The organism is Sphingobium sp. L-44, assembly GCF_056859495.1.
Genome location: NZ_JBSXOQ010000121.1, coordinates 113,685 through 169,897, shown reverse-complemented (window position 1 = coordinate 169,897; position 56,213 = coordinate 113,685). Strand labels below are relative to the sequence as shown.

At 64.1% G+C, this 56,213-nt stretch carries 57 protein-coding genes (1 of these 57 only partly in view); 17 read left to right on the top strand and 40 right to left on the bottom strand.

Features of this window, described 5'->3' with window-relative positions; translation table 11 throughout:
* From pdhA to eno, 3 genes are all read right to left on the bottom strand, one after another.
* Positions 1–19 carry the 5' portion of a pyruvate dehydrogenase (acetyl-transferring) E1 component subunit alpha gene (gene pdhA / locus AC13EK_RS23205; RefSeq protein ID WP_069335873.1) on the bottom strand. Its footprint begins 1,055 nt before the window's first position, so the window shows 19 of its 1,074 coding nt (coding positions 1–19); its start codon is at positions 17–19; its stop codon lies off the left edge, out of view.
* A 230-nt stretch (positions 20–249) separates the two neighbouring features.
* Positions 250–561 carry an FtsB family cell division protein gene (locus AC13EK_RS23200; protein ID WP_004211795.1) on the bottom strand — a complete coding sequence of 104 codons (312 nt, stop codon included), beginning with the start codon at positions 559–561 and terminating at the stop codon, positions 250–252.
* A 90-nt stretch (positions 562–651) separates the two neighbouring features.
* Positions 652–1,926: a phosphopyruvate hydratase gene (gene eno / locus AC13EK_RS23195; protein WP_069335872.1), complete on the bottom strand. Its 1,275-nt coding sequence runs from the start codon at positions 1,924–1,926 to the stop codon at positions 652–654.
* A gap of 226 nt (positions 1,927–2,152) precedes the next feature.
* Here eno and AC13EK_RS23190 point away from each other — a divergent pair, with 226 nt between their 5' ends.
* From AC13EK_RS23190 to AC13EK_RS23170, 5 genes are all read left to right on the top strand, one after another.
* Complete coding sequence (locus tag AC13EK_RS23190) at positions 2,153–2,758, top strand: hypothetical protein (protein ID WP_069335871.1); 606 nt, start codon at positions 2,153–2,155, stop codon at positions 2,756–2,758.
* 65 nt (positions 2,759–2,823) lie between these two features.
* Positions 2,824–3,198 (top strand): phage holin family protein, encoded by a 375-nt coding sequence (locus AC13EK_RS23185; RefSeq protein WP_069335870.1) that lies wholly within the window; start codon positions 2,824–2,826, stop codon positions 3,196–3,198.
* Entirely contained in the window at positions 3,195–3,518 is a 324-nt protein-coding gene (locus tag AC13EK_RS23180) for a hypothetical protein (protein WP_069335869.1), read from the top strand. The genes AC13EK_RS23185 and AC13EK_RS23180 overlap by 4 nt, the downstream gene beginning before the upstream one ends.
* A complete protein-coding gene (locus AC13EK_RS23175) occupies positions 3,511–4,164 on the top strand; it encodes a hypothetical protein (RefSeq protein WP_017501337.1) in 654 nt (217 codons plus the stop codon). The genes AC13EK_RS23180 and AC13EK_RS23175 overlap by 8 nt, the downstream gene beginning before the upstream one ends.
* A 104-nt stretch (positions 4,165–4,268) precedes the next feature.
* The gene (locus AC13EK_RS23170; protein ID WP_004211788.1) at positions 4,269–4,490 is read left to right on the top strand and encodes a DUF4170 domain-containing protein; all 222 of its coding nucleotides are present in this window, start codon (positions 4,269–4,271) and stop codon (positions 4,488–4,490) included.
* Positions 4,491–4,553: 63 nt separating this feature from the next.
* Here AC13EK_RS23170 and AC13EK_RS23165 read toward each other — a convergent pair whose 3' ends face one another.
* The 5 genes from AC13EK_RS23165 to carA all read right to left on the bottom strand — a co-directional run bounded on the left by AC13EK_RS23165 (position 4,554) and on the right by carA (position 10,713).
* Complete coding sequence (locus AC13EK_RS23165) at positions 4,554–5,213, bottom strand: rhomboid family intramembrane serine protease (RefSeq protein ID WP_069335868.1); 660 nt, start codon at positions 5,211–5,213, stop codon at positions 4,554–4,556.
* Positions 5,214–5,217: 4 nt separating this feature from the next.
* A complete protein-coding gene (gene greA, locus AC13EK_RS23160; RefSeq protein WP_004211784.1) occupies positions 5,218–5,694 on the bottom strand; it encodes a transcription elongation factor GreA in 477 nt (158 codons plus the stop codon).
* Between the two features lie 81 nt (positions 5,695–5,775).
* On the bottom strand, positions 5,776–9,111 hold the full coding sequence (carB, locus tag AC13EK_RS23155; RefSeq protein ID WP_069335867.1) for a carbamoyl-phosphate synthase large subunit: 3,336 nt from the start codon (positions 9,109–9,111) through the stop codon (positions 5,776–5,778).
* A gap of 58 nt (positions 9,112–9,169) precedes the next feature.
* Positions 9,170–9,538: a ribonuclease E inhibitor RraB gene (locus tag AC13EK_RS23150; RefSeq protein ID WP_069335866.1), complete on the bottom strand. Its 369-nt coding sequence runs from the start codon at positions 9,536–9,538 to the stop codon at positions 9,170–9,172.
* Positions 9,535–10,713 carry a glutamine-hydrolyzing carbamoyl-phosphate synthase small subunit gene (carA, locus tag AC13EK_RS23145; RefSeq protein WP_069335865.1) on the bottom strand — a complete coding sequence of 393 codons (1,179 nt, stop codon included), beginning with the start codon at positions 10,711–10,713 and terminating at the stop codon, positions 9,535–9,537. The genes AC13EK_RS23150 and carA overlap by 4 nt, the downstream gene beginning before the upstream one ends.
* 153 nt (positions 10,714–10,866) lie before the next feature.
* Here carA and AC13EK_RS23140 point away from each other — a divergent pair, with 153 nt between their 5' ends.
* The 6 genes from AC13EK_RS23140 (at position 10,867) to AC13EK_RS23115 (ending at position 17,624) form a co-directional block, all read left to right on the top strand.
* Positions 10,867–11,319, top strand: a complete 453-nt coding sequence (locus AC13EK_RS23140; protein ID WP_069335864.1) for a GatB/YqeY domain-containing protein — start codon at positions 10,867–10,869, stop codon at positions 11,317–11,319.
* A gap of 77 nt (positions 11,320–11,396) precedes the next feature.
* Positions 11,397–11,798, top strand: a complete 402-nt coding sequence (locus tag AC13EK_RS23135) for an endonuclease domain-containing protein (RefSeq protein WP_081331600.1) — start codon at positions 11,397–11,399, stop codon at positions 11,796–11,798.
* A 4-nt stretch (positions 11,799–11,802) separates the two neighbouring features.
* A complete protein-coding gene (gene dnaG / locus AC13EK_RS23130; RefSeq protein ID WP_483022400.1) occupies positions 11,803–13,692 on the top strand; it encodes a DNA primase in 1,890 nt (629 codons plus the stop codon).
* Between the two features lie 43 nt (positions 13,693–13,735).
* Complete coding sequence (gene rpoD / locus AC13EK_RS23125; protein WP_004211766.1) at positions 13,736–15,775, top strand: RNA polymerase sigma factor RpoD; 2,040 nt, start codon at positions 13,736–13,738, stop codon at positions 15,773–15,775.
* A gap of 220 nt (positions 15,776–15,995) precedes the next feature.
* A complete protein-coding gene (locus AC13EK_RS23120) occupies positions 15,996–16,679 on the top strand; it encodes a DUF6975 family protein (protein WP_069335861.1) in 684 nt (227 codons plus the stop codon).
* Between the two features lie 99 nt (positions 16,680–16,778).
* Positions 16,779–17,624, top strand: coding sequence for an AAA family ATPase (locus tag AC13EK_RS23115; RefSeq protein ID WP_010337204.1), 846 nt, complete (start codon positions 16,779–16,781; stop codon positions 17,622–17,624).
* Positions 17,625–17,695: 71 nt separating this feature from the next.
* On the opposite strand, the gene AC13EK_RS23110 is transcribed toward AC13EK_RS23115, so the two are convergent.
* Positions 17,696–17,830, bottom strand: a complete 135-nt coding sequence (locus tag AC13EK_RS23110) for a hypothetical protein (RefSeq protein ID WP_483022399.1) — start codon at positions 17,828–17,830, stop codon at positions 17,696–17,698.
* A 44-nt stretch (positions 17,831–17,874) separates the two neighbouring features.
* Between AC13EK_RS23110 and AC13EK_RS23105 the strand changes: the two genes are divergently transcribed.
* Complete coding sequence (locus AC13EK_RS23105) at positions 17,875–18,921, top strand: hypothetical protein (protein WP_069335860.1); 1,047 nt, start codon at positions 17,875–17,877, stop codon at positions 18,919–18,921.
* 60 nt (positions 18,922–18,981) lie between these two features.
* On the opposite strand, the gene AC13EK_RS23100 is transcribed toward AC13EK_RS23105, so the two are convergent.
* Positions 18,982–19,851 (bottom strand): DUF3617 domain-containing protein, encoded by an 870-nt coding sequence (locus tag AC13EK_RS23100; RefSeq protein WP_069335859.1) that lies wholly within the window; start codon positions 19,849–19,851, stop codon positions 18,982–18,984.
* 121 nt (positions 19,852–19,972) lie between these two features.
* Between AC13EK_RS23100 and AC13EK_RS23095 the strand changes: the two genes are divergently transcribed.
* Positions 19,973–20,827: a DUF817 domain-containing protein gene (locus AC13EK_RS23095; protein WP_069335858.1), complete on the top strand. Its 855-nt coding sequence runs from the start codon at positions 19,973–19,975 to the stop codon at positions 20,825–20,827.
* Here AC13EK_RS23095 and AC13EK_RS23090 read toward each other — a convergent pair.
* A complete protein-coding gene (locus AC13EK_RS23090) occupies positions 20,815–22,179 on the bottom strand; it encodes a methyl-accepting chemotaxis protein (protein WP_170828625.1) in 1,365 nt (454 codons plus the stop codon). The two genes, AC13EK_RS23095 and AC13EK_RS23090, sit on opposite strands and share 13 nt — an antisense overlap.
* Before the next feature lie 146 nt (positions 22,180–22,325).
* Here AC13EK_RS23090 and AC13EK_RS23085 point away from each other — a divergent pair, with 146 nt between their 5' ends.
* A complete protein-coding gene (locus AC13EK_RS23085) occupies positions 22,326–23,501 on the top strand; it encodes a vWA domain-containing protein (RefSeq protein ID WP_069335856.1) in 1,176 nt (391 codons plus the stop codon).
* Positions 23,502–24,158: 657 nt separating this feature from the next.
* Here the strand turns inward: AC13EK_RS23085 and AC13EK_RS23080 are convergent.
* From AC13EK_RS23080 to thiE, 25 genes are all read right to left on the bottom strand, one after another.
* Positions 24,159–24,428 (bottom strand): DUF1467 family protein, encoded by a 270-nt coding sequence (locus AC13EK_RS23080; protein ID WP_007714730.1) that lies wholly within the window; start codon positions 24,426–24,428, stop codon positions 24,159–24,161.
* A gap of 299 nt (positions 24,429–24,727) precedes the next feature.
* Entirely contained in the window at positions 24,728–26,365 is a 1,638-nt protein-coding gene (locus AC13EK_RS23075; RefSeq protein ID WP_037507521.1) for a ribonuclease J, read from the bottom strand.
* Positions 26,362–27,144 (bottom strand): type III pantothenate kinase, encoded by a 783-nt coding sequence (locus tag AC13EK_RS23070; RefSeq protein WP_069335853.1) that lies wholly within the window; start codon positions 27,142–27,144, stop codon positions 26,362–26,364. Before AC13EK_RS23070 ends, AC13EK_RS23075 begins: the two co-directional genes overlap by 4 nt.
* A gap of 10 nt (positions 27,145–27,154) precedes the next feature.
* Entirely contained in the window at positions 27,155–27,868 is a 714-nt protein-coding gene (locus AC13EK_RS23065; protein WP_268801826.1) for a biotin--[acetyl-CoA-carboxylase] ligase, read from the bottom strand.
* Positions 27,865–29,301, bottom strand: coding sequence for an NADH-quinone oxidoreductase subunit NuoN (nuoN, locus tag AC13EK_RS23060; protein ID WP_069335851.1), 1,437 nt, complete (start codon positions 29,299–29,301; stop codon positions 27,865–27,867). Before nuoN ends, AC13EK_RS23065 begins: the two co-directional genes overlap by 4 nt.
* On the bottom strand, positions 29,301–30,854 hold the full coding sequence (locus AC13EK_RS23055) for an NADH-quinone oxidoreductase subunit M (RefSeq protein ID WP_007714750.1): 1,554 nt from the start codon (positions 30,852–30,854) through the stop codon (positions 29,301–29,303). The genes nuoN and AC13EK_RS23055 overlap by 1 nt, the downstream gene beginning before the upstream one ends.
* Positions 30,854–32,914 carry an NADH-quinone oxidoreductase subunit L gene (nuoL, locus tag AC13EK_RS23050; protein ID WP_069335850.1) on the bottom strand — a complete coding sequence of 687 codons (2,061 nt, stop codon included), beginning with the start codon at positions 32,912–32,914 and terminating at the stop codon, positions 30,854–30,856. The genes AC13EK_RS23055 and nuoL overlap by 1 nt, the downstream gene beginning before the upstream one ends.
* 10 nt (positions 32,915–32,924) lie before the next feature.
* Complete coding sequence (gene nuoK / locus AC13EK_RS23045; RefSeq protein WP_004211745.1) at positions 32,925–33,230, bottom strand: NADH-quinone oxidoreductase subunit NuoK; 306 nt, start codon at positions 33,228–33,230, stop codon at positions 32,925–32,927.
* Entirely contained in the window at positions 33,227–33,838 is a 612-nt protein-coding gene (locus AC13EK_RS23040) for an NADH-quinone oxidoreductase subunit J (protein ID WP_004211740.1), read from the bottom strand. The genes nuoK and AC13EK_RS23040 overlap by 4 nt, the downstream gene beginning before the upstream one ends.
* 29 nt (positions 33,839–33,867) lie before the next feature.
* Positions 33,868–34,353, bottom strand: a complete 486-nt coding sequence (nuoI, locus tag AC13EK_RS23035) for an NADH-quinone oxidoreductase subunit NuoI (RefSeq protein WP_004211738.1) — start codon at positions 34,351–34,353, stop codon at positions 33,868–33,870.
* On the bottom strand, positions 34,350–35,399 hold the full coding sequence (gene nuoH / locus AC13EK_RS23030; protein WP_017501781.1) for an NADH-quinone oxidoreductase subunit NuoH: 1,050 nt from the start codon (positions 35,397–35,399) through the stop codon (positions 34,350–34,352). Before nuoH ends, nuoI begins: the two co-directional genes overlap by 4 nt.
* The gene (gene nuoG, locus AC13EK_RS23025; RefSeq protein ID WP_069335849.1) at positions 35,396–37,402 is read right to left on the bottom strand and encodes an NADH-quinone oxidoreductase subunit NuoG; all 2,007 of its coding nucleotides are present in this window, start codon (positions 37,400–37,402) and stop codon (positions 35,396–35,398) included. Before nuoG ends, nuoH begins: the two co-directional genes overlap by 4 nt.
* Before the next feature lie 2 nt (positions 37,403–37,404).
* Positions 37,405–38,739 carry an NADH-quinone oxidoreductase subunit NuoF gene (gene nuoF, locus AC13EK_RS23020; RefSeq protein ID WP_004211735.1) on the bottom strand — a complete coding sequence of 445 codons (1,335 nt, stop codon included), beginning with the start codon at positions 38,737–38,739 and terminating at the stop codon, positions 37,405–37,407.
* Complete coding sequence (locus AC13EK_RS23015; protein WP_004211734.1) at positions 38,736–39,419, bottom strand: complex I 24 kDa subunit family protein; 684 nt, start codon at positions 39,417–39,419, stop codon at positions 38,736–38,738. The genes nuoF and AC13EK_RS23015 overlap by 4 nt, the downstream gene beginning before the upstream one ends.
* A complete protein-coding gene (locus AC13EK_RS23010) occupies positions 39,419–40,654 on the bottom strand; it encodes an NADH-quinone oxidoreductase subunit D (RefSeq protein ID WP_069335848.1) in 1,236 nt (411 codons plus the stop codon). The genes AC13EK_RS23015 and AC13EK_RS23010 overlap by 1 nt, the downstream gene beginning before the upstream one ends.
* Positions 40,654–41,451 (bottom strand): NADH-quinone oxidoreductase subunit C, encoded by a 798-nt coding sequence (locus AC13EK_RS23005; protein ID WP_069335847.1) that lies wholly within the window; start codon positions 41,449–41,451, stop codon positions 40,654–40,656. Before AC13EK_RS23005 ends, AC13EK_RS23010 begins: the two co-directional genes overlap by 1 nt.
* Before the next feature lies 1 nt (position 41,452).
* A complete protein-coding gene (locus tag AC13EK_RS23000) occupies positions 41,453–42,007 on the bottom strand; it encodes a NuoB/complex I 20 kDa subunit family protein (RefSeq protein ID WP_004211730.1) in 555 nt (184 codons plus the stop codon).
* Entirely contained in the window at positions 41,998–42,372 is a 375-nt protein-coding gene (locus AC13EK_RS22995) for an NADH-quinone oxidoreductase subunit A (RefSeq protein WP_004211729.1), read from the bottom strand. The genes AC13EK_RS23000 and AC13EK_RS22995 overlap by 10 nt, the downstream gene beginning before the upstream one ends.
* Positions 42,373–42,667: 295 nt before the next feature.
* Positions 42,668–43,480: an inositol monophosphatase family protein gene (locus tag AC13EK_RS22990; RefSeq protein WP_004211727.1), complete on the bottom strand. Its 813-nt coding sequence runs from the start codon at positions 43,478–43,480 to the stop codon at positions 42,668–42,670.
* 36 nt (positions 43,481–43,516) lie between these two features.
* On the bottom strand, positions 43,517–43,873 hold the full coding sequence (locus tag AC13EK_RS22985) for a hypothetical protein (protein ID WP_069335846.1): 357 nt from the start codon (positions 43,871–43,873) through the stop codon (positions 43,517–43,519).
* Positions 43,873–44,436 (bottom strand): elongation factor P, encoded by a 564-nt coding sequence (gene efp, locus AC13EK_RS22980; RefSeq protein WP_004211725.1) that lies wholly within the window; start codon positions 44,434–44,436, stop codon positions 43,873–43,875. Before efp ends, AC13EK_RS22985 begins: the two co-directional genes overlap by 1 nt.
* Positions 44,437–44,650: 214 nt before the next feature.
* Positions 44,651–45,217, bottom strand: coding sequence for a M23 family metallopeptidase (locus AC13EK_RS22975; protein ID WP_069335845.1), 567 nt, complete (start codon positions 45,215–45,217; stop codon positions 44,651–44,653).
* Positions 45,214–46,332, bottom strand: coding sequence for a L,D-transpeptidase family protein (locus tag AC13EK_RS22970; RefSeq protein WP_069335844.1), 1,119 nt, complete (start codon positions 46,330–46,332; stop codon positions 45,214–45,216). Before AC13EK_RS22970 ends, AC13EK_RS22975 begins: the two co-directional genes overlap by 4 nt.
* Positions 46,333–46,380: 48 nt before the next feature.
* Positions 46,381–46,749, bottom strand: coding sequence for a DUF1622 domain-containing protein (locus AC13EK_RS22965; protein ID WP_004211722.1), 369 nt, complete (start codon positions 46,747–46,749; stop codon positions 46,381–46,383).
* A 120-nt stretch (positions 46,750–46,869) separates the two neighbouring features.
* Complete coding sequence (thiE, locus tag AC13EK_RS22960; RefSeq protein WP_069335843.1) at positions 46,870–47,562, bottom strand: thiamine phosphate synthase; 693 nt, start codon at positions 47,560–47,562, stop codon at positions 46,870–46,872.
* Positions 47,563–47,636: 74 nt separating this feature from the next.
* Between thiE and AC13EK_RS22955 the strand changes: the two genes are divergently transcribed.
* Entirely contained in the window at positions 47,637–48,764 is a 1,128-nt protein-coding gene (locus AC13EK_RS22955; protein ID WP_069335842.1) for a DmpA family aminopeptidase, read from the top strand.
* A gap of 132 nt (positions 48,765–48,896) precedes the next feature.
* On the opposite strand, the gene AC13EK_RS22950 is transcribed toward AC13EK_RS22955, so the two are convergent.
* Positions 48,897–49,802, bottom strand: coding sequence for a fructose bisphosphate aldolase (locus AC13EK_RS22950; RefSeq protein WP_069335841.1), 906 nt, complete (start codon positions 49,800–49,802; stop codon positions 48,897–48,899).
* 259 nt (positions 49,803–50,061) lie between these two features.
* Between AC13EK_RS22950 and AC13EK_RS22945 the strand changes: the two genes are divergently transcribed.
* Entirely contained in the window at positions 50,062–50,562 is a 501-nt protein-coding gene (locus AC13EK_RS22945) for a TlpA family protein disulfide reductase (protein ID WP_483022398.1), read from the top strand.
* Between the two features lie 79 nt (positions 50,563–50,641).
* Positions 50,642–51,853: an MFS transporter gene (locus AC13EK_RS22940; RefSeq protein WP_069335840.1), complete on the top strand. Its 1,212-nt coding sequence runs from the start codon at positions 50,642–50,644 to the stop codon at positions 51,851–51,853.
* A 20-nt stretch (positions 51,854–51,873) separates the two neighbouring features.
* Here the strand turns inward: AC13EK_RS22940 and AC13EK_RS22935 are convergent, their stop codons facing one another.
* The 3 genes from AC13EK_RS22935 to tkt all read right to left on the bottom strand — a co-directional run bounded on the left by AC13EK_RS22935 (position 51,874) and on the right by tkt (position 56,162).
* The gene (locus AC13EK_RS22935; RefSeq protein ID WP_069335839.1) at positions 51,874–53,076 is read right to left on the bottom strand and encodes a phosphoglycerate kinase; all 1,203 of its coding nucleotides are present in this window, start codon (positions 53,074–53,076) and stop codon (positions 51,874–51,876) included.
* A 71-nt stretch (positions 53,077–53,147) separates the two neighbouring features.
* A complete protein-coding gene (gene gap, locus AC13EK_RS22930; RefSeq protein ID WP_010337233.1) occupies positions 53,148–54,158 on the bottom strand; it encodes a type I glyceraldehyde-3-phosphate dehydrogenase in 1,011 nt (336 codons plus the stop codon).
* Between the two features lie 36 nt (positions 54,159–54,194).
* Positions 54,195–56,162: a transketolase gene (gene tkt / locus AC13EK_RS22925; protein WP_069335838.1), complete on the bottom strand. Its 1,968-nt coding sequence runs from the start codon at positions 56,160–56,162 to the stop codon at positions 54,195–54,197.
* Positions 56,163–56,213 lie beyond the last annotated feature (51 nt).

Sequence of the window (56,213 nt, the reverse complement as noted above, 5' to 3'; positions counted from 1 at the left end):
GCGTGGTTGGTTTCGCCAAGGCTATTATCCTTTTGCGTGGGTAGGATGGAAGGAAGCCCGATATGCGTCAGAGTTGCATAGATTGCAACGGCGGACCCCACGGAATCCCGGCATAATGAATGTCCCGAGTGCAAAAACGACAATCCATGACAACGCTGTCGAAAACGGGTCGCGAACGGCTGGCAACAAAATGTTGCCGCGACAGGATTTTACCAAATAAATGGAAAGCGCACCCCGCCGGCGTGCGGATCAGTTCAGCGGAACGATCACTTCATCATGGTGAATCACGCCGAGCTGGCGACGGATCAGTTCGTCAGACAGATCGGGATCGACGCGGCGCGGATTGAGCAGATCGACCCGGTTGCGCAGCTCCTGGCGATGCAGCTGGACGATCTTGAGTTCAGCCTTCGCATCGCGCAGCTGGCGCGAATAATCGCCCCAGGCGAGCACGCCATTGGAGCCGAGCACCACATAGCCGGCAAAAAACAGCAGCAACAGCACCGCGATTGCCGGCCCGAGGGCCGACATCAATAGCATGCGGAGCTTCGCGATATGCGCCATGAACTGCTTGAATCACAGGATTCGGCCGGTCGCAAGCAAAAATATGCCCGATGCGACCAGCCGAATCCCTAACCTGAAATTAGCCGTGGATCAGCGGAAGATCGAACGACCGGCATAGACCGCCATGTCGCCCAGTTCTTCCTCGATGCGGATCAGCTGATTATACTTGGCGAGACGATCCGAACGAGCGAGCGAGCCGGTCTTGATCTGACCGCAATTGGTGGCGACGGCGAGGTCGGCGATGGTCGAATCCTCGGTCTCGCCCGAACGGTGCGACATGACCGCCGTGTAGCGGGCACGGTGCGCCATATCGACGGCGGCGAGCGTTTCCGACAGCGTGCCGATCTGGTTGACCTTCACCAGCAGCGAATTGGCCAGCCCCTTGCCGATGCCCATCGACAGGCGGGCCGGGTTGGTGACGAACAGATCGTCGCCGACCAGTTGGACCTTGTCACCGATCTTGTCGGTCAGCGCCTTCCAGCCCTCGAAATCATCCTCGCTCATGCCGTCTTCGATCGACTTGATCGGATAGTCGGCGGCCAGAGCAGCCAGATAATCGGCCATCTCGACCGGCGAGAGCGACAGGCCTTCGCCCGAAATCTCATATTTGCCGTTCTTGAAGAATTCGGTCGCGGCACAGTCCAGCGCCAGCACAACATCGTCACCGGGCTTGTAGCCGGCCTTTTCGACCGACAGCATGATGAAGTCGAGCGCATCGCGGGTCGAGGCGATATTGGGGGCAAAGCCGCCCTCGTCACCGACCGAGGTGGCCAGACCCTTGTCGTGCAGGCCCTTCTTGAGCGTGTGGAAGATTTCCGAACCGATGCGCACGGCGTCGGCGATGCTCTCCGCACCGACCGGCATGATCATGAATTCCTGGAAGTCGATCGGGTTGTCGGCATGCTCGCCGCCGTTGATGATGTTCATCATCGGCACCGGCAGAACATGCGAGGACACGCCGCCGACATAGCGATAGAGCGGCAGGCCGCGCGCGTCGGCGGCCGCCTTGGCAGTGGCCAGCGACACGCCCAGGATCGCGTTGGCGCCCAGACGCGACTTGTTCTCGGTGCCGTCGAGCGCGATCATTGCGGCATCGACTTCGCCCTGGTCCTCAGCATCGAGACCGATGAGCTGCTCGGCAATCTCTTCATTGACGGCGGCGACGGCGTGAAGCACGCCCTTGCCCAGATATTTGCTCTTGTCACCGTCGCGCTTTTCGACCGCCTCATAGGCACCGGTCGACGCACCCGAGGGCACGGCGGCGCGGCCGAAGCTGCCATCTTCCAGCATCACATCGACTTCGACGGTCGGATTGCCGCGGCTGTCGAGAATCTGGCGGGCGTGGATATCGAGAATGGCGGTCATGATCGCTCCCTGATCTGGGCCCGGACACGCGCCGGGCGGCCTTTTCGCGGCCCCGCTTAGCCAGCAGCCCCAAACTTGGCAATCCGGGGGACTTGCCATCGGACAAAAAATGCCGATGCTCAAAATAGTAACGGCGCCGGAACTGTAGGCCGCCGCCAAGCATTAGGATCATGACAGCCCGCCTCGCGCGGGACCATGAGGTTGAGCTTTAGGGAGACTTTGGACAATGGCCGACACCCCGGAAACCCCGCCCGTCAAGCGCGCGAAGAAGGCGGTTCCCGCCAAGGCCAAGCCGGCGTCGACCAAGGCCTCCACCCCGGCCGTCAAGGCCGCGCCGGTGAAGAAGGCCGCCGCTCGCAAGGCCCCCGCAAAGGCGGGAAATGGCGCTGCCCATGGTTGGTCCGCACAGATCGCGCCGATCAAGGCACAGGCCGAAAAGGCCGCCAAGGCCGCGACCGACAAGATCAATTCGGTCGACTGGAAGGCGCATATCGACCCGATCAAGGAGCAGGCCGGCAAGACTGCAAAGTCTGCGGCGAGCAGTGCCAAGGACAAGACCGGTTCGGCGATGCAGAGCCTGTCGAAGCTGATTGCGGACACCGCCGGCACGGTCGATGCGAAGCTTGGCCCGCAATATGGCGACTATGTCCGCCAGGCGGCGGAATCGGTGGCCAGTGCCGCAGACACGCTGGACAGCAAGGATGTCGACCAGTTGATGACCGAGGCGCGTGATTTCGTGCGCAAGAGCCCGGCCGTTGCCATCGGCGCGGCCGCCGTGGTCGGCTTCGTGCTGATGCGCCTTGCCAAGGGATCGCCCGACAGCGACGCCTGACGAACGCAAGACAGGATTATCGTGACGGCTAACCGCAGGCCCCGGTTGACGGGGCGGAGGGGCAATTGACGCAGGAACCAGCGGATACGGTGGCAACGCCGCAGACCGAGGGGGGTGAGGAGTCTGTCCGCGCGACATTCGCCCGCCTCTACACCGATGGCCGCGCCTATGCGCAAGCGGAGGTCGAGCGCCAGAAGCTGCGCGCGGGCATTGCCGGCGCCGGCATCCGCAATGCCGCGATCCTGGGGATCGTGGCCCTGATGCTGTTGTTCGCAGCGATCGTGACCCTGCTGATCGGGTTGGTCATTGCGCTGTCCGCGACGATCGGGCCGCTCTGGGCCACGCTGGCAGTGTTTGGGGGCGCCGTACTGATCGCCATCCTGCTGCTGCTGCTGGCCAAGGGACAGATCAGCCATATGTTGAAGACGATCAAGTCATGAGCCGGGAACAGGCCTATCGCGAAGCGACCGATCGCGCGGTGCATTTGCGCAGCAAGGCGGTCCTGAGCCTTGCCGATGCCCAGGCGCGGATCGCACCCGATCGGCTGAAGGCCGATGTCGAGGCGAAGATCACGGCGGCTGCGCTCGACGGCGTCGCCTATGTCGGTGCCAAGGTGCGCCAGCGGCCGGTTGCCACCGGCGCGGCGGCAACCGGCATCGTCCTACTTCTCTTCCGCCGCCCCCTCACGGCACTTTTCGGACGCCTGTTCGTTCGACTGAGGAACCGTAACACGGAAATTTCGGAGATTGATGATGGCTGACATCCGCGCCCAACTGACCCGCGTCCGCGAAGCGGCCAATGACGCCGCCGGCAGCGCAACCGACATGATCAAGGACAGCACCGGCAAGGCGCGCGAAAGCGCCGGCGAACTGATCCAGACCGGCAAGGACAAGGCGAGCGAAGCCTATGGCGACGCACGCGACCGGGGCCAGCGGGTCGCTGCCCGCGCCAACGAGATCATTCAGGAGCATCCGGTTGCGGCCGTGGCCGGCGCGGTGGCGGCCGGAGCGGTCATCGCCTGGATGTTTCCCAAGAGCCGGAAGGTGATGAAGGCGCTGCCGGGCCTGGCCGCCACCGCCGGCGCGCGCGTGCTGGAGGCGGCCGCCACCGCCCGCACGGCCGCGAGCGAGAATAGCGAGTCGCTGCGCCACAATGCGGGCGAAGCGCTGGCCAGTGCGCGGGACAATGCTGGCGAAGTGCTCAGCAAGGCCCGCGAAACGGCAAGCCATGCGCTGTCGAGCGCCAAGGAAAGCGCAAGCGACACCGCGACGGCGGCCCGTGACGCTGCGGCATCGGCCGATCTTGGCGGCAAGGCATCGAAGCTGGCGGACGAACTGGTCGCGCTCGTCTCCACCCGCGTCGAGGCGCTGGGCGACGCGATCAAGGCGCGATTGCCGAAAAGCTAATCGCGATTGCCGCAAACGCAATCGACACACAGGCCGCTTTCCTTGGCGGATCGCAGGGACGATGCTAAGGCACCGCGATCAGTCAAAGGAGAACATATAACGCCATGAGCAAGATGCATCTGGTGATGGGCGGCCGCGTAACCAACCCGCAGACGCTGGAATTCCAGGACCTGAGCAAGGTCGACCTGGTTGGCGTCTTCCCCGACTATGCCTCGGCCGAAAAGGCCTGGCGCGGCGCGGCGCAGCGCACCGTCGATGACGCCGAAATGCGCTATGTGATCGTCCATCTGCACCGCCTGCTGGAGCCTGAGCTGCCGGCAGCCTGATGACCCGTTTCGGGCGAGACCGGATCATGCCCCGGTTTCGCCCGAACACATATTATCGAACGATCAATTGATAGCCTGGGGCCGTTTACGGAAGCGCCAGCGCAGCAAGGGCCGGGTCAAGGCCAGCCCTGCCAGGAAGCCGCCGATATGCGCGGCAATCGCGATCTGACCCAGATCGCCCAATCCCCCCGCCGTCGCCACGCCGATCATCAACTGGATCGCGATCCAGGCGGCTGCTAGCCACAGCACCCGCACGAAATTGGCCGACAACGGCCCGATCCGCCGCACCTGTTGCTGGCTGTAAAGCAGCGCATAGGTGGCGATGATCGCGGAAATCGCGCCGCTCGCCCCGACCATCGGATTGATCGATTCCGGCGTGATCGCCCATTGCGCGAAGCAGGCGGCATAGGCACCGACGACATAGAGGATCAGCGTGCCGGTGCGGCCCAGCACATGCTCGACCTGCCGCCCGCAGAAAAGCAGCATCAGCAGGTTGAAGGCGATATGCAGCCAGCCGGCATGGACGAAGGTGCAACTGAGCGGCGTCAGCCACCAGGGCACCGCCGCCATGCCGTCCAGCAGGCCGGGATTGCCAATGCGGGCGGGCATGAACCCGCCCAGCAAGGCCGCATTGTCGATCTGCCCGGTTGCCAGCAGCAACAGGAACAGGACGAACGTGACCAGCGCTATCGCGTTGGTCGTGCGTCCGGCAGGCAGTTTCACGGGATCAGATGAACGCGATCTTGTCGACCAGGTAGAATTTGTCGCCAGACGGGACCGACACTTCCACCTCGTCACCGACCTCGCGGCCGATCAGCGCACGGCCCAGCGGGCTGTTATAGCTGATCATGCCCGCCTTGGCGTCCGCCTCGGCCTGGCCCACGATCTGATATTTGACCGGCTTGTCATCCTCGTCCAGCAGGGTCACGGTCGCGCCGAACACGATCTTGTTACCCGACAGGGTGGTCGGATCGATGATCTGGGCGCGCGACAGCTTGTCTTCCAGATCGGAAATCGTTGCCTCGACCTGCCCCTGCCGTTCCTTGGCGGCGTGATATTCGGCATTTTCCGACAGGTCGCCGTGGGCACGAGCTTCCTCGATGGCGTCCACGATCAGAGGGCGCTCGGCCTTCAGCTCGCGGAGCTGCGCATTGAGCTTGTCATAGCCCACCTGCAGCATCGGCATCTTCTCGACGGTCGCCATTATTGCAAATCCTTCGTCAAAACTTCCCTTTGGCGGCGCCGAACATGGCGCCACCCGCAGCATGCTTCCTAGTGAAGGGGATCAGGCGTGCGACCCAGGATAATAGGACTGGAGCGAGCGCACTTCAAGGGCGCGGTCCCGCAAAGCCTCGATTGCGTCCGCCGCAGCGACGCTGGCGGTCGCGGTGGTGAAACTTGCAATCTTTGCGCGTAGAGCACTGGTGCGGATCGCCTTGCTGTCCTTCAGGGACTGCCAGCCTTCGGTGGTGTTGAAGATCAGCTGCACGTCGCCATCGGTGATCCGGTCGACGATGTGCGGGCGCCCTTCGGCCACCTTGTTGACATGCTCGACGGCGATCCCCTGCCCTTCCAGATAGGTGGCGGTGCCGCCGGTCGCGATGATGGTGAAGCCCATGCCCGCCAGCTTCTGCACCGCCGGCAGGATCACCGGCTTGTCGCTGTCCTTGACCGACACGAAGACGGTGCCGCTGGTCGGCAGCACGGTGCCGGCGCCCAGTTGCGCCTTGGCAAAGGCGGTGGCGAAATTGCTGTCGATGCCCATGACTTCGCCGGTGCTCTTCATTTCCGGCGAGAGCACGGGGTCGACGCCGGGGAAGCGGTTGAACGGGAAGACGGCTTCCTTGACCGCGACATGGTCAATCGCATTGCGATCGATCTTGGGCAGACCCTTGATCTTCTCACCGGCCATGACGCGCGAGGCGATCTTGGCGATCGGGGTGCCGATCGCCTTGGCGACGAAGGGCACGGTCCGGCTGGCGCGCGGATTGACCTCGATCAGATAGACGATGCCATCCTTGACCGCGAACTGGATATTCATCAGGCCACGGACCGACAGGGCACGGGCCAGCACTTCGGTCTGACGCTCGATCTCGGCAATCACCTCGTCCGACAGGCTGTAGGGCGGCAGCGAGCAGGCCGAGTCACCGGAGTGAACGCCCGCTTCCTCGATATGCTGCAGCACGCCGGCGACGACCACATCGTCGCCGTCACACAGCGCGTCCACGTCCACCTCGACCGCATCACGCAGATACTGGTCGATCAGCACCGGGGAGTCGCCCGACACCTGCACGGCGGTGGTGATATATTCTTCGAGCTGGGCCTGGCCGTCGACGATTTCCATGGCGCGACCGCCAAGGACATAAGACGGACGCATCAGCACCGGATAGCCGATGCGGTTGGCGACCGCGATCGCCTCCTCGCGGCTGCGGGCAATGCCGTTGGCCGGCTGGCGCAGCTTCAGCTTGTCGATGAGCGCAGCGAAACGCTCGCGATCCTCGGCTAGGTCGATCGCGTCCGGGCTGGTGCCCAGGATCGGGATGCCGGCATCTTCCAGCGCCTGCGCCAGCTTGAGCGGCGTCTGGCCGCCAAACTGCACCAGCACGCCGGCCAGCGTCCCCTTCGACATTTCGACATGCAGAATTTCCAGCACGTCCTCTGCCGTCAGCGGCTCGAAATAGAGGCGGTCGGACGTGTCATAATCGGTCGACACGGTTTCCGGGTTGCAGTTGACCATGATCGTCTCATAGCCGGCTTCGCTCAGCGCAAAGCAGGCATGGACGCAGCAATAGTCGAACTCGATGCCCTGGCCGATACGGTTGGGACCGCCACCCAGGATGACGACCTTCTTGCGGTCGCTGGGCTGCGCCTCATTCTCCGGCTCGCCGAAGATCGGGGCTTCATAGGTCGAATACATGTAGGGCGTCTTCGCCTCGAACTCGGCGGCGCAGGTGTCGATGCGCTTGAACACCGGACGCACGCCCAGCTTGTGGCGCAGGCTGCGCACCTCGTCCTCGGTCACGCCGCCGGTCATGGCGACGACGGCATCGTGGATCAGGCCGCTGCCGCGCGCGACGCCGCGCTCATTGCCACGCAGATTGGCGGACTTGAGCGCCAGCCAGGCGAGACGCTTGTCGGAAAAGCCCATGGCCTTGAGGCGGCGCATGCCGTCCGCATCGCGCGGCAGGCCATGTTCCAGCACCTCATTCTCGGCCTCGACGATTTCCTTGAGGCGCTCCAGGAACCAGGGATCGAACTTGGCGATATTGTGGATTTCCGCGACGGTCAGCCCTTCACGAAGGGCTTGCGCGGCGACCAGCAGGCGATCGGGCGTCGGCTGTGCCAGGGCGGCGATGATGTCGTCCTTGGGCGCGCCGACCAGATGATCGACCTGGTTGAAGCCGGACAGGCCGGTTTCCAGACCGCGCAGCGCCTTCTGCATCGATTCATGGATGTTGCGGCCGATCGCCATGACTTCGCCGACCGACTTCATCGCGGTACCCAGCAGCGGTTCGGCGCCCTTGAACTTTTCAAAGGCGAAGCGCGGGATCTTGGTCACGACATAGTCGATGGTCGGCTCGAACGAGGCCGGGGTCGCGCCGGTAATGTCATTCTCGATCTCGTCGAGCGTGTAGCCGACGGCGAGCTTCGCCGCGACCTTGGCGATCGGGAAGCCGGTCGCCTTCGACGCCAGCGCCGAGGAACGCGACACGCGCGGGTTCATCTCGATGACGACCAGACGGCCGTCCTTGGGATTGACCGCGAACTGGACATTCGACCCGCCGGTTTCGACGCCGATCTCGCGCAGCACCGCCAGGCTGGCGTTGCGCATGATCTGATATTCCTTGTCGGTCAACGTCAGCGCCGGCGCGACGGTGATGGAGTCGCCGGTATGGACGCCCATCGGATCGACATTCTCGATCGAGCAGATGATGATGGAATTGTCGTTGCGATCGCGCACGACTTCCATCTCATATTCCTTCCAGCCGAGGAGCGATTCCTCGATCAGGACTTCGGTGGTCGGCGAGGCATCCAGGCCGCCGCGGACGATGTTCATGAACTCGTCGCGATTATAGGCGATGCCGCCGCCGGTGCCGCCCATGGTGAAGCTGGGACGGATGATCGAGGGAAGGCCGGTGAACTCCAGCGCTTCCATCGCCTCTTCCATGGTGTGGGCGATGCGCGAGCGGGCCGATTCCAGGCCGATCTTGTCCATGGCGTCGCGGAACTTGATCCGGTCCTCCGCCTTGTCGATCGCTTCGGCGTCAGCGCCGATCATCTGGACGCCGAACTTCTCCAGCGTGCCGTCGTTGAACAACGCCAGCGCCGTGTTGAGCGCGGTCTGGCCACCCATCGTCGGCAGCACCGCATCGGGCCGCTCCTTCTCGATGATCTTCGCCACGATTTCGGGCGTGATCGGCTCGACATAGGTCGCGTCGGCAAATTCCGGGTCGGTCATGATCGTGGCCGGGTTGGAATTCACCAGGATGATGCGATAGCCCTCTTCCTTCAGCGCCTTGACCGCCTGCGTGCCCGAATAATCGAACTCGCACGCCTGGCCGATGATGATCGGACCAGCGCCGATGATGAGGATGGAGGAGATGTCTGTGCGCTTGGGCATTATTTGGCCTCTGATTTACAGTTGAAGGCGCTCACGCGCACAATTTGAATAATGGCGGTCAATGCACGCCCCCCGCCTGCGCCTCGCAGCCCCAGCCGTCATATTCGACGCCACAGAGGATTTCGATCTGGAGGCATTTCCGGGTCAGCGCGCGGATCGAGGCTTCGTCGACCGGCTGCACGCATTCCAGGAACAGGTACAGGTCGCCTTCCTCATCTTCTTCCCGGTCCAGTTCGACGAAGCCGAACTGGCTGGCGATGGTTAGGACGCGCTCGAAATCCTTTTCGCTGCCCCGAAAGCTGACATCCACGGGCCGCGCGAGACGCGCGACGTCGCCATTGCGCTTGAGATTGGCGAGGACTTGCCTGTCCGCCTCCCACTCTGCGGCAAGGCGCGCTTCGTCAACCGGGGGCAGGTTCTGGCTCACGCGGCGACAGCGCCCTTGAGGCCATCAACGAACTTCTTGAACAGGTAGAAGCTGTCCTGCGGGCCGGGCGAGGCTTCGGGGTGATACTGGACCGAGAAGGCATTCTTGTCGGTCAGTTCGATGCCGCAATTGCTGCCGTCGAACAGCGAGACATGAGTCGAGCGCGCATTGGCCGGCAGCGTGTCGACATCGACGGCGAAGCCATGGTTCATGCTGGTGATCTCGACCAGGCCGTCCGACAGGCGCTTGACCGGATGGTTGGCGCCGCGATGGCCCTGATGCATCTTGATCGTCTTCGCGCCGACGGCGAGGCCCAGAAGCTGGTGGCCCAGGCAAATGCCGAAGACGGGGATGTCGGCGACTAATATCTGCTGGATCACCGGCACGGCATAGTCGCCGGTCGCGGCCGGATCGCCCGGACCGTTCGACAGGAACACGCCGTCGGGATTGAGCGCCTTGACCTGATCGAAGGTCGCGGTGGCGGGCAGCACGGTGACGCGCGCACCGGCCTTCACCAGATTGCGGAAGATGTTGTTCTTCGCGCCATAATCGATGGCGACGACATGGGGGCGTTCCTCACCCGCTTCATTGAGGCCATAGCCATGGCCGATGGTCCAGATGCCGTCCTTCCACAGGCGGCTTTCCTTGCCCGTGACTTCGATGGCGAGGTCCATGCCTTCAAGGCCCGGCCAGGCGGCCGCCTTGGCAGCGAGCGCGGCAATGTCGAAATTGCCATCCGGATCATGGGCGATGACCACGTTAGGCGCGCCCTTCTCGCGGATCATGCGGGTCAGTGCGCGGGTGTCGACACCGGCGAGGCCGATGCGGCCCTTTTCCTTCATCCACTGGTCGAACGGTTCGACATTGCGGAAATTGCTGGGCGCGGTGACGTCCTGACGCACGATGCAGCCCAGCGCATAGGGGCTGTCGGCTTCGACGTCGTCGAGATTGGTGCCGACATTGCCGATATGCGGGAAGGTGAAGGTGATGATCTGCCCGGCATAGGAGGGATCGGTCATGATCTCCTGATAGCCGGTGATCGAGGTATTGAAGCAGAGTTCGCCGACCGCGTCGCCGACCGCGCCGAAGCCGCGACCGAAGACGGCGGAGCCATCGGCAAAAACCAATACCCCTGTCGCTCCTTTGGGCACAATGAGGGTCTTGGCGTCAGCCATGGTCTGCGGTCCTTTATGCTTTTGCGGGAACCCGTCTGGTGCGGGTTAAACGGCCGGTCACCTATTCCCGCAACGCGTGAAGGTCAACGTCTGTTAAAAATCTCTTTTCGCATTATATCTACTCCTTTCCCGAGAAACAGGATTAATTCGCCCATGATTCGCGACACCATCAAGAGCGCCCAAGTGGAGTCCATGAAGGCCGGCGACAAGGATCGCCTGGCTGCCGTGCGCCTGATCCTGGCCAAGCTCAAGGATCGCGACATCGAACTGCGCACTGCCAGCAGCGTGCCCGACGACGACACCGTCGTGGTCGAGGTGCTGCAGAAGATGGTGAAGCAGCGTCGCGAATCGATCGACATGTTCAAGAGCGGCGGCCGCGACGAGCTGGCGGCCAAGGAACAGGCCGAGCTGGACGTCATCGAAACCTTCCTGCCCGCACAGCTGAGCGAGGACGAGACCCGCGCCGCGATCGAGGGCATCAAGGCCGAGATCGGCGCGGAAAGCGTCAAGGACATGGGCAAGGTGATGGCCGTGCTCAAGGAACGCCATGGCGCGGTGATCGACATGAGCAAGGCGAGCGGGCTGGTGAAGGCGGCGCTGAGCTGAGTTAGCACCAGGCTGACACGCGCATGCGATACTGACATAATAGCCCCTCCCTTCCAAGGGAGGGGTTGGGGTGGGTGATGGCGCTGCGCATCAATGCGAGACTCGGTCAATTTGCGCGCAAGATGCGGCGCGAGCCCACGGAATATGAACGCCGCCTTTGGGGCGCCCTACGCGGTTCCCAGCTGGACGGCTTCAAATTCCGCCGACAAGCCGTGATCGAACCCTATATCTGCGACTTTCTCTGCCCCCTCCTCGGCCTCTTCATAGAAGTCGATGATGATAGCCATGATGCTATCAAGGATCGAGATAGAGACTTTGACCTTGCACATCAGGGCTATCTGGTTTTGCGCTTCTCCAACATCGACATTCGGGATAATCTGGAAGGCGTGCTGAGCGTCATTCTGGATCGCGCCCGCGCCATGCCGGAAAGGCAGAAGATCACCCACCCCAACCCCTCCCTTGGAAGGGAGGGGCTTTAATTAGATGACCCTCACGCCCCAATGGCTGGACGAGCTGCGCGCGCGGACGTCGCTTTCGACGTTGATCGGCAAGACCGTGAAGGTGCAGAAGGCGGGCCGCGAGTATAAGGCCTGCTGCCCCTTCCATAACGAGAAGACGCCCAGCTTCACGATCAACGACGAGAAGGGCTTTTATCACTGCTTCGGCTGCGGCGCGCATGGCGATGCGATCCGCTGGATGACCGATCAGCGCGGCCTGCCTTTCATGGAGGCGGTGAAGGAACTGGCCGCGACCGCCGGCATGGAGGTGCCCGCAGCCGATCCGCGTGCGGCCAAGCGCGCCGAGCAGGCCAAGGGGCTGCATGACGCGATGGGCGCCGCGCAGAGCTTCTTCGAGGACCAGCTTGGCGGCATCGACGGCGGCGACGCCCGCGCCTATCTCGCCAAGCGCGGCATCAGCGATGCGACCCGGCGCACGTTTGGCTTTGGCTATTCGCCGGATTCGCGTGGCAAGCTCAAGACATCGCTGCGCGATTTTGGCGAGCCGATGCTGGTCGAGGCCGGCTTGCTCATCGACCCTGACGGCGAACGCGACACGTACGATAGGTTCCGCGGCCGCCTCATGCTGCCGATCCGCGACATTCGCGGACGGGTGATCGCCTTTGGCGGCCGCATCATCGGCCAGGGCGAACCCAAATATCTGAACTCGCCCGACACCCCGCTCTTCGACAAGGGGCGCACCCTCTACAATATCGACCGCGCCTCCCCCGCCAGCCGGCAAAGCGGCCGGGTAATCGTGGTCGAGGGCTATATGGACGTGATCGCGCTCGCCCAGGCGGGTTTTGGCGACGCCGTCGCGCCGCTCGGCACGGCGCTGACCGAACATCAGATCGAGCGATTGTGGAAGATGGTCGAGGTGCCGATATTGTGCTTCGACGGCGATGCGGCCGGGCAGAAGGCGGCGATCCGCGCGGCGACCCGTGCCCTCCCCCTTCTGCGCCCCGGCCATAGCCTGGCCTTCGCCACCCTGCCCGCCGGGCAAGACCCCGACGACCTGCTCCGCGCCGAAGGGCCGCGCGCGATGGACGCCGTGCTGGCGGGCGCCCAGCCGCTGGTCGATCGCCTGTGGGAGCATGAGCAGAAGGTCGGTCCGCTCGACACGCCCGAGCAGAAGGCGGCGCTCAAGCAGCGGCTGGCCGCCCATAGCGACTCGATCCAGCATCCCGATGTCCGTGCCCTCTATGCCCAGGCATTCCGGGAGCGCTATGACGCTCTCTTTTTTGCCCGGCCCGATCGCTTCGGCGGCGGCCAGCGTGCCCCGCGCGGCGCAGGCGGCGGTGGCGCCCGCGCCGGCTGGCAGCGCGACAAGAAGGGCAATTGGAAGCCCCCCGTCCCGCCCGCCGGCAACGAGGCGCGGGAGATCGGCGCGAGCGGCATGGAACATCGGCTGCTGCGGGCGATATTGGCCAGCCTGCTGCGCGATCCGGAGCAGATTGTCCTGCACCGCGAGACGCTGTCAGGCCTGCGAATCGGCGATCCCGCGCTGGCGCGATTGCTGGATGCGATGATCGCCGCATCCTTCCGCAAAGAAACAGTTGAAACGCAGGCCCTCCTTACCATATTGGGGCAAGGTGACTTGTATAATATGGCTAAGGGGATGCTCCGGGCCGATACGTTCACATTCACCCCACATAGGATGACAACCGACCCCAGTCGCGTGCAGCGCGACCTGGACGAGGCCATCCGGGTGATGGCGCAAGGACCGGAGCTGGAAACGGCGCTGGCGGAGGCTACTAGACGGTTCGAGGGCGACTTCAGCGAAGAGAATTTCGCTGAACAGCAGCGCATCCGCGCGCTGAAAGCCGATCACGACAGCCGCCTGGCGGAACTGGCGCAGTCCGAAGACATTGTTTGATTGAGGCTCGTTCCTGTCGGGACGACGGAGTTAAGGCGAATAGATGGCGACCAAGGCGAACAGCAAGAATGGCGGGATGGGCGATGGCGAGGATGGCGATGCCCCCCTGCTCGACCTCAACGAAGCGTCCGTCAAGAAGCTGATCGCCCGCGCGAAGAAGCGCGGCTACATCACCTATGACGAACTGAACGATGCCCTGCCGCAGGACCAGATGTCCTCCGAGCAGATCGAGGACATCATGTCGGCGCTTAACGAAATGGGCGTCAACATCGTCGAGAATGAAGAGGCGAGCGAAGACGGCGACGAGCAGCGCGAGCGCGAGGAAGCCGACGACGCCGACGATGATTCGAGCGACGATGACGGCCCCAAGCTCGTCACCGAGAAGAAGAAGGAAACGGTCGATCGCACCGACGATCCCGTGCGCATGTATCTGCGCGAGATGGGCGCCGTCGAACTGCTCAGCCGCGAGGGCGAAATCGCCATCGCCAAGCGCATCGAGGCCGGCCGCGATACGATGATCCTAGGTCTGTGCGAAAGCCCGACCACCTTCAACGCGATCATCGAATGGTCTACCGCGCTCAACAATGGCGAGATGCAGCTGCGCGAGATCCTCGATCTCGATGCCATGCTGTCCAAGGATCCTGCTCCTGAAAATATGGAGGAAGGCGCCGAGGATGATGATGGCGAGATCAGCGAGAAGACCGCCGGTCCTAGCTTCAAGGAAGAGGAAGAGCCGGAGGAGGAATCCGCCGACGGCGACGAGGACGAGGATGGTGCGCCCCGCGCCCGTCGCGAGGAGGACGAGGAAGAGGACAACACCCTGTCCCTCGCCCAGATGGAAGAGACTTTGAAGCCGATGGCGCTGGAGAAGTTCGCGACCATTACCGAAATCTTCCGCGCCTTCTCCAAGGCCCAGGAATCGCGCATGGTTGCCATGGCGAACGGCGAGAGCCTGAGCCAGAAGGCCGAGGACAGCTATCATGAGCTGCGCGAGCAGCTGACCGCCGAGGTCGAGAGCGTCCAGTTCCACCAGCAGAAGATCGAATATCTGGTCGATCAGCTCTACGCCTATAACCGGCGCCTGACCGCGCTGGGTGGCCAGATGCTGCGCCTGGCCGAGCGCCACAAGGTCAGCCGCAAGGACTTCCTTGAGCGCTATATGGGCCATGAACTGGATGATGCCTGGCTGGAAAAGGTGCAGGGCCTCGACAAGAAATGGGCCGCCTTTGCCGCTGCCGAAGGCCGCGCGGTCGAGCGCATCCGCAACGAAGTGAGCGAAATCGCCCAGGCGACAGGCATGTCGCTCAGCGAATTCCGCCGCATCGTGAACATGGTGCAGAAGGGCGAGCGTGAAGCGCGCATCGCGAAGAAGGAAATGGTCGAGGCGAACCTGCGCCTCGTCATCTCCATCGCGAAGAAGTACACGAACCGCGGCCTTCAGTTCCTGGACCTTATCCAGGAAGGCAATATCGGCCTGATGAAGGCGGTGGACAAGTTCGAGTATCGCCGCGGCTACAAGTTCAGCACCTATGCCACCTGGTGGATCCGTCAGGCGATCACCCGTTCGATCGCGGACCAGGCGCGGACCATCCGCATCCCGGTCCACATGATCGAGACGATCAACAAGCTGGTCCGCACCAGCCGCCAGTTCCTGCACGAGCAGGGCCGCGAACCGACCCCGGAAGAGATGGCCGAACGCCTCTCCATGCCGCTGGAGAAGGTGCGCAAGGTGATGAAGATCGCCAAGGAGCCGATCTCGCTCGAAACGCCGATCGGCGACGAGGAAGACAGCCATCTGGGCGACTTCATCGAAGACAAGAATGCGATCATCCCGGTGGATGCCGCGATCCAGGCGAACCTCAAGGAAACGGTTACCCGCGTCCTTGCCAGCCTGACCCCGCGCGAGGAACGCGTGCTGCGCATGCGCTTCGGCATCGGCATGAACACCGACCATACGCTGGAGGAAGTGGGCCAGCAGTTCAGTGTGACCCGCGAGCGCATCCGCCAGATCGAGGCGAAGGCGCTGCGCAAGCTGAAGCACCCGAGCCGCAGCCGCAAGATGCGCAGCTTCCTCGACCAGTAAATCCGGTCAGATTATCGCTTCAACCAAGGGCCCGGCCGGACATTCCAGCCGGGCCTTTTGTTTTTCAAGACGATAGCATCATTTGTTAACCATAACGGCCTAGACCATTGGTGCCACATTTGCGACCAGCCGAAGCGACAAGTTTAACCCGGCGTTTACGCACCTTGCCCTAGATTGTGCCCAGCGGCGCCCCTTACGCCGTTGCCACAGGGAAATTTCTATGAGCGAAGTGACGGCGCTGCGCCGGGGCGACGATATTGCGCAAATCCTGGACATGCTGGTTCGGGCCGATGGCAGCTATAGCCACAGCTATCTGGCCCAGGCGAGCCAGGACGCCCGCTCGCGCGATGGCCTTGGCCTGCCCGACCTTGCCGATGCCGCTTATTATCTCTGCCTGCTCCATGGTCGCCATCCTGGCGTGATCGATCACGCGGCCACCCGCTCGGTCGACAATGCCGCGCGCCGCTGGCTGATCGAGGCCGCCGACGCCTTTGCGCGGGAGCGCGCCTATCTGACCCAGGTCACCGTGGCCGCCGGCCCCGCCCCTAGCACGGCGGGCCAGAGCAGCTGCGAAACCATCGTCAGTCAGCAGCGCCATGCGCTCGACATGCTGGCCCAGTCCGACCGGCGCGGTTGCGCCATGGGCGCGGCGATCGCGCTGGTGCTGGACTGGCGCGCCGTGCGCAAGCTGCTGGACATTGCCGCGCTTCGTGCGGGCATTGAACCGATTCCCTGCTCCTTGCCCGATCATCGCGCCACACTGGAAGTCGCTCGCGCCATTGGTGGCGACCCGGCCGTTGATCGCGCAATCCAGTTCGGCATGCGCCAACTGCTGGCTCAGCATCGCGGCCTGTGGGATGTGCTGGAGGCGCGCGCCGCCATCCGCCGGCAACAGCAGGACTGATCCATCGCCCCACCGCTTGCCGCAACGCACAAACGCGTTGCGCCCCAATCCCGCTTTGCCTAGTCCGGTCCTCCAGCAAGGATGGAGCGGAAGAGAGCGATGCGCTTTGAAGGCACCCAGGATTATGTCGCCACCGACGATCTGAAGGTCGCGGTCAATGCCGCAGTGCTGCTGCGCCGGCCGCTGCTGGTGAAGGGCGAACCGGGCACCGGCAAGACCGTGCTGGCCCAGGAAATCGCCAAGGCCATTAACGCCCCCCTCATCGAATGGAACGTCAAGTCGACGACCAAGGCGCATCAGGGCCTGTATGAATATGATGCGGTCGCCCGCCTGCGCGATGGCCAGTTGGGCGACGAGCGGGTCCATGACATCGCCAACTATATCCGCAAGGGCAAGCTGTGGGAGGCCTTCACCTCCCCCACCCTGCCCGTCCTGCTGATCGACGAGATCGACAAGGCCGATATCGAATTTCCCAACGACCTGTTGCAGGAACTCGATCGCATGGCCTTCCATGTCTATGAGACCGGCGAGACGGTCGCGGCCAAGGAACGGCCGGTCGTCATCATCACCTCGAACAACGAGAAGGAACTGCCCGACGCGTTCCTGCGCCGCTGTTTCTTCCACTATATCAAATTCCCGGATCGCGAGACGATGCAGGCGATCGTCGATGTCCATTTCCCCGGCATCCAGAAGATGCTGGTCAGCCGGGCGATGGACATTTTCTACGACATTCGCGAAGTGCCGGGCCTCAAGAAGAAGCCCAGCACATCCGAACTGCTAGACTGGCTGAAGCTGCTGCTGAACGAGGATATGCCGCTCGACGTGTTGCAGAATGCCGACCCGACCAAGGCGATCCCGCCGCTGCACGGCGCGCTGCTCAAGAATGAGCAGGACATCATGATGTTCGAGCGCCTGGCCTTCATGGCGCGACGCCAGGGGCGCTGAGGCCGCCCGCCAGCCTTGCCGAATCGCGCTCCTCACATTGGGCGAACCCGGCTTGGTCGTCGCCGAAGGCGTCATCCGGACCGATGCTGCACCGCAATGGGCCTGTCACGGCCCGCAATTGTGGCAATTTCCGGGGCAAATAGCACCGGCAGCGTGAAGGCGGCTTGCGCCCCTGCGGAATCCGTGATTTCCTGATCCTCTGTCATTCAAGGCCGCGCCAAGACGGTCTGGATCGAGAGAGAGGATGCCAATGCCCCGACGTGCGTTGTTCCTATGTTCGATGGCCCTCTGCCTAGCCCTGCCCTCGCTGGCGCAGGCAGCGGACGATATCGAGGCATGGACGCCCAGTGATACTGCCATACGTGCCACCGCCGCTGGCATCAGCCTGCCGCAGACGGTCGCCAGCCTGTCGCTGACCAAGAGCGGCGAAGTATCGAACGGCGGCAAGGGCATCGACAATTACGCCCAATATATTTCGCAGGATGGCGCCATCCAGGCGACCCTCTATGTCTATCTGCCCGCCTATGCCGACGCTTCACTCGCCGCCTACATGACCGACAAGGCGGTGATGGAGCGGTTCGGCGGCAAGACCCATCGCACCGCTTATGACAGCGTCGCCGCCGGCGGCCGCGCGGGCACGGCCATCCGCGCCGTCTATGACGATGCCGCCGATGGCGCGCTGACGACGGCGGCTGCCTTCGCCCATGCCGGGCGCTGGATGGTGAAGCTGCGCGTCACCGGGCCGACAGAACGCCGCGCCGAAGTGCTGGCCGGGTTGGACGGCATGCTGGCCGGCCTGAAATTCGACGATGCGGCAAGCCTTCACGCGACCAGCCCGGCCAGCTTCGGTGCCTGCCCGACCGGCGATGGCGGCGACGCCCGCCTGACCAAGGCCGTGCCAAGCGGCACCGCCGGCCAGCCCGTGCCGCAGGAAGTCCGCATCCCGCGCGAGGGCAAGGATAATCTGTGCATTCGCGGCACCGTCCAGACCGCACAGGGCAGCTATGACATGCTGCAGCAGACGGGGCGCAGCGATGGCGCGATCATCGTGCCGGTCGACGATAGCGGCACTGTCCTCGCTTTCGATCCCGCCACCCGCGACCTTGGCTATCAACTGTCGATCCATATGGTCGGCCAGACCGACCTTTACGGCGTCTATGACAAGGTGCCCAGTGGCCGCCAGATCGCCGCGATCCTGGACGGCAAGGATCCCCAGACCGCCCAGGCCGAAGCCACGGCGCTCTATGCCGCCAATGGCGAGGTGACGATCAGCCAAGGCGCGCGCAAGCCCAACTGAGGCGGTTTTAGAAAATCCTGGGCGCTCCGGACATTATCCGGAGCGCCCTTTCGCTTCCGATCAGCGACCGGGGCACACGCCGACGCGCTCCCCCGACAATTCCGTCTTCAGGCTCCCGAAGAAGCGCGGCTTCTCGGGCCCCTTCCCGCGCGGCCCGCGTGCGCCAACCGTCTTGTGTTCGGCAGATGCCTCCAGCGCATCGCCCGTGACCGTTCCGTTCATCCTGCCATAGGAAAAGCCACCATGCGCACGGCCGCAATATAGTCGCCCCTCGAATTTGCGCCCTGACACAGTGAGCCGCCATTGGCGGCATCCATGCGGGCCACCGGCCCCAGCCGGCCGGGGCGGTCCCTCCACGGCATAGCGGATCGCCAGGTCATCGCGGCGGTCAGGTATGCAGGCCTCCCACTGGCGGGTGCCGGGAGGATGATGTCCGGACATGCTGCTCACATAGGTGCCGATCTCGGTAAATCGCCACAGGCCCGGATTAATGACATGGCGCGCGCCCGTGACGATGATCGCATCGGATTTTTCCGCGTCATCCGCTTTTGCATCCTGCCCGACGGCGGCGGTTTCAAGCGCAGCCTCGCTTACCAGTGCAGGCAAGGTTCCACGGTGACTGGCGAGATCATCGATCCGGGCATTGACGCATTGCTTGGCCTCTTCGCGCCTTGTCTTCCCGTCGAGCAGGCATTGCTGCAATAACATGCAGATCGCCCGGTCGGCGGCCGGCGTGCCGGTCGTCCCGTCGAGATTGCAGGCCTTGAGCCAGGGGCCACGAAGCGCATATTCGATGTTGATGATCTTCATCCGGGCGGCGACCACGATGATCTCGTCCTCGGCCTGCTGGGGCGTATCGGTCCCCAGCGCCGCGCCCGACGCGCCGAGCAGCGCCAAAGCCAGACCCCGCGTCCATCGCCGTCCCGCCATCGGCAGCCTCTCCTCATTTTTTGTCGTTCCGTCAGCTTAACGATCATGCGCGCGCTGCAAAGCCCTTTTGTCGGGGCCGGAATGATTGGCGTCCGGGCCATGGCGCGCTAGACATGGGGACATGAACGACCCCACGGGCGCGACCCGCTTTGCGCGGATACGCGCCCATCTGGAATCGGTCCGCGTCGCGGCGGGGCCACGCGCCTGGACCTATGAGTTCCTGCTGTTCGGCTTCAAACAGGGCTGGGCCTGCCTGTTCGGCGGACTGATGCTGGCCCTGCTGCTCGCGACCCACCTTTTCTATCCCGCCGGCGCGCCGCTGCATCGCTATGATTTCCTGACCTTGTCGGCGGTCACGATCCAGATCGCAATGCTGGCCCTGCGGCTGGAAAGTCCGCGTGAGGCGCTGGTGATCTGCGCCTTCCACCTGATCGGCACGATCATGGAATTGTTCAAGACCCATGCGGGAAGCTGGATCTATCCGGAGGCAAGCCTGCTCCATATCGGCGCCGTTCCGCTCTTTTCCGGCTTCATGTATGCGGCCGTCGGCAGCTATATCGCACGGGTCTGGCGCATCTTCGACTTCGGCTTCAGCCGCTATCCGCCGGTCTGGGCGACAGTGCTGCTGGCGAGCGCCATCTATGTCAATTTCTTCGCCCATCACTGGCTGCCCGATGTGCGGATCGCCCTGTTCGCCGCCGCCATCCTGCTGTTCGGGCGCAGCTGGATCTGGTTCACGCCCTGGCGCGAGCCACGGCGCATGCCGCTTCTGCTCGGCTTCTTCCTGGTCGCGCTGTTCATCTGGCTGGCGGAAAATATCGGCACCTTCGCCAATGCCTGGACCTACCCCAGCCAGCGCCATGGTTGGGAGATGGTCAGCCTGATGAAGCTGGGCGCCTGGTATCTGCTGATGATCATCTCCTTCGTGCTGGTCTCGCTGATCCACGGCATAAGGCGCGCCGATCAGATCAGATAGCCGACCTCATACAGGCCCCAGCGACGCCCGGCGAAGCGCAGCGGCACGAACACGCTGCGCAGCGCCCGATAACGCCCCTCCCCCAGATTCTGGCGATAGGTGAAGAGGTAGAAATCATCGTCGCCGTCGAGCGCGCGGCGGGTCTGGGCGTCCATGAATATCTGCCGGTTGCGGGCATGCTCCATGTTCCAGCGCGGGTCGCCGATGCGCTGCGGCTGGCTGCGCGCGCTGATATGGGTGGGCAGATAGCCGTCCATGTCGATCAGGCAGCAGCCGATGATCGTCGCGTCCTGCGCGGTATGGCGGTCGAGCAGCGGCCGCACCCGCAGATCGGCATAGGCGGTGAAACCGGTCTGATATTGGGTCGGTTCGGATCCTGCGATCGGTCGATGGCTGCGATCGAACAAGGCCTGTTGCGACAGTTCGCCGCGGGCCAGTGCCTCCTCGATCAGGGCGGTGACCTCTGCGGCGCCATCCTCGGCCAGCGCGATATAATGGCTGTTGCGGGTGCGCAGCCGGCTCTGCGCCGCCGTGTTGAGCATGTCATTGGCCAGGCTCTCCAGCGTCTCGATCTTGTCGCGGGCCATGTCGACACGCCCCGCGCTTTCGGTCGAGGAGCGGCCGAACAGCGCCAGCCCCTGGTCCAGCGCCGCGACATGGGCGTCGGCCTCATCGGTGCAGGCGACGATCGCGTTGGAGCGCTCGCCAAACTGGGTCACCAGCGAGGCGATTTCCGCCATGGACAGGCGCAACTGGTCGATATGGGTGCCGACGTCGCGGCCGCGCTGGATATTCGCCTCCACCCCACCGATCAGATGGCGGGCATCGCGGTCGAGCTGGCCAAGCTTGCTGCCGACCGAGGCCGAGGACTCGGCCGCCTGCTCGGCAAGCCGGCGGATTTCCTCCGCCACCACGGCAAAGCCCATCGTCGCCTCGCCGCCGCGCGCCGCCTCGATCGCGGCATTGACGCCAAGCAGGCGGGTCTGGCGGGCGATCGTTCCAAGCTGGTCGGAAATACCGCCCACCGCTTCGATCACCTGCAGGAACTGGCGCAGATGGCCTTCCAGGCCGGTGACATGCTCGACCAGCCCCGCCACCTCGCCCAGCGACAGGGTGATGACATCATGCCCCTCGGCAATGATGCGCCCGGCTCGACCGGCAGTGAGGCTGAGTTCCTGGGCCGCCGCCACGCTCTCATTCTGGCTGGCGGTCAGCGTCTGCATGTTCGCCTGCAGGTCCGACAGGCGCGCCGAATCGCCCTGGATCCGGCGGTTCACTTCGCCCAGAAATCCAGCGGTTTCGCTGCATTGCAATGCTATGTCGCCCGACCGTTCGCCCAGGTCAGCCAACAATTCCCCGTTTTCCAAGCCGCCCCCGCAACTTAACTGTCACAATAGATACTGACCTGTTTACCGTGCGGCGCAACACTTAAAATTTCGCCAATGCGATCTGCCCGACGCTTGCATCGCCCGACACGCTGGCCGACAAGATCGGCACCATGATGCTCAATTTCCTCGACGCGCTGCGCGCCGCCGGCATCCCCGCCAGCATCAAGGAGCATCTGTTGCTCCTGGAGGCGCTCGACCGCGACGTGATCGAGCGGCGACCGGAGGATTTCTATTATCTCGCCCGTGCCACCTATGTGAAGGACGAAGGGCTGATCGACCGGTTCGACCAGGTCTTTGCCCGCGTGTTCAAGGGGCTGCTGGGCCAGGACGGGGTCGAGGCGGAGATACCCGAGGAATGGCTGCGCCTGGTCGCGGAGAAGTTCCTCAGCCCCGAGGAGATGGAGAAGATCAGGTCGCTGGGCGACTGGGACAAGATCATGAAGACGCTCAAGGAGCGGCTGGAGGAGCAGAAGGAACGCCACCAGGGCGGCAGCAAGTGGATCGGCACCGGCGGCACATCCCCCTTCGGCCATGGCGGCTATAATCCCGAGGGCGTGCGGATCGGCGGGGAAAGCCGGCACAAGCGCGCGATCAAGGTGTGGGAAAAGCGCGAGTTCGCCAATCTGGACAGCAATCGCGAGATCGGCACCCGCAACATCAAGGTGGCGCTGCGCCGGCTGCGGCGCTTCGCGCGGGAGGGGGCGGCCGACGAGCTGGACCTGGACGCCACGATCCGCGGCACCGCGCGGCAGGGCTGGCTCGATATCCGGATGCGGCCCGAGCGGCACAATGCGGTCAAGCTGCTGCTGTTCCTGGACGTGGGCGGATCGATGGACCCGCATATCAAGCTGTGCGAGGAGCTGTTTTCCGCCGCGACCAGCGAATTCAAGAATATGGAATTCTTCTACTTCCATAACTGCCTCTATGAAGGCGTGTGGAAGGATAATCGCCGCCGCTTTGCCGAGCGCACCCCGACCTGGGACGTGCTGCACAAATATGGCCATGATTATAAGGTGATCTTCGTCGGCGACGCAGCGATGAGCCCCTATGAGATCAGCCATCCCGGCGGATCGGTGGAGCATATGAACGAGGAAGCCGGTGCCGTCTGGCTGCAGCGCGTCGCCCATACCTATCCCGCGACCGTGTGGCTGAACCCCGCGCCGGCGGAACATTGGGGCTATAGCCAGTCGACCCGCATCATCCGCGACCTGATGAACGAGCGCATGTATCCGCTGACGCTGGAGGGGCTGGACGAGGCGATGCGGGAATTGACGCGCAAGCGGTAAGATCGGCCTCCGCGGCGCGCGGGCATATCCGACAGGTCAAAGAGCCGTCCGCATTGTGGCGGAGGCGCGCGGTGTAGGACAGCGCGAATTTGCCGCCTTGAGGGCCGGCCGGTCAGGCAGATGACGCGACAGTTTGTTTCGGCCCGAAGTTCACAGTGTCGTCGGGCCATTTCAGGCCATTTGCACCTGTCACGCGCCCGCGACGCGACACCTACGCGCCTGTGACGCCACATTTGGGTCACGATCAGGGTCACCGTCCCGCACTATCGACGCGACAGTCAGGCGACAGGGACGCGACAGCGGCGCGACAATTCTGGACATGCTTGCGTGAGGGGGATGGCTGTTCATGGCCGGAGTAAATCATGAACGGGCCGAATAGGACAGAGGGTGTGCGGCCTTGGTCGGCTCGCGCTCGCAAAGCAAGAAAAGCGGGATGCCGGGTCAAGCCCGGCATGACGGGATGGGGATGGAAGATAGCGACCACTTGCGGACGTTTCCTACTCCCCTCCCTTTCAGGGAGGGGCTGGGGGTGGGTGCGCCGCGTAGCGGCGGTCTACGATCGATAGGGCAGAAGCTCGCTACGCTCGCCACCCACCCCAACCCCTCCCTGGAAGGGAGGGGCTATGTCTTGTTCCAACCCAACTCCGTCATCCCCGCTCAGCGTGGCGGATGGAGGCCGGGGATGTTGTCGATCGTGACCCAGCCCTGCACATAATTGGCATAATAGAGGCCGAACAGGACGGCCGAGAGCAGGGTGGCGCGGAGCATGACGCGGCCGGGGCGGAAGTTGCTGGGGGCGCTGTCCGCCTGGCCTTTCAGCAGTAGCTCGCCCGTCTCATCGGGCGTGCGCAGGCCGAAGGGCAGGACGAGGAAAGCGCTGATCACCCAGAACAGCACATAGATGGCGAAGATGGCGTACCAGTTCATCCGGCCCGCCCGTTATTGCAGCGCATGCCCCTATCCTCTCCCGTCATCGCGGCATTTCTTCGCTCGCCATGACGATTCAATCTTGATCGGCCCGAGCCTAGAGCGAGATGGCATGAGATCAACCCATGACGTCATTGCGAGCGTAGCGAAGCAATCCACCGGCGGGAGATGGATTGCTTCGCTACGCTCGCAATGACGAGCCCGCCTGATATCATCTCGCTCCAGATGTTTCCGGCTACGTGCGAAAGCGTAGTCCGCATCTGCCCGAAGGTCGGACGCGAACGGCGCTCTGGCCTAAATCATGCGCGGATCAGCAGCACGTCGACGATCGGCTTCTTGCCGGTCCAGCGGGTGGCGGTGCGGCGCACGGCGAGGCGCAGGCGTTCGCGCAGGGCTTCCTGCTCCATCGATCCCTTGGCGACGGCCGCCGCCGCTTCCTCGGCCGCTTCGGCGAGGAAGGCATCCTTGTCTTCCTCCACCGGCACGCCCTGGGTGCGCAGCACGGGTTCGCCGATCAGGCGGTTCTTGGCGTCGAGCGCCACGGCGACGCTGATCTGGCCGTGCAGGCCGAGCTTGCGCCGTTCGTTCATGGTCGCGCCGTCGGCGGGCAGGATGACATCGCCGTCGAGCACCAGACGGCCGGTATCCTCATGCCCAATGATCGTCGGCTTGCCCGGTGCCAGGCGCAGCAGATCGCCGTTCGACTGGACCACGGCATCGGGGATGCCGGTGGCGAGGCCAAGCCGCGCCTGTTCCGCCATGTGGCGACGCTCGCCATGAACCGGCAGCAGGATGGCGGGGCGGATCCAGCGATACATGGATTCCAGTTCCGGACGGCCCGGATGGCCCGAGACATGGACCTCGGCCTGGCGGTCGGTCACCATGATGATGCCCTTGGTCGCCAGCGCATTCTGGATACGGCCGATCGCGATCTCATTGCCCGGAATCTGCTTGGACGAGAAGACGACGGTGTCGCCCTCGGCCAGCTTGATCGGGTGGCTGTCAAAGGCGATGCGCGACAGGGCGGCGCGTGCCTCGCCCTGGCCGCCGGTGGCGATGAACATCACTTCGGAGCGGGGCAGGTCCATCGCATCGTCCCAGTCGACCAGCGGCGGGAAATCCTTGAGATAGCCAGCGGCCTTGGCGGTGCTGATGATGCGGTCGAGCGAGCGGCCGGCGACGCACAGCTTGCGCCCGGTGGCGGCCGCGACCTCGCCCAGCGTCTGCACGCGCGCAGCGTTCGACGCGAAGGTGGTAACCAGCACCCGGCCCTTCGCCGCTGCGACGGTCTGCATCAGGCCATCTCGAACGGTGCTTTCAGAACCCGATGGTTCTGGATTGAAGACATTGGTGCTGTCGCACACGAGGGCCAGCACGCCCTCGTCACCAATCGCGGTCAGTTCCTCCGGAGTGGAGGGCTGGCCGAGCAGCGGGGCGGCGTCCAGCTTCCAGTCGCCGGTGTGGAAGATGCGGCCGTGCGGCGTGTCGATCAGGACGGCATTGCCCTCCGGGATCGAATGGGCCAGCGGCACATAGCGGAAGCCGAACGGACCGAGATTGAAGCTGCCCTCATTCTCGATGACGTGGAGCTTCACCTCCTTGGTGAGGCCTTCCTCTTCCAGCTTCAGCCGGATCAGGCCGGCGGTGAAGGGCGTGGCATAGAGCGGCACGCCTAGGTCCGCCGCCAGATAGGGGATGGCGCCGATATGGTCTTCATGGCCATGGGTCAGCACGATGCCGAGCAGGTCGTCCTTGCGCTCCTCGATGAAGGCAAGGTCGGGCAGCACCAGCTCGACGCCGGGATAAAGCGGGTCGGCAAAGGTCAGGCCGAGATCGACCATGACCCATTTGCCCTGGCAACCATAAAGATTGACGTTCATGCCGATCTCGCCCGAGCCGCCAAGGGCCAGGAAGAGCAGCTCGTCCTTGGGTGTCATTCTGTCTGAAAACTCCGTTCGTACAGCAATGCGAGGCCCTGGATCGTCAGGTCGGGCGCGATCGCATCGAAAATATCGCTATTGTCATTGAAGAGGACGGCGAGTCCTCCGGTCGAAATCACTTTGGTCGGGCGGCCAATCTCGGCCCGCATCCGGGCGACCAGCCCCTCCATCATCGCCACATAGCCCCAGAAGACGCCGATCAGCATGGCGTCGGCGGTAGTCCGACCGATAACTGATCGGTTCTCTGGCGGGGCGATCGCGATGCGGGGCAATTTGGCCGCGGCTGCCACCAGCGCATCGAGCGACAGGTTGATGCCCGGCGCGATGATGCCGCCCTTATAGGCGCCGCGATAGTCCACCACATCGAAGGTGGTCGCCGTGCCGAAGTCGATGACGATCAGGTCGCCATCATAAAGATGGTGAGCCGCGATCGCGTTTACAACCCGGTCGGCGCCGACCGAGGCGGGTTCGGCCACGTCCAGTTCGATGCCCCAGTCGACCAGCCCCTGGCCGGCGACCAGCGCGGTCGTCTTGAAATATTTGTCGGCCAGCACCTGAAGATTATGGAGCGCGCGCGGCACGACCGTGGCGACGATCACCGCGTCGACATCGGCCATGGCATAGCCTTCCAGCATCAAAAGCTGGTTCAGCCACACGGCATATTCGTCGGCGGTGCGGCGCGGGTCGGTGGCGATGCGCCAGCGCGTCTTGATCTCGCGGCCGTCGAGCAGCGCGAAAACGACATTGGTGTTGCCCGCGTCGATCGCGAGAAGCATGGCCGAACCCTCAGATGAGAAAGATATCGCCGGCATGAATGGCACGGGTGTCGCCATTCGCCAAGCGCAGGATCAACATGCCCTGGCTGTCGAGCGTGCCGAAGCCACCCTCCACCACGTCGCCGTCGGGCTGGACGACGCGCATCGGCGTGCCGGTCGGATGGGCGTTGAGCAGCCAGTGGGCGCGCACCGGATCAAGCCCCTGGGCGCGCCAGATCGCCAGCCAATGGCCGAAAAGCTGGGCGAGGCGCTCCAGCAGCGCAGCGGCGTCCGCCCCCTCCCCGGTCGCGCCTTGCGCTGTTAGGCTGGTGACCGGACGGTCGAGCCCTTGCGGGAAATGGGTGACGTTGATGCCGATGCCGACGACCACGGCATCGCCGGTGCGTTCCAGCAATATGCCGGCGATCTTCGCGCCGTCGACCAATATGTCATTGGGCCATTTGATCCGCGCCTGTCCGGCACAGAGCGGCGCGACCAGCGCATGGACGGCGTTCGCCGCGACTAGCGCCAGCGTGTGCGCCATCGGGTCGCCCGGCTGCAGCCGGATCAGGGTGGAGCAATAGAGATTGCCGACCGGGCTTTCCCACGCCCGGCCCAAACGACCGCGGCCTCCGGACTGTCGCTTTGCGCGCAGCCAGAGGCCCTCGGTTTCACCCTGCTCCGCCAATGCCAGCATGTCGGCATTGGTGGAGCCGGTTTCTTCTACGGTGCGAAACTGCGTCAGAACAGCGATGCCGCCGCAGCCGCGCTGGCCTTGTCCAGCAGCGGGTTGAGCAGATAACCGAAGACGATCACGATGGCGCAAGCGGCCATGATGATATTCTCGACCGCCCCGCCCTTTGCCTCATAGGGCGCGGCCGGCTCGTCGAAATAGATCGTCTTAATGATCTTGAGATAATAGAAGGCGCCGATCACCGACATAGCGATGCCGAAGGCGGCGAGCGCGGTCAGGTTGGCGGCGACCGCGGCATCGAACACCAGGAACTTCGCCCAGAAGCCGAACAGCGGCGGGATACCGGCCATCGAGAACATGAAGATCGCGAAGGCGGCCGACAGGCCCTTGCGCGACTGCGACAGGCCGGCGAGGCTGGCGATCGTGTCGACCGGCTTGCCGTCGGCATCCCGCATCTGAAGGATGCAGGCGAAGGCGCCGATGGTCATGACGACATAGATCGCCATGTAGCTCATCGTCGCGGCAACGCCGGCGGGCGTGCCGGCGGCGAGGCCAACCAGCGCGAAGCCGACATTGTTGATCGACGAATAGGCCATCAGACGCTTGATGCTGGTCTGGCCGATCGCCGCGACCGCACCGAACAGGATCGACGCGAGCGCAACGAAGATGATGATCTGCTGCCAGTCGAGGCCAGCCGGGCCGAGCGCTTCGATCGCGACGCGGACCATCAGGCCCATCGCGGCGACCTTGGGCGCGCTGCCGAAGAAGGCGGTGACCGGGGTCGGCGCACCTTCATAGACGTCGGGCGTCCACATGTGGAACGGCACGGCGCTGATCTTGAAGGCGAGGCCGGCAAGCACGAAGACCAAGCCGAACAGTTCGCCCTTCGACACGCCGTCGCCCATGGCGATGGCAATGCCGTCGAACGCGGTCGAACCGGTGAAGCCGTAGAGCAGCGAGATGCCATAGAGCAGGATGCCGCTGGCCAGCGAACCGAGCACGAAATATTTCAGGCCCGCTTCCGACGACTTTTCGTCCTGGCGCATGAAGCTGGCCAGCACGTAGGACGCGAGGCTGTTCATTTCCAGGCCGACATAGAGCGTCAGCATGTCGCCGGCCGAGACCATCATGCCCATGCCGATGGCGGCAAAGATGATCAGGACGGCATATTCGGCACGCAGCGCGCCGCCGGTGGCGAAGAAGCGCGGGGCCAGCAGGATGGCCGCACCGGCCGCGCCATAGATCAGCGCCTTGGCATAGACCGAGAAGGCGTCGGCACGGACCAGGCCGTCGAACGCGACCGGGCCATGCGCCATCGAGGTGCAGAGGCTGAGGCCGGCGGCGAGCAGTGCAAGCACTGCCAGCCAGTTGACGGCATAGGTCGAGCGGTCACCACCGAAGGCGGCGATCAGCATCAGCACCAGGCCAGAGCCGGTGAGGATGAGTTCCGGCAGTACGGCCAGAAGGGAAGCGGTTTCGATCATTAGTGCGCCTCCCCGTGCGCAGCGGCTTCTTCATGATGGCCCTCGCCTACCGGCTTGGGCGCACCCATCTTGATCTGGGAATCTCCTGCGGGAGCCGCAGGGGCGAGACGCGCTTCGAGCGCGCGGATGTCGGGACGCATCGGGGCCAGGAAGCTTTCCGGATAGACGCCCATCCAGAGCACCGCCGCGGCGATCGGGGCGAGCAGCCAGATTTCACGCGCCGACAGGTCGGGCATGGCGGCGGCATCGGCGTTCACCTGATCGCCGTAGCAGATGCGGCGATAGAGGTAGAGCATATAGGCCGCACCCAGGATGATGCCGGTGGTGCAGATCAGCGCCGCCCAGGTCGAAACCTGATAGATGCCCATCAGCGACAGGAATTCGCCGACAAAGTTGCTGGTGCCCGGCAGACCGACCGAAGCCATGGTGAAGAGCAGGAACAGCACGGCGTAGCGCGGCATGTTGATCGCAAGGCCGCCATAGCGGTTGATCTCACGGGTGTGCAGCCGGTCATAGATGACGCCGACGCACAGGAACAGCGCGCCCGAGACGAGGCCGTGGCCCAGCATGACCATCATCGCGCCTTCCAGGCCCGCCTGGTTGAAGGCGAACAGGCCGATGGTGACGATCGCCATGTGCGCGACCGACGAATAGGCGATCAGCTTCTTCATGTCCGACTGAACCAGCGCGATGAGGCTGGTATAGACGACGGCGACCATCGACAGGCCCCAGACCCAGGGCGCGAGCTGCGCCGAGGCTTCCGGGAACATCGGCAGCGAGAAGCGGATGAAGCCATAGCCACCCATCTTCAGCAGCACGCCTGCCAGGATGACCGAACCGGCGGTCGGCGCCTGAACGTGCGCGTCGGGCAACCAGGTATGGACCGGCCACATCGGCATCTTCACCGCGAAGCTGGCGAAGAAGGCGAGGAACAGCCAGATCTGGATCTTCGGATCGAAGTTGTAGGCCATCAGGTCGGGGATGCGGGTCGTGCCGGCCTCATGCACCATCCACATCATCGCGATCAGCATCAGGACCGAGCCGAGCAGCGTGTAGAGGAAGAATTTGTACGAGGCGTAGATACGGTTCGCACCACCCCAGATACCGATGATCAGATACATCGGGATCAGGCCGGCTTCGAACATGATGTAGAAGAGGTAGAGATCCTGCGCGGTGAAGACGCCGATCATCAGCACCTCCATGAACAGGAACGCCGCCATATATTCGCCGACGCGCTTGTTGATCGCGTTCCAGCTGGCGCCGATGCAGATCGGCATCAGGAACACGGTCAGCGCGATCAGCAGCAAGGCGATGCCGTCGATCCCGAGCGCCCACGCGAAGCGGCCGAAGATCGGCGCATATTCGGTGAACTGCCACTGGGCGCCTGCGCCCGACTGATCGAAGTTGACCCACAGGACGATGCCCAGGACCAGATCGACCAGCGTGGCGATCAGCGCAATCCAGCGCGCATTATTGGCGCCAGCGAAGAGGCAGGCGATGGCACCAGCCATCGGCACTGCCATCATCAGGGAGAGGATGGGGAAGCCGTCCATTATCGTGTCATCGCCCAGGTTGCAGCCGCGGCGAGGCCAATCAGCATCACCAGCGCATAGGTGTAGAGGTAGCCGGACTGAAGCCGACGGGTGATCTTGTTGCCCTGCACGACCAGAGCAGCCAGCCCGTTGGGGCCGAAGCGGTCGATGAAGCCGACGTCACCGAACTGCCAGAAGAAGCGGCCGATGGCGAAGGCGGGCTTGACGAACAGGAAGTTGTACAGCTCGTCAAAATACCACTTGTTGAGCAGGAACTGGTGCAGGGCGCCGAAGGTGGCGACGAAGCGCTGCGGCCAGTCGGTGTTCTTGATGTAGGCCAGCCAGGCAATGACCAGGCCGGTCAGCATCACGGTGAACGGACCGAACTTGACCCAGGTCGGCACTTCATGCGCGGCGTGCATCAGGTGGCTGTCGAACGCCAGGGCGCCCTTCCAGAACTCGATGCCCCCTTCCGGACCAATGAACTGGTCGTGGAAGACGAAGCCGGCGAACACGGCGCCCAGGCTGAGCACCAGCAGCGGGATCAGCATGACCAGGCCGCTTTCATGCGGGTGGTAGCCACCGGTGCCGTCGCCAGCGTCATGGGCATGATGGTCATGGCCATGGCCGGCATGGGCGTGATCGTCATGGCCGTGGCCGTGATCGTCATGCCCATGGGAGTCATGGAGGGCATGCTGGATATGTTCCGACTGGGTCCAGCGCGGCTTGCCGAAGAAGGTCAGGAAGACCAGGCGCCAGCTGTAGAAGCTGGTCAGCAGCGCGGCGAACACGCCGACATAATAGGCACCGATGCCCGCACCGCCCGAAGCGAAGGCCGCTTCGAGAATGCCGTCCTTCGAATAGAAGCCGGCGAAACCGACGCCGACGAGCGGCAGGCCGACGCCCGTGATGGCGAGCGTGCCGAGCGTCATGGTCCAGAAGGTTACCGGGATCTTCTTACGCAGGCCGCCATAGTAACGCATGTCCTGCTCATGGTGCATCGCATGGATGACCGAGCCGGCGCCCAGGAACAGCAGCGCCTTGAAGAAGGCGTGGGTGAAGAGGTGGAACATCGCCGCGCCATAGGCGCCGCAACCGGCCGCAAAGAACATGTAGCCCAGCTGAGAACAGGTCGAATAGGCGATGACGCGCTTGATGTCGGTCTGCACGGTGCCGACGGTGGCGGCGAACAAACAGGTGGCGGCACCGACATAGGTGACCACGGTCAGCGCGGTCGGCGACATTTCGAACATCGGCGACAGGCGGCAGACCATGAAGACGCCGGCGGTGACCATGGTGGCCGCGTGGATCAGCGCCGACACCGGGGTCGGGCCTTCCATCGCGTCGGGAAGCCAGGTGTGGAGGCCGAGCTGCGCCGACTTGCCCATCGCGCCGATGAACAGCAGCAGGCAGAGCACGGTCATGGTGTCGAAGCGGTGCCCCAGGAAGCCGATGGTCGAACCCGCCATCGAGGGAGCCATTTCCAGGATTTCCGGGATCGAGATGGTATTGAACACCAGATAGGTGCCGAAAATGCCCATCATGAAGCCAAGGTCGCCGACGCGATTGACGACGAACGCCTTGATCGCGGCCGCGTTGGCCGAAGGCTTGCGGAACCAGAAACCGATCAGCAGGTAGGAGGCCAGACCCACGCCTTCCCAACCGAAGAACATCTGCAGCAGATTGTTCGCGGTCACGAGCATCAGCATCGCGAAGGTGAAGAGCGAGAGATAGGCGAAGAAGCGCGGCTGATCCGGCTCTTCGTCCATATAGCCCCAGCTATAGAGGTGGACGAGGCTGGACACGCTGGTGATGACCACCAGCATGACCGCCGTCATGGTGTCGACCCGCAGCGCCCACTGGGCATCGAAGCTGCCGCTTTCGATCCAGGTGAAGACGGGCGCGACATAGGGTTCGGCGTGGCCGGTCAGGAAGCTGATGAAGATCGGCCAGGACATGGCGCAGGCTGCGAACAGCGCGCCGGTCGTGACGATCTTCGCCGGGATCTTGCCCAGGGCCTTGTTGCCAAGGCCGGCGATGGCTGCGGCGAGCAGCGGGAGAAGGACGATAAGCTGGATCATGGGATTTGGCTCAGCCCTTCATCCGGTTGACATCGTCGACGGCGATGGTGCCGCGACCACGGAAGTAAATGACGAGGATGGCGAGGCCGATGGCCGCTTCACCCGCCGCGACGGTCAGCACGAACATCGAGAAGACCTGGCCCACCAGATCGCCCAGGAAGGCGCTGAAGGCGACGAGGTTGATGTTCACGCTGAGGAGGATCAGCTCGATCGCCATCAGGATGATGATGACATTCTTGCGGTTGATGAAGATGCCGAGCACCCCCATCACGAAGAGGATGGCGCTGACCACCATATAATGTTGAAGGCCGATCACAGCTCCACCCCCTGCCCCACGGGCTGATTGATGTTGCGCACGGCGTCCTGCGGACGACGGCGGTTCTGCTTGGCAACATTCTGACCACGGACGCCGCCACGGGCACGATGGGTCAGCACGATGGCGCCGATCATCGCGACCAGCAGGACGATACCCGCCGCCTCGAACAGGAAGATGTAGCGGGTGTAGAGAATGCCGCCGATCGCCTGGATGTTGGAAAGTTCCGGATTGGCCGGGGCCGCACGCTGCGCGAGTTCGATCGGGCCGGCGCTCCACAGGCCGATGCCCAGAACGATTTCCGCCAGCAGCACCAGCGCGATCAGCAGGCCGAACGGCAGATAGCTGACGAAGCCGGCGCGCAGTTCGGCGAAGTCGATGTCGAGCATCATGACGACGAACAGGAACAGCACCGCGACTGCGCCGACATAGACGATGACAAGCAGCATCGCGATGAATTCGGCGCCGAGCAGGATCATCAGACCGGCAGCGTTGAAGAAGGCCAGGATCAGCCAGAGGACCGAGTGGACCGGGTTGCGCGACAATATCGTGAGCGCGCCGCTGCTCACCACCAGAATGGCGAACAGGTAAAAGGCGAGGACGTGGATCACAGGTTCATATTCCCTTTGACGCCGGCGGCTTAACGATAGGGGGCATCGGCAGCAAGATTGGCAGCGATGGCACGCTCCCACTTGTCACCGTTTTCCAGGAGCTTGGCCTTGTCGTAGATCAGCTCCTCGCGGGTTTCGGTCGCGAACTCGAAGTTCGGGCCCTCGACAATCGCATCGACCGGGCAGGCTTCCTGGCAGAAGCCGCAATAGATGCACTTGGTCATGTCGATGTCGTAGCGCGTGGTGCGGCGGCTGCCATCGTCGCGCGGCTGCGCCTCGATGGTGATCGCCTGCGCCGGACAAATGGCCTCGCACAGCTTGCACGCGATGCAGCGCTCTTCCCCGTTGGGGTAGCGGCGCAGCGCATGTTCACCACGGAAACGCGGCGAAATCGGGTTCTTCTCATAGGGGTAGTTGATCGTCGCCTTGGGCTTGAAGAAATACTTCAAGGTCAGCCAGTGCGCCTTCACGAACTCCCAGAGGGTGAAGCTTTTGACGTAGTAACCGAGGCTCATTGTGCGCCTCCATAGCGCGTCAGCATGAGGAAGCCCGAAACCAGGAAGACGAAGAAGAGCGAGGTCGGCAGGAAGATCTTCCAGCCCAGCCGCATCAGCTGGTCATAACGGTAGCGGGGCACCGTCGCCTTCACCCAGGAGAAGACGAAGAAGAAGAAGGCGATCTTGAGCAGGAACCAGATGATGCCCGGCACCAGATAGAGCGGCGCCCAGTCGAACGGCGGCAGATAGCCACCCCAGAACAGGATCGCGTTGAGGCCGCACATCAGGATGACGTTGGCATATTCGCCGAGCCAGAACAGAGCGAAGGCCATCGACGAATATTCGGTCTGGTAACCCGCGACCAGTTCGGATTCCGCTTCAGTCAGGTCGAACGGCGCGCGCGCCGTTTCCGCCATGGCCGAAATCAGGAACATGATCGCCATCGGGAACAGCAGCGGGTTGAAGCCGTTGCCGTTGAGGAAGCCGTAATAGCCCTTCTGGCTTTCCACGATCGCCGACATGTTGAAGCTGCCGGCCCACAGCACGACGGTGATCAGGATGAAGCCGATCGAGACTTCATAGGAGATCATCTGCGCGCTGGCGCGGATCGCGGAATAGAAGGGATATTTGGAGTTGGACGCCCACCCCGCCAGAACCACGCCATAGACGCCGAGCGACGAGATGGCGAGGATGTAGAGCAGGCCGACATTGACGTTCGACACCATCACGCCGACGCCGAAGGGGATGACGGCCCAGGCCATCAGCGCCACGGTGAAGGTGATGATCGGCGCGATCAGGAACAGGGCCTTGTTCGACGCCGAGGGAACGATGGTTTCCTGCAGGAAGACCTTGAGGCCGTCCGCGAAGGACTGAAGCAGGCCCAGCGGGCCGACGACGTTGGGACCACGGCGCAGCGCCATGGCCGCCCAGATCTTGCGGTCGGCATAGATGATCATGGCGACGGCCAGCATCAGCGGCAGTGCGATGACCAGGATACCGATAATGGTCGAAAGCAGCCATGCGCCCTCGAAAGGCAGGCCAAGGCCTTGGAAGAAAGCGGTCACTCTGCGGCCTCCGCGAAGCTTTCACCATGGATCAGCTCGGCCGAGCATTGCTGCATCGTCGGGCTGGCGCGGCAGATCGCGTTGGTGAGGTAGAAATCCTTGATCGGCGAACCCAGTTCACCGGTCGCACCGGTCGGCAGCGACGGGACCGACCAGCCATAGTTGGCGATACCTTCGACGCCGAGCGCCGGAACCGCCTTGACCATTTCGGCGCGCAGCGCGTCGAAGCTGTCGAACGGCAGCTTGGCACCCAGCGCTTCCGACAGGGCGCGCAGGATCGACCAGTCCTCGCGGGCATCGCCCGGCGCGAACACGGCCTTTTCACCGAACTGCACCCGGCCTTCCAGGTTGACGTAGGTGCCGGCCTTTTCGGCGTAGCTTGCGCCCGGCAGGATCACGTCCGCCGCATGGGCGCCCTTGTCGCCATGATGGCCGACATAGACCTTGAAGCTGGTTTCGAAGGCCGAATAGTCGACTTCGTCGGCGCCGAGCGAGAAGAGCAGCTTCGGCGCGGCCGCAGCCACCGCCTTGATGCCGCCCTTGGTTGCATAGCCCAGCATCAGGCCGCCCATGCGGGCCGCTGCGAAGTGCAGGACGTTGTAACCGTTCCAGCCGTCCTTGATCAGGCCCAGCGTATCGACCAGCGCCAGCGTGTCGCCATGCGCGCCGTCCTTGGCCAGCACGCCGCCACCGACGATCATCGCCGGACGGGCAGCGCCCTTGAAGGCTTCGAGCACGGCGTCCGGCAGCTTGGCCAGCAGCGACGCGTCATTGCCCAGCCATTCGACCTTGTAAGTCAGGTCGAATTCGGGACCGACGGCGAAGACCTTCGCGCCCTTCTTGATCGCCTTGCGGATGCGGGTGTTCACCAGCGGCGCTTCCCAGCGCAGGTTGGTGCCGACCAGCAGGATGACGTCCGCGGTTTCGAGATCGGCGAGCGGCGTGTTGAACACCACCGAAGACAGGCTCGACACGTCGTAGGACAGGCCGGTCTGACGGCCTTCCAGCAGCGAACCGCCGAGCTTTTCGACCAGCGCGCGCCCTGCGAACATGGTTTCGCAGTCGAGCAGGTCGCCGGCGATCGCCGCGACGCTGCCGCCATGCTGGACGGCGGCGACGGCGGCGAAGGCTTCCGCCCAGGTCGCCGGAACCAGCTTGCCATCCTTGCGGACGAACGGCTTGTCGAGACGCTTGCGGACCAGACCGTCGACATTGTGACGGGTCTTGTCGCTCGCCCACTCCTCGTTCACATCGTCATTGATGCGCGGCACGGCGCGCAGCACCTGACGACCACGGCTGTCGAGGCGAATGTTGGTGCCGAGCGCGTCCATAACGTCGATCGCATGGGTTTTCTTGAGTTCCCACGGACGCGCTTCGAAAGCGTAGGGCTTGGCGGTCAGCGCGCCGACCGGGCACAGGTCGACCACATTGCCCGACAGTTCGCTCTTGGCGGCATGTTCGAGATAGGTGGTGATCTGCATATTCTCGCCGCGATAGATGGCGCCGATTTCCGGCACGCCCGCGACTTCCTCTGCAAAGCGCACGCAACGGGTACACTGGATGCAGCGGGTCATGACCGTCTTGACGATCGGCCCCATATTCTTCTCGGTGACGGCGCGCTTGTTCTCGTCATAGCGCGACGAACCACGGCCATAGGCCACCGACTGATCCTGCAGGTCGCACTCGCCACCCTGGTCGCAGATCGGGCAATCCAGCGGGTGGTTGATGAGCAGGAACTCCATCACCCCTTCGCGGGCCTTCTTGACCATTTCGCTGTCGGTGCGGATTTCCTGGCCTTCGGTGGCCGGAAGCGCGCACGAAGCCTGCGGCTTGGGCGGTCCGGGCTTCACCTCGACCAGGCACATGCGGCAATTGCCGGCGATGGAAAGGCGCTCATGATAGCAGAAACGGGGGATTTCCTTCCCCGCCTGCTCGCAAGCCTGGAGGACTGTGGCGCCCGCCGGGACTTCGAGTTCTACGCCGTCTACTTTGACCTTCGGCATGGTTACTCCGCTGCCTCCATGACGGGGGCACTACCCTTGTTCTCGTTGATCCGGCGCTCGATTTCCGGACGGAAGTGCCGGATCAGCCCCTGGATCGGCCATGCCGCTGCGTCGCCAAGCGCGCAGATGGTGTGGCCTTCAACCTGCTTGGTCACCTGGAACAGCATGTCGATTTCGCTCTGGTCCGCGTCGCCGGTGCGCAGACGCTCCATGACGCGCCACATCCAGCCCGTGCCTTCGCGGCACGGCGTACACTGGCCGCAGCTCTCATGCTTGTAGAAATAGGAGAGACGCGAAATGGCGCGGACGATGTCGGTCGACTTGTCCATGACGATGACAGCGGCGGTGCCCAGGCCCGAGCCCAGCGCGCGCAGACCGTCGAAGTCCATCGGTGCGTCCATGATTTCCTTTGCAGGAACCAGCGGCACCGACGACCCACCCGGAATGACCGCGAGCAGATTGTCCCAGCCGCCACGGATGCCGCCGCAATGGCGATCGATCAGTTCGCGGAACGGGATCGACATCGATTCCTCGACGACGCAAGGCTTGTTCACATGACCGCTGATCTGGAACAGCTTGGTGCCGCGATTGTTCTCGCGACCGAAGCCGTTGAACCAGGCAGCGCCGCGACGCAGGATCGTCGGCGCAACCGCGATCGATTCCACGTTGTTCACCGTGGTCGGGCAGCCATAGAGGCCCGCGCCGGCCGGGAAAGGCGGCTTCAGGCGGGGCTGGCCCTTCTTGCCCTCGATGCTTTCGATCTGGGCGGTTTCCTCGCCGCAGATGTAGGCGCCGGCGCCACGATGGACGAACACGTCGAAATCATAGCCCGACCCGCAGGCATTCTTGCCGATGAAGCCCTTTTCATAGGCCTGCTCGACGGCGGCGAAGAGCACCTTCGCCTCGTAGATGAACTCACCGCGGATATAGATGTAGGCGGCACGCGCCCGCATCGCGAAACCGGCGATCAGCGCGCCTTCGATCAGCTTGTGCGGATCGTGGCGGATGATTTCGCGGTCCTTGCACGAACCCGGTTCGGATTCGTCGGCGTTGATGACCAGGAAGCTGGGACGGCCGTCCTTGCTTTCCTTGGGCATGAAGCTCCACTTCATGCCGGTCGGGAAGCCGGCGCCGCCGCGGCCGCGCAGGTTCGACGCCTTGATGGTGTCGATGATCGCGTCCTGGCCGATTTCCATCAGCTTCTTGGTATTGTCCCAATCGCCACGCTTCATCGCGGCGTCGACGCCCCAATCCTGGAAGCCGTGGACGTTGGTGAAGATGCGGTCCTTATCGGACAGCGGCCCGACGAAGGGCGCCGGTGCGGGTGCATCGGTCATGCCGTCGCTCCTTCGTTCCATTGACCGCGATAGTCGTGATTTTCGCCGACCATCTCCTTGAGGGTGGTCGGGCCACCTTCCGGCGCGCTGGTCTGGCGATCGATCTGCGGGCCGATCTTGGGCTGGCCGCCGGCGGCCAGCGTTTCCAGGATGGCGATGGTGCTGTCGTAGGTCAGATCTTCGAAATTATCGTCGTTGATCTGGACCATCGGCGCGTTGGCGCAGGCACCAAGGCATTCGACCTCATTGAGGGTGAACAGGCCGTCGGGGGTCGTGCCGCCCTTGACCAGACCCTTGTTCTTGCACGCGGCAAAGACATCGTCCGACCCGCGCAGCATGCACGGCGTCGTGCCGCAGACCTGCACATGGTAGCGGCCGACCGGCGCCAAATTGTACATGGTGTAGAAGGTCGCGACCTCATAGACGCGCATGTACGGCATATCGAGCTGACGCCCGATATATTCCATGACCGGGACCGGCAGCCAGCCATTGGTCTGCGTTTCCGCACCGACCTGACGCTGGGCCAGGTCGAGCAGCGGCATCACCGCCGACTGCTGGCGACCGGCGGGATAGCGCGCGATGACCTTCTTGGCCTGCTCGGCATTTTCGGGCGTCCACTCGAACGCGCCCCAGCGCGCGCGGGTTTCGGCCTCATCGGGGATATGAACTGCGTCAGCCATTATCGGTCACATTCTCCGAACACGATGTCCATCGCGCCCAGTACAGCGGTTGTATCGGCCAGCATGTGGCCCTTCATCATGAAGTCCATCGCCTGCAGATGGCTGAAGGCGGTCGGGCGGATCTTGCAGCGATAGGGCTTGTTGGAGCCGTCGCTGACCAGATAGACGCCGAATTCGCCCTTCGGGCTTTCGGTCGCCACATAGACTTCGCCCGCGGGGACGTGGAAGCCCTCGGTATAGAGCTTGAAGTGGTGGATCAGCGCTTCCATCGACTTCTTCATCTCGCCGCGCTTGGGCGGGGAGACCTTGCGGTCGAAGCTGGCGATCGGGCCTTCGGGCATTTCGCTGAGGCACTGCTTCATGATGCGCGCGGACTGGCGCACTTCCTCGACGCGGACCATGAACCGGTCATAGCAGTCGAACGCGGTGCCGACCGGAACGTCGAAGTCCATGCGGTCATAGACGTCATAGGGCTGCGCCTTGCGGATGTCCCAGGCGATGCCCGAGCCACGCAGCATGGGACCGGAGAAACCCCACTTCAGCGCGTCTTCCTTGCTGACGATCGAGATGTCGACATTGCGCTGCTTGAAGATGCGATTGTCGACGACCAGGCTCATCGCATCCTCGAACAGGCGCGGCAGACGGGTGTCGAGCCAGTCGGCGATGTCGGTCAGCAGCTTGAGCGGCACGTCCTGATGCACGCCGCCCGGCCGGAAATAGGCCGAATGCATGCGGGCACCCGACGCGCGCTCGAAGAAGTTGAGGCAGTCCTCGCGGATTTCGAACAGCCACAGGTTCGGCGTCATCGCGCCGACGTCCATGACGTGCGAACCCAGGTTCAGCATGTGATTGCAGATGCGGGTCAGTTCCGCGAAGAACACGCGCAGATATTGCGCGCGCAGCGGCACTTCCAGGTTCAGCAGCTTTTCGACCGCCAGGACATAGCTATGCTCCATGCCGAGCGGCGAACAATAGTCCAGCCGGTCGAAATAGGGCAGCGCCTGCATATAGGTCTTGTGCTCGATCAGCTTTTCGGTGCCGCGATGCAGCAGGCCGACATGCGGGTCGCAGCGCTCGACGATTTCACCGTCCAGCTCCATGACCAGACGCAGAACGCCGTGCGCCGCAGGGTGCTGCGGACCGAAGTTGATCGTGTAGTTCTGGATTTCCGTGTCACCATAGGCCGGGTCGGCCGCATCGGTGACATGATCCATCTTTTCGAGATAGTCGGACATCAGGCCTTACCTTCGGGCTTGGCAGCCCCCTTGCCTTCATCGGTTTCGGCGGCGGGCTTGGCCGGCGCATCGGCCGACTTTTCCTCGGCCTTCTTGTTGGCGGCATCGCCAGCACCGGTGTCGGCCTTGCTTTCCGTCGCCTTGGGCGTGGGTGCAGCTGCGGGCGCAGGAGCCGGCGCGGCAGGTGCCGCCGCCTTCTCGTCGCCGGGCAGCACATATTGCGCGCCTTCCCAGGGCGACATGAAGTCGAAGCTGCGGAAGTCCTGGGCCAGCTTCACCGGCTCATAGACGACGCGCTTGTCTTCTTCGGAATAGCGCAGCTCGACATAGCCGGTCAGCGGGAAGTCCTTGCGCTGCGGATGCCCCTTGAAGCCATAGTCGGTCAGGATGCGACGCAGGTCGGTATTGCCATCGAAGATGACGCCATACATGTCGAACACTTCGCGCTCCAGCCAGCCGGCGACCGGCCAGAGGTGCGTGACGGTCGGCACCGGCGTATCCTCGTCGGTCGAAACCTTGACGCGGACACGGTGGTTCCGCGTGACGCTGAGCAGGTGATAGGCGACCTCGAACCGGTCCGGACGTTCCGGATAGTCGACGCCGGCGATTTCCATCAGCTGCTGGTAATGCGCCATGTCGCGCAGCGCGACCATGGCATTGGCCAGGTCGTCGCGCGCGACAACGAAGGTCAGCTCGTCGGCATGATCGATGGTTTCGATCAGCATCGAACCCAGCAGGGCGCCGATTTCCTCGGCAATCGCTTCGGGGTTCACGATCTTGGGTGCAGAATGGCCCATATTAACGCTCAATCGTCCCGATCCGGCGGATCTTCCGCTGCAGCTGCATGATGCCGTAGAGCAGAGCTTCGGCAGTGGGCGGGCAGCCCGGCACATAGATGTCGACCGGCACGATGCGGTCACAGCCACGGACGACCGAATAGCTATAGTGGTAGTAACCACCGCCATTGGCGCAGCTGCCCATCGAAATCACATATTTCGGGTTGGACATCTGGTCATAGACCTTGCGGAGCGCCGGGGCCATCTTGTTGCACAGCGTGCCCGCGACGATCATCACGTCCGACTGGCGCGGAGACGCGCGCGGCGCGGCGCCGAAGCGCTCCATGTCGTAGCGCGGCATGTTGACGTGGATCATCTCCACGGCGCAGCAGGCCAGACCGAAGGTCATCCACCACAGCGAACCCGTACGGGCCCACTGGAACAGTTCCTCGGTCGAGGTGACAAGGAAGCCCTTGTCGCTGACTTCACTGCTGAGCGCGTTGAAGAAGTCCTGGTCGGGCTGCGTCCCCATCGGCGGCATGGTGCCGGGAATGGGGCTGGTCAGTTCTACTCCCAATCGAGTGCTCCCTTCTTCCACGCATAGACGAGGCCGAGCACCAGCTCCGCTATGAAGATCATCATCGTCGCCCAGCCGGCCCAGCCGATCTGGTCAAGGCTCACCGCCCAGGGAAAGAGGAATGCCGCTTCCAGGTCGAAAATGATGAACAGGATGGCGACAAGGTAGAAACGCACGTCGAACTGGCTGCGCGGCTCTTCAAATGCGGGGAAGCCGCATTCATATTCGGACAGCTTGGCAGGATCGGGCTTGTGCGCACCGGTCAGGCGGCCAACCAGCATCGGCAAGAAGACGAAGGTGCTGGAGAGCAGCAGAGCGATCCCGAGAAAGATCAGGATCGGCAGATATTGGCTGAGATCGACCAATGGAATCCCCTGGGCGAAAATTGTTCTGGGGGGCCTTTAGGCCTGCTGCATATGCGAAGCAAGGGGCGAACCCATGAGAATGATTCGCAACAATTGCAAAGGCTTGATCGCGTTACCAAAAGCGCAAGAGACGATTGCCGCAGACACAAAAAAACAGGCGCCGGACCACCTCTGGAAGTCCGAAGACTCGCCGCGGTGGGCCGACGCCCTTTGCTCTTAAACCAGAAGCTTAGCCGAGCCTGATTCACGCTATCGGCGGAAGCGCGAAGCACCTCCCCCAATCGCGACCAGACTCTTAGCGCAGCGCGCCGGCCACCAGCTTGTGCAGCTTGCTGTGGGTCGCGTCGTTGCCCGCGATCACTTCCTTGCGGTCGATCATCTGGTCGCCGCCGCGGAAGTCGCTGACGAAGCCGCCGGCCTCGCGCACCATCAGGATGCCGGCTGCCACGTCCCAGGGCTGGAGGCCACTTTCCCAGAAGCCGTCATAGCGGCCCGAGGCGACATGAGCGAGGTCGAGCGAGGCGGCACCGAAGCGACGCAGGCCAGCGACCGAAGGCGCCACCGCACCGAAGATGCGCGTCCATTCGGCCATGTTGCCATGACCCATGAACGGAATACCGGTGGCGATCAGGCAGTCAGCAAGGTCACGGCGGGCCGAGACGCGCAGACGCTGGTCATGACGCCAGGCGCCGCGATTCTTTTCCGCCCAATAGCTTTCGTCGGTGACCGGCTGGTAGATCAGGCCCGAGGTCACTTCGCGCTTGCCGCCGAACAAAGGCTCCTCGACCGCGATCGAGATGGCGAAGTGCGGGATGCCATGCAGGAAGTTGGTGGTGCCGTCGAGCGGATCGATGATCCAGCGCGGCTTGTTGGGATCGCCTTCGATTACCCCGCCCTCTTCCAGCAGGAAGCCCCAGTCGGGACGCGCCTTCTGCAATTCCTCGACCAGCGTCTGCTCGGCCTGCTTGTCGGCCTTGGACACGAAGTCCGCCGGCCCCTTGCGCGACACCTGCAGATGCTCGACCTCGCCGAAGTCGCGGCGCAGCTTGGAGCCGGCCTTGCGGGCGGCGCGTTCCATGACGGTGAGAAGGCCGGAATGGGATACCATGTAAAATCTCCGCCGCCCCGGTGGGCGGCCTTTGCTTTATTTCTTGGGGGCGGGCTTGGTGGCGGCCGGACGATAGCCACAGGTGCCGGCGATCACCGCCAGCATCTGCGAGGGATCCTTGCGGTTCACCTTGCCCGGATTGCCCGCGATCACCTTGTCGGTCGCCGCACTGATCTGCGACAGCGAATTGCTGTAGAGGCATTCGAACAGCGCGGTCTTGACCGGCTGTTCGACGTCCTTCGACTCCAGCGCGCTGCTGATGACCTGCAGCACATAGGCCGCACTGTCGATCTGCGCCTTGGACGGCTTGTTGACCGTCTGGGCAGGGAGCGCAGCCGGCACAGCGCCGATCGCGAGGATGGCGGCAACTGCCGTGCTGCGCCCGAACCGCATCAGTCGGCCCGCTTCACATATTCGCGCTCATAGACATCGACCACGATGCGCGTGCCGGTGACGATGTGCGGCGGAACCATGACGCGGACGCCATTGTCGAGGATCGCCGGCTTGTAGCTGGCCGATGCGGTCTGGCCCTTCACCACGGCGTCGGCTTCGACGATGGTCGCTTCGACCGTCTCGGGCAGTTGGACGCTGATCGGACGTTCTTCATACATTTCCAGCATGACCATCATGCCGTCCTGCAGGAAGGCAGCGGCGTCGCCGACCAGGTCCATCGGCAGGTTGATCTGGTCATAGGTTTCGGTGTCCATGAACACCAGCATGTCACCCTCGGGGTAGAGATACTGGAAATCCTTGGTGTCGAGGCGGATGCGCTCGACGCTCTCGGCCGAGCGGAAGCGGACATTGTTCTTGCGGCCATCGATCAGGTTCTTCAGCTCCACCTGCATATAGGCGCCGCCCTTGCCGGGCTGGGTGTGCTGAATCTTGACGGCGCGCCACAGGCCACCCTCATATTCGATATTGTTGCCGGGACGAATGTCCACGCCGCTGATCTTCATGGGAAGAGCCTGCCTATATGTCTGAATGTGGAAAAGAGCCGGCCTCTGCGAGGCTGGCCGCGCCTTTACCGCGAGACGGCGCCAAGGGCAAGAGGGCGGCGTTTCCGCTTAACTTCGCACATTTCCCGCACATTTTGAAATTCGCTTTCCTACTTTGGCAATTTTCGATCGCGGCTGGCCCCGATGATAGCCGATCGCGGGCCGGTAGGACAGGTCATTGGCCGACCAGCAGCGGATAGGGATTGACCGGCTGGCCACCATACCAGGGATCAACCGGCGCCATGCGGTTGACAGCGAAATGGAGGTGCGGCGCGGCGGGATCGGCATTGCCGGTGCTGCCCACGGTCGCGATGCGCTGCCCGCGCCTGACCGCCTGCCCTTCGTGCAGGTCCGACGCATAGCTGTCGAGATGGGCATAATAATAGAGGGTGCGCCCGTCGGGCGAGCGCTCATAGAGGGTGCGGCCACCCGCCTCGCTCCAGAAGATCTTCTCGATCCGGCCGTCGGCGGCGGCCAGCACCGCCCTGCCCCGCGCCGCCATGATGTCGATCGCATCATGCGGACGGGCGCCGCCTGCCCGTGCCTGGGTGAAGGTGTCGGTGAGCGCGGAGGCCGGCACGCCCTCCACCGGGATCAGCAGCGCGCCGTTGCTGACGTTTGGCGGCGCGGACACCGCGGATCCCACCGGCGCATCGGCCGGGACGATCCGCACGCAATAGCGGACGAAGGCGATGCAGAGCAGCAGCGCGACCGCGATACCGCCCCACAGCCGGACATTCATGCTTGGAACTTCGCCTTGACGCCGCTCTTCACCATCTGCGCCAGCCGCGCGGCGTCCCAGTTGGTGAGGCGGATGCAGCCATGGCTTTCGGTGCGGCCGATCAGTTGCGGCTCGGGCGTGCCATGGATGCCATAATGATCCTTGGACAGATCGATCCACACGACGCCGACCGGGCCGTTGGGGCCGGGCTTCAGCACCGCCTTCTGATCCTTCGACGCGGCATCCCAGAACAGGTCGGGATTATAATGGAAGTCGGGATTGCGGCTGACGCCCTTGATCGTCCATTCGCCCAGCGGCAGCGGATCATGCTGCGACCCGGTGGTGACCGGGAATTGCGCGATCAGGCGGTTGTCCGCGCCATAGACCTTGAGCAGCCCTTCCGACTTGTCGACCACCAGATGGTCGGCCTGTGGCTGGTCCTTGGCGACGCCGAGGCTGGCGAGCGTTTCGCCCCAGCCGCGTTCGTCGCCCTCGATCCGTGCCACCGGCTGATTGTCGATCGCCGGCACGCGGATGGTCGCGCCGGCGGCGACCTTCGTATCGGGCGGGTTCATGCCGGTCAGCACTTCGGGCGTGGTGTGGAAGCGCTCCGCCAGTTTTTCGAGCAGGTTGCGATAGGTGAGCGCGGGCAGGCTCGCCTGATTGTTCAGCCCCTTGGGGATGTCGAAGAAGGGCCCGCGGGCAAAGCCGTCGGGGATGCGCACCAGCCAGGTGGTCGGCTTCGCCTCCCCCTCCAGCAGCGCGGCCGAAGTCTTCTGGTCATAATCGCCGGTGACGGGCAGCTTGTTCGCCTCCTGGAAGCCGCGCAAGGCCGCCTTGAAGCTCATGCCGTCCTTGCCGTCGATCACGCCGGGCGAGAAGCCCCAGCGATCGAGCGCCACCTGCGCCTGCAATATCTGGTTGGGCTGCCAAGGCTTGCCGCCGGGTTCCTCCACGACCTGGAAAGCATAGGCAGCCGAGGGGTCGGGCGCGGCCTGTGTCTGGCTGATCGGTGTCTGGTTGGTTGGCGCGGCTGGCTGGCTTTCATTGGCGTCGGTGGTCGACACATTGCAGGCCGCGCACAGCAGCGGCAGGCCGAGAAGACGATATTTCAAGGCGATACTCTCCCACATCATGGAAGAGACAACGCAGCAGGCGGCGGAAAGCTGCCTGTGCCGCTGCGATCAGATGGCTTCGGCCTCCGCCTTGGCCTTCTCGCGCTCGCGTATCCCCTCAAGATCGCGGTCGAGGAAATAGTTGAGGAAAGTGCGGATGGCCGCGATTGCCCCGAGCTTGCCGATTTCCGCCCAGGTCGGGGCGATGCTGGTTTCCACGATATCGGCCGCAAGCTGGAAACTGAGCCCGGCGACCGCCCAGCGGCCAAAGCTCATCCAGACCGGCATGAGCTTCGATTCGTCCGCCTTGAACAATAGCAGCCCCGTCAGGCCGATCGCGCCCTGAACCGAACCGATGGCGATCGCCAGGATCGCCAGCAGATTGACCAGCAGCGCGACATATTCCGCCAACTGATGGACGAATTCTTCCAACGCCATGCCCAGCACCCCTTGCCCGATTGCAGGGATGCTGGCCCGGTGGCGGCCCTTTGCCTATCGGGATAAACCCGCGCCCGGCGCGCCCGAAGCGTTTTTCAGGTGCGCTGGCGCCCTACCCGATCAGGCCCCGCCCAGCACCGACGCGAAGGCGGCGACGCCGGCCTTTGGCCCGTCGGGATGATTCCACACCGTTCCGCTAACGGCCAGGAAATCGGCGCCGGCTGCGATCAGGGGGGCGGCATTGTCCGGCGTGATACCGCCGATCGCGACGCAGGGCAGTTCGAACAGGGTGGTCCACCAGCCCAGGATCGACGGTTCGGCGCGGTGCGTCGTTTCCTTGGTCGTGGTCGGGTAGAAGGCGCCGAAGGCGACATAGTCGGCTCCCGCCTCGCCCGCTTCCATCCCCAGATGGCGGCTGTCATGGCAGGTCACGCCGATCTGGACCTTGGGACCAAGCTGCTTGCGCGCCTCGCGCGGGTCGCCATCCTCCTGCCCCAGATGGACCCCATCGGCGTTCAGCCGCTTGGCAAGGCCGATGCTGTCATTGATGATGAAGGCGACCTCGCGCTCGGCACAGAGCGCCTGGAGCGGCCCGGCGAGCGCGGCGATGGCATGATCGTCGATCCCTTTGAGGCGCAGCTGGAAGGCGGCGACCTTGCCGCCGTCAAACGCCTGGGCGAGCTGATCAACGAAAGTCTCGTCGATCGCCGGCGGCGAAATCAGATAGAGTTGGCAGGCCGGGCGAAAGCCCTTTTCGAACTGCTCGGCAAAATGGGGGTCGAGCGCCAGTTCTTCGTCAGTGAAATCGGTCATGCGCGCCTTATAGCCGCTCGCGCGGCCGCGCCAAGTGCGGCTATGACCGCGATCACCATATCGAAGGATGTTCCATGCGCCACGCTTTCGCCGCCCTGCTGCTCCTGTCCGCCGCGCCCGTGCTGGCGCAGGAGGCGCCGCGGCCACGCGCGCGGGAAGCGGGCGTGACCGTCGGCATCCTCCAGCCCGGCCCGCTCAACGCAATCACCGATGTCGCGGGGGTGAAGGTGGGCCAGGTGACGCTGGCCCGCAGCAAGGACGTCAACACCGGCGTCACCGCGATCCTGCCCCATGGCGGCAACCTGTTCCAGGACAAGGTGCCGGCCGGCTTCGTCGCCTATAATGCGTTCGGCAAGTTCATGGGATCGACCCAGGTCGCGGAGCTGGGCGAGATCGAGACGCCGATCCTGCTGACCAATACGCTGAACGTGGCGGAGGCCGGCGCGGCCTCGGTCGAATGGACGCTGGCGCAGGCCGGCAATGAGGAGGTGCGGTCGGTCAATGCCGTGGTCGGCGAGACCAATGACGGCATGCTCAATGACATTCGCGGGCGGCATGTCACCATCGCCGACGCGCGGCGCGCGATCGAGAGCGCCAAGGCCGGCCCGGTCGAGGAAGGCGGCGTGGGCGCGGGCACTGGCACGGTGGCCTTCGGCTTCAAGGCGGGGATCGGCACATCGTCGCGCAAGCTGCCGGCGTCGCTGGGCGGCTGGACCGTGGGCGTGCTGGTGCAGGCCAATTATGGCGGGGTGCTGACGATCGCGGGCGTGCCGGTGGGGGTGAAGCTCGGCCGCTATGACTATCGCCAGCAGGTCGAGGAGAAGAAGGCGGACGGCTCCGTCGTGATCGTGATCGCAACCGATGCGCCGCTGTCCGACCGCAATCTGCGCCGCGTCGCCGAGCGCGCCTTTGGCGGCATCGCGCGGACCGGCTCCAGCTTCTCCAACGGGTCGGGCGACTATGCCATCGCCTTCTCGACCAGCGCCGCGGTGCGGCGCACGGCGGCGAAGCGCAATGCGGTGGCGGCGGCGGACGACCTGCCCAATGACCGCATGTCGCCGCTGTTCCAGGCGACCATCGAGGCGACCGAGGAAGCGGTACTGAACGCGCTGTTCAAGGCGCAGACCGTGGTCGGCAATCGCGGGACGGCCGAGGCCCTGCCGCTCGACAAGGTACTGCCTATGCTGAAGGGCAAGCCGTAAAGCGGGAGCGCTGCGCTATCCGCTTCTCGACACGCTCGAAGCGAACGGGCCAGGGTGCGGGTGTCGTAAGCCGAAGGCTACGATAAAGGCGGCGCCGGCGGGACTTCCCCTGCCCGGCGCCGTCCATGCAGATCAGGCCGCGACCGGGGTCTTGGTGGCCGAGGCGGCGTAGATTTCGTCGACGGCCTCGCCCAGCGACGCGTTGAATTCATCGTCGCTCATCTGGTGACGCAGGTCGTTGAGCAGCGCGCGGCTGAAGCTGGCGATGATGCCGCGATTCTTGGCGAGTTCGGCGCAGGCTTCGGTGCGGCTGAAGCCACCCGACAGGGCGACGACGCGCAGCACCTTGGGATGATCGACCAGCGGATCGAACAGGCCGGCCTTGGCGGGCAGCGAGAGCTTGAGCATCACCTGCTCGCCTTCGGGCAGGGCGTCGAGCTGCTTGAGGATTTCCTCCAGCAGGATCTGGTCGGCCTCGGCGCGTTCGGGCGACTTGATGTTCACTTCGGGCTCGATGATCGGCATCAGACCGCCGGCCAGCACTTGGCGGCCGACTTCGAACTGCTGCGCGACCACGGCGGCAATGCCCTCGCGGTTGGCGAGGTTGACAACCGAGCGTTCCTTGGTGCCGAACACGCCCAGGCCCTTGGCGCGGGCGAGGAGAGCGTCGAGCTCAGGCATCGGCTTCATCAGCTGCACGCCGTTCGCCTCATCCTCCAGCCCCTTGTCGATCTTGATGAAGGGCACGACGCCGCGTTCGATCAGCGCGGTCGGAGTCGGCTTACCGTCGACGCTACCGTCCATGGTACGTTCGAACAGGATCGCGCCCAGCACCTTGTCACCGGTAAAGGCGGGCGAGGTGATGACACGGCTGCGCATGCCATGGATCAGGCCGAACATCTCCTCGTCATTGCTCCAGGCGCTCTCCTCGACGCCATAGCCCTTGAGCGCCTTGGGCGTGGAACCGCCGCTCTGGTCGAGCGCGGCGATAAAGCCCTGACCGTCGGAAACCTTCTTGACCATGTCCTGATCCAGCATCTGCACATACCTTCTCTTGGGGCGCGCCGCCCCCTCGGCAGCGCGGAAAGATGGAAGCCATCGGGCGAACCCGAGGGCATGACTGTAGCGCGCCGTCAGGCCCGCCGGTATCCGGGCTGTTAGCTAGTCCCATGTCGCACCGCAAGATGCTTGCCCCCGCGCGGCGACGGGGCGGCCGCCAATATCGTTGGCGCGTGCGAAAGTGCCTGATAGGCTGTGGCCAAAGGTCTGAATCGGGGGAAGAATGGGGATCGGGAAGATGCGGCCCGTCATGGCGGCCGCGCTGATGCTGGGGCTGATCGATATCGGGGCGGCGCGGGCGGCGACCAAGCCGGTGGTCGGCGAGATGGCGCCGGATTTCGAGCTGACGCTGATCGACGGCAGCAAGGTGTCGCTGGCGGAACTGAAGGGCCAGGTGGTGCTGCTCAATTTCTGGGCGACATGGTGCGTGCCATGCCGCAAGGAATTGCCGACGCTCGATAGCTATTATGGACTCCAGAAGAAACATGGGCTGAAGAAGATGTTCGCGATCACCACCGAAGGATCGGTGCCGATCGCCCAGTTGAAGCAATTGTTCGCAGCGATGCACATCCCGTCGGCCAAAAGGATCAAGGGCCCCTATGGCCCGCTGACCGGGGTGCCGACCAATTTCGTCATCGATCGGGCCGGCCGGCTGCGCTACGCCAAGTCCGGCGCGTTCGAGCTGGATGACCTCAACGCGCTGCTGGTGCCCTTGCTCAACGAACAGCCGCCCGCCTGAGGCCAATTTCCGTTGCATTGCACAATGAAATTTCCGTCATCGGGTTGAAAGCCCTTCCGCGGGTGACCATTAGGGCGGCATGACCAATTCTGCCGCCCTGCCCCTGCCGCGCGATGATGCGCCCCTGTCCCGCTTTGCCATATTGCTGATGGCGGTCGCGTGCGGGACGATGGTCGCCAACCTCTATTATGCCCAGACGCTGATCGACGTGATCGGGCCGGAAATCGGCATGTCCGCCGGGGTCGCGGGCCTCATCACCACGCTGACGCAGTTGGGCTATGGCCTGGGCATCATCCTGGTAGTGCCGCTGGCCGACCTGTTCGAGAACCGGCGGATCGTGCTGATATCGGCGGTGGCGACGGTGCTGGGCTGTATCGCCATCGCCCTGTCCAACGGCCCCGCGACCTTCCTGATCGCGTCGGTCATGACCGGCGTCGGTGCGACCGGTGTGCAGGTGCTGATCCCCCTCGCCTCCCACCTCGCCCCGCCCGAGCGACAGGGCCGCGTCGTCGGCACGGTGATGAGCGGGTTGTTGTTCGGCATCATGCTGTCGCGGCCGATCGCCAGCTTCCTTGCTGGTTCGATGGGCTGGCGCGCGACCTTCCTGCTGTCGGCCGGGGTGATTGCGTTGGTCGCGATCGCGCTGCTGATCGCCTGTCCGCAGCGCCGGCCCAAGGGGGGCATGCATTATGGCGAAGTGCTTAGCTCCACCTTCTCGCAGCTCGGCAAATATCGCGTGGTGCGGATGCGCGCCTTCTACCAGGCGTCGATGTTCGCGGCGTTCAACCTGTTCTGGACCGCCGCGCCGCTGAGCCTGATCCATGATTTTGACCTCAGCCATAATGGCATCGGCGCCTTTGCGCTGGCGGGTGCGGGCGGCGCGCTGGTGGCCCCGGTGGCGGGCTGGCTAGCCGACCGGCGCCTGACCGGCCCGGCCTCGCTCGGCGCGCTGATTGCGCTATCGATCGGTTTCCTGCTGGCGGACTGGACGGTGGCGGCGGGCAGCCTGATCGGCTTCACCATCATGGCGGTGCTGATCGATGCGGCGGTGCAGGTCAGCCAGATCACCGGGCAGAAGCTGATCTTCTCGCTCGATCCCCATGCGCGCGGCCGGATCAATGCGGCCTATATGACGGTGATGTTCGTGGTCGGGGCGCTGGGATCGGTGATCGGGTCGACCACCTATGAAGCGGGCGGCTGGAGCCTGAGCGCGATCGCCGGTGCGGCGATCGGCGGCGTGGCCGCGCTGGTCTTCGTCCTGTTCGACCGGGGCGCCAGCGCCACGCGCTGACGCCCCCGCCGTCAAAAAGCTTAGGCGTAGAGCGCCTTCACGCCCGGCAGTTCCTTACCTTCCATCCATTCGAGGAAGGCGCCGCCAGCGGTCGAGATGAAGGTGAAGTCGGCGGCCGCGCCGGCATGGTTGAGCGCGGCGACGGTGTCGCCACCGCCCGCGACCGACACCAGCTGGCCTTCCTTGGTGAGCGCCGCCGCGGTCTTGGCAAGGGCGACGGTCGCGGCATCAAAGGGCGCGATCTCGAACGCGCCGAGCGGGCCGTTCCACACCAGGGTGCGGCAGTTCTTGAGCGCATCGCCCAGCGCCTCGACCGCGGCCGGACCGACGTCGAGGATCATCTCGTCCTCGGCGACTTCATGGACGTTGCAGGTCCGGACCGACGGCGGGTTGGCGGCAAATTCCTTCGCCACGACCACGTCATAGGGCAGATGGATGATACAGCCGGCTTCTTCCGCCTTGTCGAAGATGGCCTCGGCCGTCTCGGCCAGATCCTTTTCGCACAGCGACTTGCCGACATCAACGCCGCGGGCGTGGAGGAAGGTGTTGGCCATGCCGCCGCCGATGATCAGATGATCAACCTTGGTGACGAGATTGTTGAGCACGTCTAGCTTGGTCGACACCTTGGCGCCGCCGACGACAGCGGCGACCGGCTTGACCGGGGCACCGAGCGCAGCTTCGAGCGCGTCCAGTTCCTTCTCCATCGAGCGGCCGGCGAAGGCGGGCAGCTTGTGGGCCAGCCCCTCGGTCGAGGCATGGGCGCGGTGCGCGGCGGAAAAGGCGTCGTTGACATAGAGGTCGCCGATCGCGGCGATCGCATCGACCAGCGCGGGGTCGTTCTTTTCCTCGCCGGCATGGAAGCGGGTATTTTCGAGGATGGCGATGTCGCCGTTGCGCATCACCTTGATACCGTCGGTCGCGGCTTCACCCTGGCAGTCGGGAATGAACTGCACTTCGCGGCCCAGCACCTGGGTCAGCGGACGGGTGATCTTGCTGAGCGAAAATTCCGGGTTCTTCTGGCCCTTGGGCCGGCCGAAATGGGCCAGGATCAGCACCTTGGCGCCGCGATCGGCCAGTTCCAGGATGGTCGGCATCGCCGCGCGCAGACGGGTGTCGTCGCTGACCGAACCGTCCTGCATCGGCACGTTCAGATCCTCGCGCACCAGCACCACCTTGCCGGTGATGTCGCCCATGTCGTCGAGTGTCTTGAACGGCTTTGCCATGATCGCTCCTAGAATTTGGAATTATGTCAGAAGAAAAACCCCGCCGGTTGGTCCGGCGGGGCTGAGAAGGCTTAGAGGAACTTCGCCATGACACCCGAGGTGTCGATCATGCGGTTCGAGAAGCCCCATTCATTGTCGTACCAGCTGAGCACGCGGACCAGATTGCCCTCGATCACGGCCGTTTCCAGGCTGTCGACGGTCGAGCTGCGCGGATCGCCGTTGTAATCGATCGAGACCAGCGGCTCGTCCGAATAGCCCAGAATGCCCTTGAGCGGGCCGGATTCCGACGCGGCCTTGAGCAGGCCGTTGACTTCCTCGACCGTGGTGGCGCGGCTGGGGATGAACTTCAGGTCGACGACCGAGACGTTCGGGGTCGGCACGCGGACCGACGAACCGTCCAGCTTGCCCTTGAGCGCGGGCAGAACCTCACCCACGGCGCGGGCGGCACCGGTGGTGGTCGGGATCATCGACAGGGCAGCGGCGCGGGCGCGACGCATGTCCTTGTGGATCTGGTCCAGAGTGTTCTGGTCGTTGGTGTAGCTGTGGATCGTGGTCATGAAGCCGCGTTCGATGCCGATCGAATCGTTCAGCACCTTGGCAAGCGGCGCCAGGCAGTTGGTGGTGCAGCTGGCGTTCGAGATGATGATGTCGTCGGCGGTCAGCTCGTCATGGTTGACACCGAAGACGACAGTCTTGTCGACGTTGGTGCCCGGTGCCGAGATGACGACGCGCTTGGCGCCGGCGGTCAGGTGGGCGCCGGCCTTGTCCTTGCTGGTGAAGATGCCGGTGCATTCCAGGGCGATTTCGACGCCCAGTTCGGCGTGCGGCAGGTTGGCGGGATCGCGCTCTGCCGTCACCTTGATCTTCTTGCCGTCGACCACCAGGAAATCGCCGTCGACGCTGACGTCGCCCGCCCAGTTGCCATGGACCGAGTCGCGCTTGAACAGCAGGGCATTGGCCTTGGCATCGCCCAGGTCGTTGATGCTCACCAGTTCCAGATCATGGTCGGTGCGCGAGAGGATGGCGCGCGCCACCAGACGACCGATGCGGCCGAAACCGTTGATTGCTACCTTCGTTGCCACTGCACTTGTCTCCCGGTTTGCGTGTAGGTCTTGGGCTCAGGCGCCGAGCGCGGCCTTGATCTGCGGAGCGATCTTGGCGGCGGTCAGGCCGAAATGGTCGTAGAGCACTTCGGCCGGAGCCGACGCGCCGAAGCTGTCGATGCCGAAGCGCAGGCCGTCAAGGCCGGTATAGCGTTCCCAGCCGAAGGTGGTGCCGGCCTCGATCGAGGCGCGCAGCACGCCGGCGGGCAGGATGTCGGCCTTGTAGGCGGCGTCCTGCGCGTCGAAATGGGCCCAGCTGGGCATCGAGACGACGTCGGCGCCGATGCCCTGTTCTTCCAGCGCCTTGGCGGTGGCGACGGCGATCTCGACTTCCGAACCGGTGGCGAGCAGCACGACCTTGCGATCGGCGGTCGCGGCGACCAGGCGATAGGCGCCCTTGGCCGACAGATTCTCAGCTTTTTTGAGGCGCAGCTGCGGCAGGTTCTGGCGGGTCAGGGCGAGGACCGACGGGCCGGTCGCATCCTTGAGCGCCAGTTCCCAGCATTCCGCCGTCTCGACGATGTCGGCCGGGCGATAGACGTCGAGGTTCGGGATCATGCGCATCGACATGACATGCTCGATCGGCTGGTGGGTCGGGCCGTCTTCGCCCAGACCGATCGAGTCATGGGTGAGGACGTGGATCACGCGCTGCTCCTGCAGCGCAGCGAGGCGGATGCCGGCGCGCATATAGTCGGAGAAGACCAGGAAGGTGCCGCCATAGGGGATCACGCCACCATGCAGCGCCATGCCGTTCATCGCGCAGGCCATGCCGAATTCGCGGATGCCATAATAGACATAGCGGCCCGAATAATCGTCGCGGGTCAGCGGGCCGGTCGACTTGGTCTTGGTGTTGTTCGAGCCGGTGAGGTCGGCCGAGCCGCCGACGGTTTCGGGCAGCAGATCGTTGATCGCGCCCAGCGCCAGTTCGCTGGCTTTGCGGGTGGCGACCTTCTGCGGGTTGGCGATCAGGCTGTCGATATAGGCGTCGAGCGAGAAGCCGGCCGGCAGTTCGCCCGCCATGCGGCGCGAAAATTCGGCGCCCTCCGAGGCATTTGCCAGGCGGCCTTCCCAGGCGGCGCGAACATCGCCACCCTTGCCACCGATCGCCTTCCAGGCGGCGTCGATGTCGGCGGGAACGACGAAGGGTTCGGCGGTCCAGCCCAGGAACTCGCGGGCGGCGGCGACTTCGGCCTCGCCCAGCGCCGAGCCATGGACGCCCGAGGTGCCGGCCTTGTTCGGCGCGCCATAACCGATCTTGGTGGCGCAGGCGATCAGCGAGGGACGCGGATCAGCCAGTGCTTCGTCGATGGCGCGGCGCACGTCGGCAACGTCATGGCCGTCGCACGACACGACATGCCAGCCGGTGGCGGCATAGCGGGCGCGGACATCTTCATTGCTCGACAGATCGACGGCGCCGTCGATGGTGATCTTGTTATCGTCCCACAGCACGATCAGGCGCGAGAGGTTCAAGTGACCGGCGAGGCCGATCGCCTCATGGTTGATGCCTTCCATCAGACAGCCGTCGCCGGCGATCACCCAGGTGCGGTGATCGACCAGATCGTCGCCGAACTCGGCGTTCAGGTGACGCTCGGCAATCGCCATGCCAACGGCAGTGGCGAGGCCCGAACCCAGCGGGCCGGTGGTCGCTTCGACCCCTGCCAGCTCGAAATTCTCCGGGTGGCCGGCGCAGGGGCTGCTGAGCTGGCGGAAGTTGCGGATGTCGTCCATCGTCGGGCTGGCATAGCCGGTCAGGTTCAGCAGCGAGTAGATCAGCATGGAGCCATGACCGGCCGACAGCACGAAACGGTCGCGGTCGGCCCATTTCGGCGCGGCCGGATCGAACTTCACATAATCCTTGAACAGCACCGTGGCGACGTCGGCCATACCCATCGGCATGCCGGGATGGCCGCTATTGGCAGCCTGCACGGCGTCCATGGAAAGCGCCCGGATGGCGTTGGCGAGCTGCGTGTCGGAAACGGTCATAGCGGGAAGATGTCTTTCATGACTGGCATGGAATGCCCGCGCGAACGGGCG

What these genes read in the sequence shown, in the direction of transcription:
- AC13EK_RS23180 (WP_069335869.1), top strand. Translation starts at nt 3,195, where the DNA reads ATGAGCCGGGAACAGGCCTATCGCGAAGCGACCGATCGCGCGGTGCAT.
- dnaG (WP_483022400.1), top strand. Translation starts at nt 11,803, where the DNA reads ATGACCCTCACGCCCCAATGGCTGGACGAGCTGCGCGCGCGGACGTCG.
- eno (WP_069335872.1), bottom strand. Translation starts at nt 1,926, where the DNA reads ATGACCGCCATTCTCGATATCCACGCCCGCCAGATTCTCGACAGCCGC.
- AC13EK_RS23085 (WP_069335856.1), top strand. Translation starts at nt 22,326, where the DNA reads ATGATGCTCAATTTCCTCGACGCGCTGCGCGCCGCCGGCATCCCCGCC.
- AC13EK_RS22950 (WP_069335841.1), bottom strand. Translation starts at nt 49,802, where the DNA reads ATGCTGGATCAGGACATGGTCAAGAAGGTTTCCGACGGTCAGGGCTTT.
- AC13EK_RS23055 (WP_007714750.1), bottom strand. Translation starts at nt 30,854, where the DNA reads ATGGACGGCTTCCCCATCCTCTCCCTGATGATGGCAGTGCCGATGGCT.
- tkt (WP_069335838.1), bottom strand. Translation starts at nt 56,162, where the DNA reads ATGACCGTTTCCGACACGCAGCTCGCCAACGCCATCCGGGCGCTTTCC.
- carA (WP_069335865.1), bottom strand. Translation starts at nt 10,713, where the DNA reads ATGGCTGACGCCAAGACCCTCATTGTGCCCAAAGGAGCGACAGGGGTA.
- AC13EK_RS23075 (WP_037507521.1), bottom strand. Translation starts at nt 26,365, where the DNA reads ATGACACCCAAGGACGAGCTGCTCTTCCTGGCCCTTGGCGGCTCGGGC.
- efp (WP_004211725.1), bottom strand. Translation starts at nt 44,436, where the DNA reads ATGAAGATCAGCGGCGTGGACATTCGTCCCGGCAACAATATCGAATAT.
- AC13EK_RS23005 (WP_069335847.1), bottom strand. Translation starts at nt 41,451, where the DNA reads ATGGGCCATTCTGCACCCAAGATCGTGAACCCCGAAGCGATTGCCGAG.
- AC13EK_RS23140 (WP_069335864.1), top strand. Translation starts at nt 10,867, where the DNA reads ATGATTCGCGACACCATCAAGAGCGCCCAAGTGGAGTCCATGAAGGCC.
- AC13EK_RS23120 (WP_069335861.1), top strand. Translation starts at nt 15,996, where the DNA reads ATGAGCGAAGTGACGGCGCTGCGCCGGGGCGACGATATTGCGCAAATC.
- AC13EK_RS22945 (WP_483022398.1), top strand. Translation starts at nt 50,062, where the DNA reads ATGCGGCCCGTCATGGCGGCCGCGCTGATGCTGGGGCTGATCGATATC.
- AC13EK_RS23175 (WP_017501337.1), top strand. Translation starts at nt 3,511, where the DNA reads ATGGCTGACATCCGCGCCCAACTGACCCGCGTCCGCGAAGCGGCCAAT.
- AC13EK_RS22990 (WP_004211727.1), bottom strand. Translation starts at nt 43,480, where the DNA reads ATGGTATCCCATTCCGGCCTTCTCACCGTCATGGAACGCGCCGCCCGC.
- AC13EK_RS23010 (WP_069335848.1), bottom strand. Translation starts at nt 40,654, where the DNA reads ATGTCCGACTATCTCGAAAAGATGGATCATGTCACCGATGCGGCCGAC.
- nuoL (WP_069335850.1), bottom strand. Translation starts at nt 32,914, where the DNA reads ATGATCCAGCTTATCGTCCTTCTCCCGCTGCTCGCCGCAGCCATCGCC.
- rpoD (WP_004211766.1), top strand. Translation starts at nt 13,736, where the DNA reads ATGGCGACCAAGGCGAACAGCAAGAATGGCGGGATGGGCGATGGCGAG.
- AC13EK_RS23015 (WP_004211734.1), bottom strand. Translation starts at nt 39,419, where the DNA reads ATGGCTGACGCAGTTCATATCCCCGATGAGGCCGAAACCCGCGCGCGC.
- AC13EK_RS23190 (WP_069335871.1), top strand. Translation starts at nt 2,153, where the DNA reads ATGGCCGACACCCCGGAAACCCCGCCCGTCAAGCGCGCGAAGAAGGCG.
- AC13EK_RS23070 (WP_069335853.1), bottom strand. Translation starts at nt 27,144, where the DNA reads ATGCTTCTCGCGATCGACGCGGGCAACACCAATGTCGTTTTCGCGCTG.
- AC13EK_RS23170 (WP_004211788.1), top strand. Translation starts at nt 4,269, where the DNA reads ATGAGCAAGATGCATCTGGTGATGGGCGGCCGCGTAACCAACCCGCAG.
- nuoF (WP_004211735.1), bottom strand. Translation starts at nt 38,739, where the DNA reads ATGACCGATGCACCCGCACCGGCGCCCTTCGTCGGGCCGCTGTCCGAT.
- AC13EK_RS22965 (WP_004211722.1), bottom strand. Translation starts at nt 46,749, where the DNA reads ATGGCGTTGGAAGAATTCGTCCATCAGTTGGCGGAATATGTCGCGCTG.
- AC13EK_RS23105 (WP_069335860.1), top strand. Translation starts at nt 17,875, where the DNA reads ATGCCCCGACGTGCGTTGTTCCTATGTTCGATGGCCCTCTGCCTAGCC.
- AC13EK_RS22970 (WP_069335844.1), bottom strand. Translation starts at nt 46,332, where the DNA reads ATGATGTGGGAGAGTATCGCCTTGAAATATCGTCTTCTCGGCCTGCCG.
- AC13EK_RS23095 (WP_069335858.1), top strand. Translation starts at nt 19,973, where the DNA reads ATGAACGACCCCACGGGCGCGACCCGCTTTGCGCGGATACGCGCCCAT.
- AC13EK_RS23135 (WP_081331600.1), top strand. Translation starts at nt 11,397, where the DNA reads ATGGCGCTGCGCATCAATGCGAGACTCGGTCAATTTGCGCGCAAGATG.
- AC13EK_RS23110 (WP_483022399.1), bottom strand. Translation starts at nt 17,830, where the DNA reads ATGACAGAGGATCAGGAAATCACGGATTCCGCAGGGGCGCAAGCCGCC.
- AC13EK_RS22955 (WP_069335842.1), top strand. Translation starts at nt 47,637, where the DNA reads ATGCGCCACGCTTTCGCCGCCCTGCTGCTCCTGTCCGCCGCGCCCGTG.
- AC13EK_RS22940 (WP_069335840.1), top strand. Translation starts at nt 50,642, where the DNA reads ATGACCAATTCTGCCGCCCTGCCCCTGCCGCGCGATGATGCGCCCCTG.
- AC13EK_RS22935 (WP_069335839.1), bottom strand. Translation starts at nt 53,076, where the DNA reads ATGGCAAAGCCGTTCAAGACACTCGACGACATGGGCGACATCACCGGC.
- nuoG (WP_069335849.1), bottom strand. Translation starts at nt 37,402, where the DNA reads ATGCCGAAGGTCAAAGTAGACGGCGTAGAACTCGAAGTCCCGGCGGGC.
- greA (WP_004211784.1), bottom strand. Translation starts at nt 5,694, where the DNA reads ATGGCGACCGTCGAGAAGATGCCGATGCTGCAGGTGGGCTATGACAAG.
- AC13EK_RS22975 (WP_069335845.1), bottom strand. Translation starts at nt 45,217, where the DNA reads ATGAATGTCCGGCTGTGGGGCGGTATCGCGGTCGCGCTGCTGCTCTGC.
- carB (WP_069335867.1), bottom strand. Translation starts at nt 9,111, where the DNA reads ATGCCCAAGCGCACAGACATCTCCTCCATCCTCATCATCGGCGCTGGT.
- nuoN (WP_069335851.1), bottom strand. Translation starts at nt 29,301, where the DNA reads ATGATCGAAACCGCTTCCCTTCTGGCCGTACTGCCGGAACTCATCCTC.
- AC13EK_RS23200 (WP_004211795.1), bottom strand. Translation starts at nt 561, where the DNA reads ATGGCGCATATCGCGAAGCTCCGCATGCTATTGATGTCGGCCCTCGGG.
- AC13EK_RS23080 (WP_007714730.1), bottom strand. Translation starts at nt 24,428, where the DNA reads ATGAACTGGTACGCCATCTTCGCCATCTATGTGCTGTTCTGGGTGATC.
- AC13EK_RS22985 (WP_069335846.1), bottom strand. Translation starts at nt 43,873, where the DNA reads ATGCGGTTCGGGCGCAGCACGGCAGTTGCCGCCATCCTCGCGATCGGC.
- AC13EK_RS23100 (WP_069335859.1), bottom strand. Translation starts at nt 19,851, where the DNA reads ATGGCGGGACGGCGATGGACGCGGGGTCTGGCTTTGGCGCTGCTCGGC.
- thiE (WP_069335843.1), bottom strand. Translation starts at nt 47,562, where the DNA reads ATGACCGATTTCACTGACGAAGAACTGGCGCTCGACCCCCATTTTGCC.
- AC13EK_RS23115 (WP_010337204.1), top strand. Translation starts at nt 16,779, where the DNA reads ATGCGCTTTGAAGGCACCCAGGATTATGTCGCCACCGACGATCTGAAG.
- nuoI (WP_004211738.1), bottom strand. Translation starts at nt 34,353, where the DNA reads ATGAGCCTCGGTTACTACGTCAAAAGCTTCACCCTCTGGGAGTTCGTG.